Below are 57,671 nucleotides of genomic sequence, written 5' to 3'. Positions count from 1 at the left end.
CAGGCCGTGGTTGTAGCGCACGTCTACCAACAGGGCCAATTGCCGGTCCAGCAGGTCGGCCACGTTGGCCACCAGGGTTTTCAGGCTGTCCATGGCGAAGGCGATATGCCCGCCGTAGAAGTGCCCGCCGTGCAGCACGCGCTCGGCCTCGGCATCGATGATCGGATTGTCGTTGGCACTGTTCAGTTCGGTTTCGATAAAGCCGCGCAGCCAGCCCAGGCTGTCGGCCAGCACGCCCAGCACATGGGGCGCGCAGCGCAGCGAGTAGCGGTCTTGCAAGCGGTGCAGGGGCGCGGTGGGGGCATCGATGGCCAGGTCTTCGCGCAACCAGGCCGCCACCTGCATTTGCCCAGGATGGGGCTTGGCGGCGAACAGGCGCTCGTCGAAGTGTTCCGGGTTGCCCTGCAGCGCCACCACGTTCAGCGCGGTGATGCGGGTGGCCAGTTTGAGCAGGTAGTCGGCGCGGGCGAAGGCCAGGCAAGCAAGCCCGGTCATCACCGCTGTGCCGTTCATCAGCGCCAGGGCTTCCTTGGGCCGCAGTACCAGCGGCTGCCAGCCCAGCTCGCGGTGGACGTCGCAGGCGTTGCGGCGCTCGCCGCGATACAGCACTTCACGCTCCCCGGACAGGGTGGCTGCCACGTAGGACAGCGGCGTCAGGTCGCCGCTGGCGCCCACCGAGCCCTCTTCCGGGATCAGCGGCAAAATGTCGTGATGCAGGAACGCTTGCAGCCGCTCCAGCAGTTCGATGCGCACGCCCGAAACGCCATGGCACAGCGACTGCAGGCGCGCGGCAAGCACGGCGCGGGTGGCCTGGGCGTCCAGCATTTTGCCCAAACCGCAGCCGTGGAAGGTGTACAAGTGGCGCGGCAGGGCCTCGACATGCTCCAGCGGCACGGCCACCACGCAGGAGTCGCCGTAGCCGGTGGTCACCCCGTAGATCACGCCTTCCTTGTCCAGCAGCGAGTCCAGGAAACGCGCGCCCTTGGCGATGCGCTCACGGTATTGGTGATCATCCTGCAGGCGGGTTTCGACCTGGCGGTTGGCCAGGGCCAGCACGTCTTCGATGCTGAGCGGGGTTTGGCCGAAGGTTACGGGCTCAAGCGTTGGCATCGTCATCGGTCTTCCAGAAAGGGTAGAAATTGAACCACTGGTGTGGCGCTTGCAGGCAGTAGTGGCCCAGGCGTTCGGCGTAGCGTCCGGCCCAGTGGGCGATCACCTGCTGGCGATCGCTGCGGCGCCATTCGATGGCGGCGGCAAACGGTTCCAGAATCACCTGGTAGCGGCCCTGTTGCTTGAGGCACAGCAGCAAGTTGATCGGGCACTTGAGCAACCCGGCCAGCAGCCAGGGGCCTTGCGGGAAGGCGGCTGGGTGGCCGAGAAAGTCCACCCGCACGTTGCGCCCGCCGTGCAGCGGCACGCGGTCACCGGCAATCGCCAGCCATTCACCCCGGTCCAGGCGTTGGCTCAGTTGCAGCATGATGGCCGGGTCCAGCTCGCTCACCTGGATCAGCCGCAGGTTGGTCGCCCCGGCCTCGCCCAGCAGGCGGTTGAAGCGTTCGGCGTGCTTGGTGTGCACCAGCACGTTCATGGTCACCTTTTCGCCAAGCTCGGCCAGCGCCCGGCACACCTCGAGATTGCCCAGGTGCGCGCCCACCAGCATCTGCCCGCGGCTGCCGCGCAATTGTTCGCGCAGGTGCGCGGGGTCGACGATCTTGATCTGCTCGATGCTCAGCTTGCCGTTCCACACATCGAGCTTGTCCAGCAGGGCGTCGGCGAAGGCCATGAACTGCTTGAACACCCGCCAATGGTTGGGCGCAGGCGTCGCCTGGCCGCTCCACTGCGCCAGGCGTTGCTGGTATTGCCAGGCACTGCGCCGGGCGCGGCGGCCAAACAGGAAGAAATAAAACACGATGGCGTAGAGGATCGGGCTGAGCACCCGGCGCCCGAGCACGCGCACGCCCCAGGCGGTGAGTTTCATCAGCCAGAAGCTGCCGCGCTCTTCATGCCTGGCCCAGTGTTGTTCGCTCACGCCTGCCACCGCCGCCAAAGGATCAGCGGAAAGCGCAGCAACATGCCGAAGAACAGCTTGGTGTGCATCTTGCTGATCAGCGCGTTGTCGTGGAACAAGCGGAAATGCGACAGGCCGTCCTGCGGGTAATGCACCTTGGTCGGCAGCCAGTGCATGGGCTGGTTGCGCCAGGCCAGGCGCACGAGGATCTCGGGGTCGAAGTCCATGCGTTTGCCGAGTTTGACCGAGTCAATCAGGCGCAGGCACACGGGCAAGGGGTACACCCGAAAGCCGCACATGGAGTCGGGGATGCGCAGCGACAGGCTGTTGATCCATACCCACACGTGGGTCAGGTAACGGGCGTACAGGCGGCCCTTGGGCACGCTGGCATCGTACTGCGGGTAGCCGCAAATCAGCGCGTCGGGTTGCTGGCGCGAGGCATCCAGGAACAGGGCGACGTCGTGCAGGTCGTGCTGGCCGTCGGCGTCCACTTGCAGGGCGTGGCTGTAGCCCAGCCGGGCCGCCTCGCGCAGGCCGGCCATCACCGCGCCGCCTTTGCCCTGGTTGACCGCCAGGCTGACCAAGGCGACCTGATCCTGCTGCGCCAGGTGCTTGAGCACCTGCGCGCAGGCCGGGCTGCTGGCGTCATCGACCAGGATGCAGGGCAGGCCGGCGCCCAACAGTTCGGCGACCACCGCAGGCACCGCGCCTTCATGGTCGTACACCGGGATCACTGCACACGGCTTATGCATGGGCGGCCTCCAACAGGATGCGGCCACTGGCACAGGCGGCGGTACCACGGCGGTAGGCGAAATAGAGTTTGCCGCGCTCGGCGTCGAAACGCAGGGTCAGCAGCAGTTGATCGCCGGGGCGCACCAGTTGCTGGAACTTCAGCACTTGCATGCCGGCGAATCGGGGTGGCAGGGCCAGCAATTGCTGCCCCAAGGCCATGGCCCAATCCACTTGCACCACCCCTGGCAACACCGGTGCCTGGGGGAAGTGCCCGCTGAAACAGGCAAGGTCCGGCGGCACCATCAGTTGCACGTGCAGTTCGTTTTCGACCTGCTGCTGGCCGAGCACTTCGGGCATTTTTGGACGAGGGTCCAACAGGATGCTGTCCACCAGGTTTTGCGGCAGTTTGCCCTGGCTGTTGAACGGCAACTGGCTCAGCAAGCGCCAGCGGCGGGGCAGGGCCAGAGCTTCGCAGTGGGCACTCAGATGCTTGCGCAAGGCATCGGTGAGCGCGCGCCGACCTTGGCTCTGCAAGGCGTGCAGGCCGCTAGCGCTGAGCACCAGCAAGGCGCCCAGCGATGCGCGTGCTTCCTGCACCACGCCCAGGCGGGTGTCTTGCACCCAAGGATGGGCGAGCAGCGCCTGTTCCAGCATCGGCAGGGAGATACGTTTTTCTTCCAGCTTGATGATGCGGTCAAGCCGACCGAGCAGTTGGAAGCGGCCCAGGTCGTTGAATTGCGCGGCATCGGCGCTGTGTTCAATGTGCCCGGCGGGCAGGTAGGGCGATTCGATGCACAAGGCGCCTTGCTCGTCCTGGGTCAGGCGAATGCCGTCGAAAGCTTGCCACCAGCTGTCCCGCTGGCGCCAGGCGATGCCGCCGGTTTCGGAGCTGCCGAGGATCTCGGTGGGGCGCTGGCCGATGCGCAGCTCAAGCGCTGCGGCGGCCTCTTCTGGCAGCGCACCGCCCGATGAGAACACCCGTTTGACCGCGCTCAGTGTGGGCCAGTCGAGGTTGTCGCCCATGCGCTTGAGCAGCGCGGGGCTGGTGACCCAGGCAAATTCGGCGTGCTCGCGGCTGGCTCGTTGCAGGTCTTCGGGGAAGGGCAACTGCTGGCGCAAAAACGGGCGCCCGGCGCACAGCGGCCAGAGTACGCGAAACAGCAGGCCATAGATGTGTTGGGTGGCGACGCTGCCGATGATGCAGGCCTCACCGAGGTCGGCAGACCACAAATCGTCGAGGGCCCGCACTTCATTGGCCAGTTGGCGCAGGCACTTGTCGATACGCTTGGGCTCGCCGCTGGAACCAGACGTGCACAGACTCAGCCGGCAGGTGTCCAGGTCCAGGGCTGCGGGGGGCAAGGGCTCGGCGTACAGTTCGGCCAGGGGCTGCTCGGCGGTGATCCATAAGTCGACCTGGCTGTCCCAGCGCTGGCGTGTCTGGCTTTGCAGGTCGGCGGGCAGCAGCACGCTGACGCCGGCACGCCAGGCCCCGAGCAAGGCGACTGCCAGCTCGGCGGCGTCTTCCAGGTACAGCGCCAGGCGCTTGATGCCCCGCGCTTGCAGGCCGCCAGCCAGGCGCAGGGCCTGATCGCAGAGCTGGGCGTGGTTCAGCGCGGGTGTGAAGCTGACGCTGCGCTCGGGGTGACCTCGCAGCAGCTGCTGCTCAAGTGAAATCCATGTCATGCGCGGCCTCGTACGCGTTGTCTGATCAGCCATTCGCCAGCGAACAGCAGGCCCATCAGCGCATAGGCGATCAGGCCGTTGTAAAGGGTCCACCAGCTCAGTGGCGCCCATAGGGTCAACGCGGCAGCGACCAGCCCGTTGCCCAGGAAAAACAGGCACCAGGCCTGGGTCACCTTGCGGGTATAAGGGATGGCCACCGCCGGCAGGTCAGGCTCGCTCAGGCGTGCCAGGCGTTCGGCCACGGGCATGCCATGCTTGAGGCTCAGGCCGAACAACGTGAGCATGAAGCTTGAGACCAGCACCGGGTACCAACGCAGCAGGTGCGAGCTGTTGAACAACGCCAGCAACAGGCAGAAGCCGATCGCGGCCAACGCCATCCACAGGCTGCCGGGCTGGCGCTTGCCGGTAAGCACGCGGGCCAGCCAGAGCGAGCCGAGCAACAGGCCAAACTGCCAGGGGGCGAAGTGGGCCAGGCCGAAATACACCGCGAACGGGTACAACAGGCCGGCCAGCAATAGGCCGGCGCCGATCAGTCGGCTCATGCGGCCGCGTTGACCAGGCGGTACACCGCCTCGACCACGTCGCCGACGGTGCGTACGGCCTTGAACTCATCGGCGGCGATCTTCTTGCCGGTCTTGCGCTTGATGTGGTCGATCAGGTCCACGGCGTCGATGCTGTCGATTTCCAGGTCCTGGTACAGGTTGGCTTCCAGCGTCACGCGCTCAGGTTCCAGTTCGAACAGTTCGACCATGGCCGCTTGCAGGGTATTGAAGATGTCTTCACGGGTTTGCATGGTGCTGTCTCACGCTGCCTGTTTTGCCGTGACGAACGCCGCAAGGCTGGCCACGTTGTTGAAATGGTTGCGGGTGTCCTTGGCGTCGGCGTCGATCTTGATGCCGTAACGCTTCTGGATGGCCAGGCCGAGTTCCAGCGCGTCGACCGAGTCCAGGCCCAGGCCTTCGCCGAACAGCGTCTGCTCGTCGCCGATGTCCTGCGCGCTGATGTCTTCCAGGCCCAGGGCGTCGATGATCAGCTCCTTGATTTCAAGGTTGAGTGCAGGGTTTGGAACGCTCATCTGTGGCGAGCTCCTTGATAAAGTAGTGGTGCAAATGTTCATTGAGCTTGCGCGAGGCCTGGGGGGCTGGCCCCAGCGCGGCAAAGGCGTATGTGTCTATATCGGCACCCACGCGCAAACTGAAGTGCACGCGCCGATGGGGGATCCGGTACCAGGGCTCGGCCTTGGTCAAGGTGGTGGGGCTGACCTTGATGGTCACCGGGGTGATGATTCTCGCACCCCGCAGCGCGATTGCGGCGGCGCCGCGATGAAAGGCCGGTGGCTGGCCGGGCTCGGTGCGCGTGCCTTCCGGGAAAATAATCAGGGTTTGCCCGCCTTGCAGGGCGTCTGCCGCGGCGTCGAGCATGTCCATGCTGCCGTCGTTGCTGATGTAATCCGCTTCGCGCACGGCGCCATGCATGAACGGGTTTTGCCACAGGCTTTGCTTGACCACGCAGTTGGCATTGCGCACCAGGCCGATCAGAAACACCACGTCGATCAACGAGGGGTGGTTGGCGATGATCATTTGCCCCGGCCGCCCGAGTTTGTCGGCGCCTTCGACTTCATAGGTGAGCACGCCGGTGCGGGCCATGAAGCGGATGAACACCCAGAACAACTGGCTGACCACCCGGCGGGCACGCTGGCGGTGGGCCTGTTTGTCCCCCGGCAGGCACGCCAACAGCGGGAACACCAGCACGCGCAGGCATAACCCGCCCAGGCCGAACAGCGCAAAGCTTGCGGCCGTCGCCAGCAGGCGCCACAGGTAGCCGTCGCGGCGTTTATTCACGGGCTGCGCTGCCAGTTCCATGTTCGGCCATGCCATGCGTGTTGGAAGGAAGTGCTTGAGCCCAGCATGTGCTGCAACAAGCTTAAGGCGTGGGGCCAAGGGCTCTTGGCAACGTTCGCGTGCGCCGGGCCAAGGGACAGTTCCCAGCCCTTGCCCGGGGTGATCAGCAAACCCAGCGCATAGGCAAAGGGCACGTCATTGATCCAACTGGCATAGGCCGCGGGTGGCTGCTCCTCGGTGACCACCAGCAACACCTGCGGGGCACCTTCGGCCAGCAGCGCGGCGGCCTCGAGCAAACCATGCTCCAGGCCGTCGCCGGCTGCGGCCAAGGCGGTCATCTCGCACGTATCGCCGCGCAGAATCGACCACAAGCCGATCACTGCGTTATGCACCGACAGGCTGAACTGGGTGGGCGACAACGGCTGCTCGGCGGCCAGGTCACTCAGGATGTCGAAGGTGCGTGGCGTTTCGCCATGGCGGGAAACAAACACCAGCGGCATCGGTTCGCGACCTTCGGCCAAGGGCCAGCCGACATCAAAGGCCATGCGCGCCAGATGGCCCAGGCGGCGGCGCTGCATGGCCGGCAGGAATGAAACGTCGGGCGCAGCGCCGGGGCACTGAACGACGCAAGGGCTGGTGCCCCAGCGCCGCCAGTCGTCGGCCGACGTCAACCCGGGTGCCCAGGCGCGCCATTGCTCGATGTTGAAGGTGATCACAGTGGTGTAATTCCCGCCCGCAGGGGCTTGCAGTCCATGGCAGTCCACTCGGGCAACGACTAACCATGACGTGGTGCAATGGCCGAGAGGCGGGCATTATCCGGGTAGGATAGGTGTGTAGCAAACATTGGTTACATAAACTGTACAAAGTCGGCGATGGGTGGTTACGGCATTATTGGCCCGTGCATTCAGTAAAAGGCTGGCAATTGGCCTCTATCTGGGTATTTCCGCTGCTATTTCTCAAGCGCACAGGAAGTGTTCGATCTTATTCATCTTTCGCCTGTAGCTTTAAGGCCACGATGGCCGCAGCGAGCTCATTTCTGAAAACTAAGTAGGCCCCGTCCTCTCAACGGTGCTGGCTAATCCGCCCCCACGGCCACTACACTCGGGCATTCCTATGTACACGGAGGTCTTTTCATGCGGCGCGTGGTGTTCAATCAGAAAGGCGGCGTAGGCAAGTCGAGCATTGCCTGTAATCTGGCGGCGGTAAGTGCGCAGGAGGGTTACCGGACGCTGTTGATCGACCTGGATGCACAGGCCAACTCCACCCAATACCTCACGGGCCTCACGGGTGACGACATCCCCATGGGCATTGCCGATTTCTTCAAGCAGACACTGTCTTCCGGGCCGTTTGCCAAAAAGAACACGGTGGACATCTACGAGACGCCGTTCGACAACCTGCACGTGGTCACCGCCACGGCGGAACTGGCCGACCTGCAGCCCAAGCTTGAGGCCAAGCATAAGATCAACAAACTGCGTAAATTGCTCGACGAGCTGTCGGAGGATTACGACCGTATCTACCTCGACACACCGCCGGCGTTAAATTTTTACGCGGTATCGGCACTGATCGCCGCCGACCGGGTGCTGATCCCCTTCGACTGCGACAGTTTTTCGCGCCAGGCGTTGTACGGGTTGATCAATGAGATCGCCGAACTGCGCGATGACCACAACGAAGGCCTGGAAGTGGAAGGCATCGTGGTCAACCAGTTCCAGCCGCGCGCCAGCTTGCCGCAGCAGATCCTTGATGAACTGATCGCCGAGGGCTTGCCGGTGTTACCGGTGTATTTGAATAGCTCGGTGCGCATGCGCGAGTCGCACCAGGCAAGCATGCCGCTGATCTTCCTGGACCCGCGGCACAAGCTGACGCAGCAGTTTGTGGAGCTGCATGCGTTGCTGGAAAACAACGCGGCTTAAATGCCCTGGGTGCGTAACCACGCCAACAATTGCGGGAGCGGAAACGCGCCGCTCTGGCGTGCGACTTCCCGGCCATTCTTGAACAGGATCAGGCTGGGAATGGAGCGAATCCCCAACTGCGCCGACAGTTGCTGATTGGCCTCGCTGTCCAACTTGGCCAACCGGCAGCGACCACTCAACTGCCCCGCCGCCTGCTCGAATATCGGTGCAAATGACTTGCACGGCCCACACCAGTCCGCCCACACGTCTACCAGCAACGGCAGGTCGCCCTTGATCTGGCTGGCGTAGTCGCCCTGGGTCAACTCGAACGGTTTGTCGAGAATGACCGACGCCTTGCAGCGCCCGCACTTGGGTTGGTCGCCCACGCGCTCGGCAGGGATGCGGTTGAGGCCGTTGCAGTGGGGGCAGGGGATTACCAGTGGGGTGGGCATGGTGGGTTCCGATCAAGGGGGATGTGGCTTATTTGGAGCTCTTGGGCGCAATAATCAAGGGTGCCGGCCTCCGGGTCCTTGGTAAGGGGTCAGCTCTGTGCTCTAAGTAGGGACGGTATGGAAAATAGGTCGGAAACCTCTGACTATGGCTCCCTACTCAGGAGCACGGTGCCTGTCGCCAGCCCTCAAGAAGAACAGCTGATCTCCAAATGCTTGCCCCACTCCGGTGGCCGTTGCGCGTAAGCCTCCATACCCGCCTGCGCCTCGAACGGCCGGGTCAGTACCCTGTGCAAGCGCCTAACCTCCTCGTAATCCCCGTCCTCGGCTGCATCAATGGCTTTTTGCGCCAAGTAATTGCGCAGCACGTACAAAGGGTTCACCGCGTGCATGCGCGCGGTGCGGTCGCTGCTGGCCGGTTCGCGGTTCAGGCGTGCCAGGTAGGCAGTGGCCCAGGCGTCAAAGGCATCGCGGTCGATGAAGTCGTCGCGCAACTTCAACACGGCGGCCTCGGCGGCTTCATCACCCAAACGGCGGAAGAACAGGTTGTAGTCCACGGCGCTGTTTTGCATCAGCGCGAACAGGCGCTCCAGCAGTTGCTTGTCATCATCTTCAGCCGTGGTGAAGCCGAGCCTGCGGCGCATCAGGTCTGCGTAGTGAGCCTCGTACAAGGGCAGGAACAGCCCCAGGGTTTCGCGCAACGCCTCGACGCTGATGAACGGCGTCAGGGCCTGGGCCAGTGCGCTGAGGTTCCAGTGGGCGATGGGCACCTGATTGCTGAAGCTGTAGCGGCCTTCGTGGTCAGAATGGTTGCAGATGAAATTGGCGTCGAAGTCGTCGAGGAAGGCGAACGGGCCGAAGTCGAAGGTAATACCCAGGATCGACATGTTGTCGGTGTTCATCACGCCATGGCAAAAACCGTAGGCCTGCCATTTGGCGATCAATTGGGCGTTGCGTTCGACGATCTGGCGGTACATGGCCAGGTACGGCTCGGGTTGCTCCAGGCACTCGGGGAAGTGCATGGCCAGCACGTGTTCGCCCAGTTGCTTGGCCAGCTCCGGTTGCTTGGTGTAGTAGAAGTACTCGAAGTGGCCAAAGCGCACGTGGCTCGGTGCCAGGCGCAACAGCATCGCCGCGCGTTCTTGTTTCTCGCGCCACACCGGGGTGTCCGAGCCGATCACGCACAGCGCGCGGCTGCTGGGGATGCCCAAGGCATAAAGTGCTTCTGAGGCAAGGAATTCGCGGATCGAGGAGCGCAGTACGGCGCGGCCGTCCGCCCCACGTGACCAGGGCGTTTGCCCGGCGCCCTTGAGGTGCAGGTCCCAGTGTTCGCCGGCGTCGGTGTACACCTCGCCCAGCAGCAGCCCGCGGCCGTCCCCCAGGCGGGGGTTGTAGTGGCCGAACTGGTGGCCGGAATACACCATCGCCCGCGGCTCGGCCTCGCCCCAAAGCTTGTGGCCACTGAACAGCTCGGCGAATACCGGCGAATAGGCTTCGGTGGGTTCCAGGTCGAGCAGGCGCATGGCGGCTTCGCTGGCCACCACCAGGCGTGGCGCCTCGATGGGGTCGGGCAGCACCGAAGTTGAGAACGCGTCGCCCAGGCGGGCAAAGCGGTTGTCGAAGGTCAGTTCGTCGAGGGCTTTCAACGGCCATCTCCAGCAGAATGTCCGAGCATTCTGCTGGGGTTGGCCCCTGTGAGTCCAGTCAGTCCAGATGAGTGTCGGGCGGTTCTGGCATCTGCTTGGCGGCGGGAGGGCTTGGCAACAGGGCCGGGTCGACCTTTTCCATCGGTACCAATTTGAATTCCTGACCTTGGGTGTTTTTCAGGTACACCTCCATTTGCCGGAACGAAATGTTGATGTGGTGGGCCTTGAACTCGCGGTTGATGTAGCGGTTCATTTCGTCGAGCACCGGGTTGCGGTCACCCAGGTCGCGCACGTGCATGCGCAACTCGTGGTCCAGGGTACTTTCGCCAAAGTTCAGGAAGTACACGCTGGGGCCCGGCTCTTTGAGCACGCGGGGGTTTTCCTGGGCGCCCTTGAGCAGCAGCGACTTGACCAGGTCCAGGTCCGAGCCGTAGTCCACGCCCAGCTTCAACGTGACCCGGGTGATGGTATCGGTCAGCGACCAGTTGATCAGTTGCCCGGTAATGAACGTTTTGTTCGGGACAATGATGTCCTTGCGGTCGAAGTCGGTGATGGTGGTGGCACGTATGCGGATTTTGCTGACCGTCCCCGACAGGCTGCCGATGGTGATGGTGTCGCCGATGCGCACCGGGCGTTCGAACAGGATCATGATGCCGGAGATGAAGTTGGCGAAGATCTCCTGCATGCCGAAACCCAGGCCCACGGAAAGCGCGGCCACCAGCCATTGCAGCTTGTCCCAGCTGACCCCCAGGGTCGACAGCGTGGAGACGAAGCCGACGCCGGCAATCACGTAGGACAGCAGCGTGGTAGTCGCGTAGGCGCTGCCCTGTGCCAGGTTCAGTCGCGACAGCACCAACACCTCCAGCAGGCCGGGCAAGTTGCCGGCCAGCGCAAAGGTGATGCCGATGATCACCAATGCGCCCAGCAGGTCGCCCAGGCTGATCGGCACCATGCTTATGCTGGCGCCGGTGCCGCTGGTGTACTCGTACAGGGTGATGTTGTCCAGGTAGGCGAACACGCTGATCAGGTCCGACCACACCCAGTACAGGCAGCCGATGAACAGGCCCAACAGCGCCAGGCGAATCAGGCGCAGGGACTGTTGGTTGACCTGCTCGATGTCCAGGGTCGGCTCTTCGACCGGGATCTCGCCGTCGCCGCTTTCCTTGGCAGCCTGGCGTTTGCTCAGGGCGCGCTGGTAGGCCAGGCGTCGTGCTGCCACGCCCAGGCCGCGCACGAAGGCGGCTTCGATCACCAGCCAGAACATCAGCAGGTACAGGGTATCGATCAGCCGGTCGGTGAGTTTCAAAGCGGTGTAGTAGTAGCCAAAGCACACCGCGACGAACAGTGCGATCGGCAGCGCAGTGAAGACAATACCCACGGTTCTGCGGAACAGCGAGGCATTCTTGTGGGCAGGGCTGCTAATCAACAGGCGGCTGAGCAACCAGGCCATCAACGCGTAGCAGGTCAGTACCACGCCGATGCCCAGTACGTCGTCGGCCAGCGCCGAAGGTTGCAGTTCGGCAACCGCCACCACCGACACCAGTGCCAGTACCACGAAGCCCAGCCGGCGGATCCAGCCACGCAAAAACTCGACCTGGGGTTTCTCCCAGCGAAAGTGCAATTCGGCCACGCCGCCCGGTGCCAGGATCCGGTAGGCGGTGTAGAACACCAGCCAGGCCTGGGCGATCTGCAGGATCGCCGAACCCAGGCTGGCGTTCTGCCCGCGGGCGTCGATCAGCAGGGCGTAACCGCACAGCGCCAGCGCCAGGGCCAGCGGCATTGCCAGCAAGACGTTGACCAAAATGGCCTGGGGCGTGTGCCACTGGCTGTCACGTTTGAAGTGGCCGATGTCCTGGTGCACCTTGGTCAGCCGTGCATACAGGTACTTGCGCCGCCACAGCAGGCCGCCAATCAGCAACAGCAACGGCAAAAACAGCAACGGCCGCTGCACCAGGCCGTCGGCCAGCTCCGTCAGGCTGGAGGCCCAGGGCAGGGTGGTGACCTGCTTGGTCAGGTGGTTGGGCACGCCTTGCAGCCATTCGAAATCCAGCGGCTTGTTGCTGGGGATCCAGAACATCTGCTCATCGAGGGTGGCGCGCAGGCCCTGGGCGGTGGTCAGCAGTTGCTTTTGGTTGAGCTGCAGGGTGATCGATTCGTTGAGCAATGCACTCAACTCGCGGTTCAGGCGCTCCAGCAAATCGCTGCGGGTCACGGCCAGGTCCAGCAGGTTCTTGCGCAACTGCGGGGTCACGTCTTCTGGCGGTTGCGCGGCTAGCAATGAGTCCACATAGGCGGCCGGGTTGCCCAGGGTTTCGCGCTGTTGGTTGACCTCGAACTGGTACAGGCGGATGTCGGCGATTTCGTCGGCCAGGTCGCGGTTGACCTTTAAGTGCGGCAGGGCCTGCTTCTGCTTGTAGAGGATCTTGGACAGCAACAGGCTACCCTTGAGCACGTTGATCTGCTCGTCCAAGGCCTGGTCGCTTTGGGTCACGCTGTCCAGTTGCTGCTTGGTCTTGAGGTTTTCCTGGGTCAGGTCGTTGAGCCGGTCGGTACTCTTGAGCAGGTAGTCGGACAGCTTGACGTTGGTCGCGCTCTCGGTGGCCAGCAGGCTGCTGCCGCCGGCCTTTTGCGCCTCGATGGATTGCTCGGTCACGGTCTGTTGCGACTGGGCCAGGCGCTTCTGGTTGATCAGCGTTTGCAGGTCCTGGATTTCCTGGTCCAGGCGGCTGGTTTTTTCCAGCAGCAGGTCATGCTGGCTGTTGCCCAGGTCTTGCAGCAGGCTATTGCCGGCCAGCTCCTGGCGGCGCAGGGTGATCAGCGAGTTGATCGAGGCCAGCTCCGCGTTCAGCTGGTTGCGCTGATCGGCGGAGATGACTTTGCCGCCGTCCTTGCCGGTCTTGAGGATGCCGTTGATCTGCTGGATACGATTTTGGTTGCTGCTGATTTCGGTCTGCGCGCGCTCCGGGCGAGTTTGTGCAGTGATGGTCATGGTGTTGGCGTCGGCCAAGGCTTTTTGCTGTTCGGCCTGCTCGGTGCCGCGCTGGGTCAACAATTGTTCGAGCTGGGGCACCGACAGGTTGGCATAGCGCTGGGCCACCGCAATTACGTGTACGCCCTTGAGGCGACCCAGCTCACGTTGGTTTTCAGCCGTCTGGCGCGGCGCGTCGTTGAGCTGGCGCTTGAGGTCTGCCAGCTTCTGGTCGCTGTCGTCGCGGTTGGACAGGTATGCCAGGGTTTGCTCAAGCACCTGCTGCAGGGCTTTCTGGTCGCTGTCACTGAGCTTGCGGTCAGCGATCTTGTCGATGCTTTGCTGCACCGCGTCTTTGGTGGGGGGATCGGCAGCGTGTACAGCAGTAACCGACAGGCACAGCCCTAGCAGGGCTGCGGAAAAAAAAGTGCGCAGGGTGGGCATAGGTAAAAAGTCGTGACGCTCGAATAGAGAATGGCAGTTTAGAGGAAGAGCCCAGGGCCTGGGCGACTTCCTTCGGGGAATTTGACGCCCACTTTGAGGATCTTGTTCCCTTCCATGACGGCCACCGTCCAGATTGTGTTGTTCCAGTCGACGTGGTCGCCGACGATCGGCGCGCCGCCAACCTTCTGGGTTATGAACTTGCCCAGCGGCATTTTCGGGTCCTGGCCGTCGAGCTTCAAACCGTACAACGCCGCTACAGGCCCCAGTTCTGCGTCCCCTTCGAGCACGAAGTCGCCGAAGAAGCGCAAATCCAGACCGCGCTGCGGCGCCTGGCTGAACAGTTTTCCGAGGGCTGGCAAGTTGTGTTCATGGCCAATGACGCAGAGTAAATCATCGACCTCCAACACTGTACTACCCGACGGATGGAGCAGTTGCTGGCCACGAAACAGCGCGGCGATACGGGTGCCTTCGGGCATTTTCAGTTCACGCAGGGCGGCGCCGATGCACCATTTTTCGGCGCCAAGGCGGTACACGAACATCTCCCATTCACTGGTGATGTGCACTTCCAGGGCCGAGCGGGATATGGGTGCAGGGTCGGGCGGTACGGTCACTTTCAGCAGCTTGGCGACCCACGGCAAGCTGGTGCCTTGCACCAGCAGCGAGACCAGTACGATAAAGAACGCCAGGTTGAAATACAGTTGGGCGTGGGGCAGGCCTGCCATCAGCGGGAACACCGCAAGGATGATCGGTACCGCGCCGCGCAGGCCCACCCAGGAGATAAAGGCTTTTTCACGGCCGTGGAAGGCCTTGAACGGCAGCAGGCCGACCAGCACCGACAAGGGGCGCGCGAACAGAATCATCCACAGCGCCAGGCCCAGGGCGGGCAACGCGATGGGCAGCAGGTCGTGGGGGGTGACCAGCAAGCCCAGTACCAGGAACATGCCGATCTGCGCCAACCAGGCCATGCCATCGAGCATGTGCAGGATACCGTGGCGGCTGCGGATGGGCTTGTTGCCCATCACCAGGCCGCACAGGTACACCGCCAGGAAGCCGCTGCCGTGCAGGGCGTTGGTCAGGGCAAACACCACCAGGCCGCCGGCTACCACCAAGATCGGGTACAGCCCGGTGGCCAGGTTGATGCGGTTGACCAATTGCAGCATCAGCCAGCCGCCGCCCAGGCCAATGATGCCGCCGATGCCGAACTCGCGCACCAGGTGGCCCAGCAGGCTCCAGTGCAGGCCGGTCTGGCCGCTGGCAAGCATGTCGATGAGCGTCACGGTCAGGAACACGGCCATCGGGTCGTTGCTGCCCGATTCGATTTCCAGGCTGGCAGTCACCCGTTCGTTCAGGCCCTTGCCACCCAGCAGCGAGAACACTGCTGCGGCGTCAGTGGAGCCGACGATGGCACCAATCAGCAGGCCCTGGATGATATTCAGGTCAAACAGCCAGGCGGCCATCATGCCGGTTAGCCCGGTGGTGATCAGCACCCCCACCGTGGCCAGCGACAAGGCCGGCCACAGGGCCACGCGGAAACTCGCCACCCGCGTGCGCAGCCCGCCGTCGAGCAGGATCACCGCCAGCGCAAGGTTACCCACCAGATAGGCCGTGGGGTAGTTGTCGAAAATGATGCCGCCACCGTCCACGCCGGCGGTCATGCCGACGGCCAGGATGATGACCAGAATGGGGATGCCCAAACGCGAGGAGAGTGAACTGACCAGGATGCTAGCACCTACCAGCAACGCGCCGATCAAGAACAGGCTGTTGATGGTGGTCGCATTCAAAGGCGTTACTCCCTAAAACTGAAAGGCTTGGCGGCCTGCTTCATGCAGGCGGCGTGCCAGGCGATTCTAACCTGTGTCGCAACAAGGGTGTCAAAGCGTGTGCAGGAAAAAAGCCGGCGTGGTCATGGCCAGGCTATTTATTTACGCCCTTGTGCCAGCCCCTGTTCTTTAGGTTGATCAGTCTCTTAATGGCAAGGAGCAACTGATCATGAAAGACGTTATGGACGGCGGGAAACTGGGGGCGTTGCTGGAAGTGGCCGTGGGCAATACGCAATGGCGTACACCCCGGCTCAACGCGCTTGGGCAATGGCTGGAAGCAATCGAGGACAGCGGCCACGCCTTGCAAGCCCTGATGGCAAAAGCGCCCATGGAACAGGAGCAGGCCATACGCTTGTACTGGGCCGACCTGGCGGTGGGTACCCAGCATTCACGTCGAGAGCACGCGCTTGCATTGCGCCGGGTCAATCTGCACAGCAAGGCGCGGTTACTGAGCGTGGTGGGGCTGCTCAGCGAGCCGGCCTTGCAGGCGTTGGAGGACGCGCTAAGTGCCACCCAGGGCAAACAGCCAGCGCTATACGCCATTGGCCTGCGCGCCAGTGATGACAGCCGCGTGATGCTGCCAGGTACCGTGCTGATTGAAACCCCATTGGCTTGCGTGGCCGTTGTGGTCGGGTTGGAGCAGGAAGTCTTTGAATTCGAGAGCCGGGCCCAGGCCGGTCAGGTCTTGCTCGAGCATGTGTTGTCGACGCAGGGCGAGGCGTGGCGCGAACTGATTCGTGCCTTGGCCCCTGCGCCGTGGCGCACCGAGCAATTCGACCGCTATGGCTTGAGTACAATCTTTGGCGCAATCAAGTCGTCGCTTCTGGAGCATGGGCTGGAAGAAGCCATTGGCAATGATCGGCGGGCACACGCCAGCGGCTATCTGCCGTCTTGGGCACAGGTACGCGCCGCACGGTTCGGCGGCGGTTTGCCCGAGGCCTTCACCACGCTCATCAACGCCGCACGGCGTGCCGATGCAGCCCGCCAGCAAGGTTTGATGACCTTCGCCAGCCTGGGGCCAGATACCGCCAGCGCAGGCGTAGAAGAGCGCTTGGCCAGCGCCCAGGAAGCCATTTTTGGCTACATCGGCGAGGACACGGACAGTTACGGGCATAAGCGGTACCGGCAAATACATGCGGCCTTGCAATCGACCCAGGCGAAGGCCCAACGGTTGCTGGCCGAGCTGCCAGGCGGGGGGCTGCCAGCCGATTACTGGGTGCACAAGGATGACAATGGTTTGTCTCGTTTGCGTCAGTGGGTTGCCCTGGCGGGGATTGGGTTGGGGCACGAGGCTCAATTGCAGGTTTACGAGGGTTCGCTGAGCGACGATGCCTTCGCTCTATTGGCCGATGCCATCAGCCAGCCCTCGGCGGCCCAGCGCCAGGCCAGTACAACGCAGGTGCTGGAGGTGGCCGTGGGCGCTGCGCTCTATCATTACCCGCTGCCGGGTGCCGTGATCATCACGCGCCAGGCGGCGCTGCAGGATCCAACAAGCCACTCGGCGGCCTTGTTCTACATGACGGGCAGTGACGGCGGGTTGCGCGAATTCGAGTCGCTTGAGCAGCTGCAAGCTTGCTTGAGCGCGAGCCTGCAGGATCCAGCATTCAACCCGTTGTGGTGGCGCTACTCGCAAAGCTCGCGCCAAGCCATGGCGCGCGGCCCGGGCCTGGGGGCGCAGCCACTGGTCGTGCGCTCGATAGAAGAGGACTGGTTGGAAAGGTGCGTGGCCAACCAAATCGATCATTACCTTGCGCAAGACGCGACGGTACCGGGTCGCTACAGCGACCTTGCCATTGCCCTGACGCTGCCGGTGAACGATGTTCGCGATTTGTCGATCAACCGCATTGCCGAGCAGCGCCGCACCCAGATGCAACTGCAACAACTCCCCGATTGGTTATCGCTGGCGCCCGAGTCGGTTCGTCGTGATTATGGCGAACGTCTGGACACCTACCTGCAAGCGGCGCAAGCGCAAGAGCGCATGCTTGAGGGTGAGCCGACACTGATCCATCTGTTTGCCAGCAAGTTGTTGGCGACGCGACTGAAAGCTGACCTCAAGCGCGACGTCGATCCGGAACAAGTCTTGTTGAAATTGCCAGACCATGTCGAAACCAAAGCCGTGCCCAACGTGCCTTCGCAAGTTCTCAAACCGAGCAAGGCCACGCAACGTTTGAGCCTGGTTGACTTGGCTTTGTTGAATATCGATCGGGCGGTAAGCCTGCGCTTGCAGTTTGCACAATTTATTGACCGCAGCAGCGATCAGCCCTTGGTCATACCGGGCTTGAATAGCGAATACGTGCGCAAGCTGGTGATCGAGCTGGATGTTGCGGCGCAATACCGCGTCAGTGTCTTGCAAACCTTCGGTTTAGGCGGGCGTACTGAGCTTGCGGGTGACGTACGCTCGCAAGTCTTGCTGGCCCCTTACCAGGCGGCCTTGGCTTTGGAAGCCCTTGCCGAGTATCGCCAAGGGCGGCTCAACGAAACGGGTTACCAGGCGTTGTTGCACGCCTCGCAGGCACGAACGCAGTCGTCGTTAACCAGCCCATCGTTCGACCTGCGGCTCGAGGCCGTGACGTTGAGTTTGGGCGGCTCGCAACATGGCCTGCCCAGCAGCCTGGTGCTGATCGAGGAGCGCCGAGCCGGGTTGTTTTTCCTTTATCTGCCTCATGCGCCGCTGGGGGGCGTGTTCATACAGCAGTCCAGCCGTGAGGCCGTCATTGCCAAATTGTTGCTGCGCCTGGGCGAGTCTTTGCTGCTGACTTGGCTGGCCAGCCAAGGTGGCCTGGCCAGCGCTACACCTGAGCGTGAGAGCTACCTGCGCCAGGCGCTGCAGCGGGGCTACAGCGGTTTTCTTGGTTATGTCCCGTTGACGGGCGATATCTGGCCGTTGGCGGCGAGCCAGTTGCAGGCGCGCAAGCAGCGCTTGCTTGGCGAAGCGCTGGCGGTATCACGTAGCCGAGAGCAGGTGCGCGAGGCGTTTCACCAGCAGTTGCTAACGGGGGGCAAGCAATTGCTACTCTCGGGCTTGAGCTACCTGCCGGGCATCGGCACGGCGTTGCAATTGTACGATGGCTGGAATGATGCCTCGGCAGCCGCCAATGCCTTCACGCGCGGCGAAGTGGCGTTGGGGCTGCGGCGTATGGCGTCGGCTGAGTTGAATTTCGGTTTCGCCTTGTTGACCTTTGTTCCAGGTGCGGTAGCGGCCCGCTCGGTGCGCCGTGCGGTGGGCGCGCGGCAGGCGGCAAAAACTTCCCGGCGGCCCATTGATGTCAGGCTCAAAGGCTCTAAGGTCGAGACGTTCAAGGGTTATGAAGTCGATGTCACCCTGGTGGGGGCCAAGGCTCAGGCCGGGGCGGATGCGGGGACGTGGAAGCAGGATGGCAAGCTTTACATTTGGCAGGACTCTCGTGCCTTCGAGGTGTTCCGGCGCCCTGGCGAACAAACCTTGCGGTTACGCCCTACCCAGCAAAAGGGCTATGCACAGCCGGTACGGCTAGGTACCGATGGCAGGTTCGTCGGGCATAGCGACGTGGGTGGCAAGGGCGGCGGGCGCGGGCGTGGCGTGGAAGAGGCTGTCGACGCCCAGGCCGAGACCTTCAAATATGAAATTGACCCTGGGCAACGAGACGTGATGCGCGAAACGCTGCAGGTTGCCGAGCACCGCCCGCGGGTGCTGGATGTGCGTTACGCGCCCATGCAGGGCAGTTCGACCGATGGGCGTTGGGCTGCGGTCTCGGCGTTTTCCCGCCAGCGTGATCTGTTGCTGCAAGACGCTGATGCCTATCTGGCCCGGCAGGTTGTGCCGCCGCGCGTCGAATTGCCCGCCTTGCCTGGCAATGCCTCGCATCGCTCGCTGATCGAGGCGGTGTACGGCAAGGCGGCTGGGTTGGTCATCGGCGAGTCCCACGCACACGTGGGGCCCAAGCGCCTACTGATCGACAACATGGCGATACTCAAGGAACAAGGGGTCAAGACCCTCTACCTGGAGCATTTACTGACCGATCTGGACGGCATTGATTTGAAATCCTTGCACAGCACCGGGCAGATGCCCGCGCGTTTGGCGAAGCACTTGCGGGCCATGGATGAGGGGCATCAAGTGCCGCGCAATCAGCCCTACTCGTTTGAAAATGTGGTGCTAGAAGCCAACCGGCACGGGATTGAAGTCGTGGCCCTGGACTGCGTTGCCAGCTATCGGCTCAAGGGCATGAACTACAGCGGGATGGCTCATCGGCAGCGGATGTTCAGCTTTTACGGCACGCATATCATCAGCGCGCATCAGCAAGCACGCGGCGCCCATAAGTGGGTCGCATTGGTGGGCAACAGCCATTCCAACGTCTATCAAGGCGTGCCAGGTCTTGCCGAGCTAAACCAGGGCATCGGCATTCGTGTGGGCAACCTTGAGCATGGCAAGGCCGCGGTATTGATCGCCGATCCGGGCGAGTACCTGTCAGGCAGGGTGGGCCCAGGTGGCCAGGTCAAGGCCGATCTGCAACTGGATGTCGAGGTGCCGGCCCTGGCGGTTTCCGAATCGGTGTTGCCGGGGGCGGCCAGTAGCCTCAGCCAGTTCACGGCCAGCCCGAGGTTGACGCGAGCCGGTATGTTTTACATCGAGAAAACCGGCACGCAGCGCACCATAGTGCACCTGAGCCGCGATGGCTCTACTTACCGCACGCCCATTACCAAGCATCTGGGCTTCTACGGTGTGTCGCGTGCCAGTTGGGACAAAGTGCATGGGCAAAAATTCTGGACACTGGCAGCCTTGCTCCAAGCGATGGATAAACAGAACCTGACCCACATCCAGCACTGAGGTCTGGCATAGCCAGTTACCGCCTGACCCTTTGGCTGTTTATCCAGGTGGAGCTGCGGCGCGGTTTTTTCCCCCCTAAAGGTCAGAACCAGCCGTCCTGCATGCTCAGGCAGGTGTCGTCCCGGGCTTCCAGTATGGCCAGTTCGTGGGCGCAACTCGGTACTTCCCATGTCAGGAAGTACCGGGCGGCCTGCAATTTGCCCCGGTAAAATGCCTCATCGGCCGGGTTGCCGCGTTGCAGGCCCTGCTCTGCACGGATGGCTTGTTCCAGCCAGCGCCAGCCGATCACGGTGTGCCCAAACACCTTCAGGTACAGCGCCGAGTTGGCGAGCGTGCTGCTCACTTGGCCCTTGCCCAGGTCCGCCAGCAGGCCCAGGGTCACGCTTTGCAGGCGGGCCACCAGCGCTTGCAGGGGTTGGCGCAAGCTCGCCAGCGAATCGTGTGTCTGGGCGCGCTCGCACGTATCGCCAATCAGGCGCAGCAGTTGCTTAAGCCCGGCGCCTGAGTTTTGCGCCAGTTTGCGGCCCAGCAAGTCCAGCGATTGGATGCCGTGGGTGCCTTCGTGGATCGGGTTCAGGCGGTTGTCGCGATAGTACTGCTCTACCGGGTATTCGCGCGTATAGCCATGGCCCCCGAGGATCTGGATCGCCAGTTCGTTGGCCTTCAGGCAAAACTCGGAAGGCCAGGACTTGACGATGGGCGTCAGTAGGTCGAGCAACTCGAGGGCCTGTTTGCGACTGTCCTCGGTGTCGCCGGTAACGCTATCGTCGAACAGGCGCGACGCGTACAGCGCCAGGTCGAAGGCCCCTTCCACGTAAGCTTTTTGGGTCAGCAACATGCGCTTGACGTCGGCATGCTGGATGATCGACACCGGCGCGGTGGTCGGGTCCTTGCTGTCGGGCAGGCGGCCTTGCGGGCGCTCGCGGGCGTACTCCAGGGAATACAGGTAGCCCGAGTAACCGAGCATCACTGCGCCCAGGCCGACGCCAATGCGCGCCTCGTTCATCATTTGGAACATGTAGCTCAGGCCATGGTGCGGTTTGCCGACCAGATAGCCAACACACTCGCCTTTATCGCCGAAATTAAGCGCCGTGGAGGTGGTGCCGCGCCAGCCCATCTTGTGGAACAACCCGGCCAGCAACACGTCGTTGCGTTGGCCCAGGCTGCCATCGTCGTTAACCAGATACTTGGGCACGATAAACAGTGAAATGCCTTTCACCCCGGCCGGTGCCCCCGGCAGTTTGGCCAACACCATGTGCACGATGTTTTCCGACAATGGGTGGTCGCCACCGGAAATAAAAATCTTGTTGCCCTTGAGGCGATAGGTACCGTCGTCCTGGGGTTCGGCGCGGGTGCGAATGTCTGATAGCGAGGAACCTGCATGGGGTTCGGTCAATGCCATGGTGCCGAAGAAGCGCCCTTCGATCATCGGTTGCAGGAAGCGTTGTTTTTGCTCGTCGCTGCCAAAACTTTCCAGCAGGTTGGCGGCGCCCATGGTCAGGAAAGGGTACGAGGTAGAGGCCGCGTTGGCCGCCTGGAAGTGCGCGAAGCAAGCTTGTGACAGCAGCGTCGGCAACTGCATGCCACCGGCGTCGAAGTCGCGCGAGGCGTTGAGAAAACCCGCCTCCAGGAACGCATCCACCGCGGGTTTGACCTCGGGAATCAGGATCGCTTCGCCGTTCTCATAGCGCGGTTCGTTCTCATCGTTTTTGCGATTGTGCGGGGCAAAGTACTTCTCGGCGATGCTGCGCGCCGTGCCAATGGCAGCGTCGAACGTCTCGCGGCTGTGCTCGGCAAAGCGCTCGCGCTGGGTCAGGGCTTCGGCGTCCAGCACCTCATAGAGTTACGAAAGCCAGGTTGCGGGAGCTGAGCAGGGTCTCGGACATGACAGGGCACCTTTTGAGTTATGGGCCGAGTCTAGAAGCCCGCGCGCCAAGTGCCTACCAAGATTGACGCGAGTGATAAAACCAAAAAACCGCAGCCAACGCTTGTTGGCTGCGGTCCGGTTACTGCGTGATGCCGTTACCCGATGGTCATCAGGTTGGCATTACCACCCGCTGCCGCCGTGTTCACGCTCAGGGCTCGCTCGATCACCAGGCGTTCCAGCGCGATGTTGGTTTCGCCTTGGGACAAGCCCTGCACGCCGACGATGGCGCCGGCACGCTTGGCGATCTGCTGGCACACCGCGCGCAGTTGGTCTGAGTCGCCGTGGTGGATGACGGCGTCGAACGCCACGTCGTCCTTGGCCCACTCGGCCACCAGTTGGATGCGCGCTTGCACTTCCTTCGGCAGGCGGTTGCGCAGGGTTTTACACAGTTCGCTCTCGGTCCATACCGCGTGGCTGCCCACGGCCAGCACGGCAGCCAGTTGGCTGAGCAGGTCGGCTTCGACTTCGGCCAGGCACAGCACGTGTTCGCGCGGCAGGATGGCGTAGCTGTTGCGCTCGCCGGTTGGGCCGGTGAGCACGCGGCTCACACCGCTCTGCGATTGCTGGGCGAATTGTGCGCACAGCTCGGCCAATGCGCCGTGCTGGTTGCTGCCAGCCCAGGCCTGCAAGGCTTGGGCTGGCTTGGCCATGGCATCACGCAGGCGCACGTCCGGGGCGTTGGCGGCGTCGGACGCCTGGAAGGTGCGTTCGATGGCGTCCTCCGGGCGGGTCGCCAGCAAGCGATAAAGGTACAGCGGGCCGCCGGCTTTCGGGCCGGTGCCAGACAGGCCTTCGCCGCCGAACGGCTGCACGCCGACCACGGCGCCGACGATGTTGCGGTTCACGTAGACGTTACCGGCGTTGACGTTATCCACCACTTTGGCGATGGTTTCGTCGATGCGGGTGTGCACGCCCAGGGTCAGGCCGTAGCCGGAGGCATTGATCTGTTCGATCAACTGGTCCAGTTCCTTGCGCTTGTAGCGCACCACGTGCAGCACCGGGCCGAAGATCTCGCGTTGCAGCTCGTCAAAGCTTTCCAGCTCGATCAGGGTCGGCGTCACGTAGGTGCCGCGCTTGATTTCCTCGGCGTTGGCGATGGCCATCTGGTACACGCTACGGCCCTTGTCGCGCATGCCCTGGATGTGTTTCTCGATGCCAGCACGGGCTTCGGCGTCGATCACCGGGCCAATGTCCACGTTCAAGCGCTCGGGGTTGCCCAGGCGCGATTCGGCCATGGCGCCCTTGAGCATTTCGATCACGCGGTCGGCCGAGTCTTCTTGCAGGCACAGCACGCGCAGGGCCGAGCAACGCTGGCCCGCACTGTCGAAGGCCGAGGAAACCACGTCGATGACCACTTGCTCGGTGAGTGCCGAGGAGTCGACGATCATGGCGTTCTGGCCGCCGGTTTCGGCGATCAGCGGGATCGGCCGGCCCTGAGAGTCCAGGCGCCCGGCGATGTTGCGTTGCAGCAAGCGCGCGACTTCGGTGGAACCGGTGAACATCACGCCTTTGACGCGCTCGTCACCCACCAGCCGCGCACCGACGGTTTCGCCACGGCCTGGCAACAGTTGCACCACGCCTTCCGGGATGCCGGCTTCCAGCAGCAGGCGCACGGCCTGGGCCGCGACCAGCGGGGTTTGCTCGGCCGGTTTGGCCAGTACCGGGTTGCCGGCGGCCAGTGCTGCGGCTACTTGGCCACTGAAGATCGCCAGCGGGAAGTTCCACGGGCTGATGCACACCACCGGGCCCAACGGGCGGTGGGCGTCATTGCTGAAGTCGTTGCGTGCCTGCACCGCGTAGTAACGCAGGAAATCCACGGCTTCACGCACTTCGGCGATGGCGTTGGCGAAGGTCTTGCCAGCTTCGCGGGCCAGCAGGCCCATCAACGGCTGGATCTCGGCCTCCATCAGGTCGGCGGCGCGCTCCAGGATTGCGGCGCGCTCGGCCGGCGGGGTGGCCTGCCAGATCGGGCCGTTGCTCATGGCGCAGAGGATGGCGTTGTCGACATCTTCCACCGTGGCTTCCTGGACGTGGCCGACCACGTCGCGCAGGTCGGCCGGGTTCAATACCGGTTGCGCGGGCTCGTTGCTGGACGGGCAGCCGAGCATCGGCACGGCTTTCCAGTCGTTGTGCGCAGTGGCCAGCAAAGCGCAGCTCAGCGAGGCCAGGCGATGTTCGTTGGCCAGGTCGATGCCGGCCGAGTTGGCCCGCTCGCTGCCGTACAAGTCACGCGGCAACGGGATGCGCGGGTGTGGCAGGCCGAATCCGCCTTCCTGGGTGGCCATCTGCTCGATGGTGCTCACCGGGTCGGCGACCAGTTCCTGGATGGATATGGACTGGTCGGCAATGCGGTTGACGAACGAGGTGTTGGCGCCGTTTTCCAGCAGGCGCCGCACCAGGTAGGCCAGCAGCGTTTCATGGGTGCCAACCGGTGCGTACACGCGGCACGGACGGTTCAGCTTGCCGTCGGCGACCTTGCCTACCACCTGTTCGTACAGTGGCTCGCCCATGCCATGCAGGCACTGGAACTCGTACTGGCCCGGGTAGTAGTTCTGCCCGGCGATGTGGTAGATGGCCGACAGGGTGTGGGCGTTGTGCGTGGCGAACTGCGGGTAGATGACTTCTGGCACTGACAGCAGCTTGCGTGCGCAGGCAATGTAGGACACGTCGGTGTACACCTTGCGGGTATACACCGGGTAGCCTTCCAGGCCGTCGATTTGGGCGCGCTTGATCTCGCTGTCCCAATAGGCGCCCTTCACCAGGCGGATCATCAGGCGATGGCGGCTGCGGCGGGCCAGGTCGATGACGTAGTCGATCACGTATGGGCAACGCTTCTGGTACGCCTGGATGACAAAGCCGATGCCGTTCCAGCCGGTCAGTTGCGGCTCGAAGCACAGGCGCTCCAGCAGGTCGAGCGACAGCTCCAGGCGGTCGGCTTCCTCGGCGTCGATGTTCAGGCCGATGTCGTACTGCTTGGCCAACAAGGTCAGCGACAGCAGGCGCGGGTACAGCTCGTCCATCACGCGTTCGTACTGGGCGCGGCTGTAGCGCGGGTGCAGCGCCGACAGCTTGATCGAGATGCCCGGCCCTTCATAGATGCCACGGCCGTGGGAGGCCTTGCCGATCGAGTGGATGGCTTGCTCGTACGACGCCAGGTACTTCTGGGCATCGTGCTCGGTGAGTGCGGCTTCACCGAGCATGTCGTAGGAATAGCGAAAGCCCTTTGCTTCGAACTTGCTGGCATTGGCCAGGGCCTCGGCGATGGTTTCGCCGGTGACGAACTGCTCGCCCATCAGGCGCATGGCCATGTCGACGCCCTTGCGGATCATCGGTTCGCCGCTTTTGCCGATGATGCGGCTGAGCGAGGAGGTCAGGCCGGCCTCGTTATGGGTGGCGACCAGCTTACCGGTCAACAGCAGGCCCCAGGTGGCGGCGTTGACGAACAGCGATGGGCTGTTGCCCAGGTGCGGCTGCCAGTTGCCGTTGCTGATCTTGTCGCGGATAAGTGCGTCGCGGGTGCCTTTGTCGGGAATGCGCAGCAGCGCTTCGGCCAGGCACATCAGTGCCACGCCTTCCTGGGACGACAGCGAGAATTCCTGCAGCAGACCCTGGACGATGCCGGCCCGGCCGCCGGCGTTCTTCTGGTTGCGCAGTTTTTCAGCAATGCTGGCGGCCAGCTTGTTGGTGGCCTCGCCCATGGCAAGCGGCAAGCGTGCCTGCTCCAGCAGCATCGGCACTACCTCCGGCTCTGGCCGGCGGTAGGCGCCCGTGATGGCTGCGCGCAGCACCGATTGCGGCAGGATGCTTTCGGCGAACTCCAGGAAGCACTGGTGGCTGTGATCCGGCTGTACTTCGCCCGAATCGTCGATGCCATGGCCCGCCTGGCCATTGAGCTCCGGCAGGGTTGCACCACCCTCGAGTTTTTCCAGGTAATTGAAAATCGCCTGTTTGATCAGCCAGTGCGGCGTACGGTCGATGGACTGTGCTGCCGTCTTCAGCCGCTCGCGGGTCGGGTCGTCAAGTTTGACCCCAAGGGTGGTCGTTGCCAATTTCTTGTCCTCATCAAGGCCACACAAGCGTGGCAGTAAAGCTGGCGGCAAGATTAGCCGTTGCCTCATGTTGGGTGCAACCAGGTGCAACCTTAAAATCTTGAAATAATTTAACCTGCCGTCAGAAAAAAACATCGGTGTGGTTAATCTGCACACACACGGTGCGTTCATCCCCTGAAATCGGTGAATTTGCTCCCAAAGGAAGCACAAACCCTGCTGGTTGGCAGAAGTAATTCAAGGTGCAACTACCTTGCCAGAAAGGTTGCGCCTGCTTCTATTTAGCCAGTAGCATGCGCGACCCAGGTGCAACCTCTGCCAACCATAAAAACAACCGGGAGTCATACAGTGAGCGTCAGCAACCCTACGTTGATCACCTTCGTGATCTACATCGCCGCCATGGTCCTGATCGGGCTGATGGCGTACCGCGCAACCAACAACCTCTCGGACTACATCCTCGGTGGGCGCAGCCTCGGCAGCGTGGTCACCGCGTTGTCTGCAGGCGCCTCGGACATGAGCGGCTGGCTGCTGATGGGCCTGCCCGGCGCGATCTACATGTCGGGCCTGTCGGAAAGCTGGATTGCCATCGGCCTTGTCATCGGCGCCTACCTGAACTGGCTGTTCGTGGCCGGTCGCCTGCGGGTGCAAACCGAGCATTGTGGTGATGCACTGACCCTGCCGGATTACTTCGCCAGCCGCTTCGAAGACCACAGCGGGCTGCTGCGTATCATTTCGGCCATCGTGATCCTGGTGTTTTTCACCATCTACTGTGCCTCCGGTATCGTTGCCGGTGCCCGTCTGTTCGAAAGCACATTCGGCATGAGCTACGAAACCGCCCTGTGGGCCGGTGCGGCGGCAACCATCGCCTACACCTTTGTCGGTGGCTTCCTGGCGGTCAGTTGGACGGATACCGTGCAGGCCACGCTGATGATCTTCGCCCTGATCCTCACGCCGATCGTGGTCATGCTGGCAACCGGTGGCATCGATACCACCTTCCTTGCCATCGAGGCCAAGGACCCGACGAACTTCGACATGCTGAAGAACACCACTTTCATCGGCATCATCTCGCTGATGGGCTGGGGCCTGGGCTATTTCGGCCAGCCGCACATCCTGGCGCGGTTCATGGCCGCGGACTCGGTGAAATCTATCGCCAAGGCCCGACGCATCTCCATGACCTGGATGATCCTGTGCCTGGGCGGCACCGTGGCGGTGGGCTTTTTCGGCATCGCCTATTTTTCCGCGCACCCCGAGTTTGCCGCTGCCGTGAATGAAAACCACGAGCGGGTGTTCATCGAGCTGGCGAAGATTCTCTTCAACCCGTGGGTGGCCGGCGTACTGCTGTCGGCGATCCTGGCGGCAGTGATGAGTACCCTGAGCTGCCAACTGCTGGTGTGCTCCAGTGCCCTGACCGAAGACTTCTACAAGACCTTCCTGCGCAAGGGTGCTTCCCAGGTTGAGTTGGTATGGGTGGGCCGTGCCATGGTGCTGCTGGTGGCTTTGGTGGCCATTGTGCTGGCGGCCAATCCGGAAAACCGTGTACTGGGCCTGGTGAGCTACGCTTGGGCCGGCTTTGGTGCGGCATTCGGGCCGGTGGTGCTGATCTCGGTGCTGTGGAAGGGCATGACCCGCAATGGCGCGTTGGCCGGGATCCTGGTGGGCGCCATCACGGTGATCGTCTGGAAGCAACTGAACCTGCTGGGGCTGTACGAAATCATCCCGGGCTTTATCTTCGCCAGCGTTGCCATCGTGCTGGTCAGCCTGCTGGGCCGCGGCCCTTCGACTGCGATGCTGTCGCGTTTCGAGGCGGCAGAGGCGGCGTACCACACCGGCAAATGATCGGTTGCCCGGCCCGCAGCCTTTGGCTGGCGGGCCGGACAGGGTAAACTTGCTGCACTTGCAGGAGTTGCCATGAACTATCGTCACGCCTTCCACGCCGGCAACCATGCCGACGTCTTCAAACACATCGTCCTTACCCGCCTGATTGCCTTGATGTCGCGCAAGGAGCAGCCGTTCGCCTACCTGGATACCCATGCCGGGCTAGGCCTGTATGACCTGGGCGGCGACCAGGCCAACCGCACGGGCGAGTACCTCGAAGGCATCGCCCGCCTATGGCAGGCCGATGACCTGCCCGCCGTGGCGGCGGACTACCTGAAGGTGCTGCGCGACATGAACCCGGATGGCCAGTTACGCTATTACCCGGGTTCTCCGGAACTGGCGCGGCGCCTGACCCGGCACAACGATCGCGTGCTGCTCAACGAAAAACACCCGGAAGACGGCCGTCTGCTGAAAGAAAACATGAAGGGCGACCGCCGCGTGGCCGTGCACTTGGGCGAAGGCTGGCACGTGCCACGGGCGCTGTTGCCGGTGCCGGAAAAACGCGCATTGATGTTGATCGACCCGCCGTTCGAACAGCTCGATGAAATGCAGCGTTGCGCCAAGGCCCTGAAAGAAGCCATCGGCCGCATGCGCCAGACGGTGGCGGCAATCTGGTACCCGGTCAAAGACCAGCGCGCACTCAAGCGTTTCTATCAGGATTTGGCCGGCAGCGGCGCGCCCAAGCTGTTGCGGGTGGAATTGCTGGTGCATCCGTTGGATACGCCCAGCAGCCTGAACGGCTCGGGCATGGCGATTGCCAACCCGCCCTGGGGTTTGGAAGAGGAGTTGCGCGAGCTGCTGCCATGGTTGTCCAAGCAGCTGGGGCAAACCCAGGGTGGTTGGCAGATGGATTGGTTGATCGCGGAATGAATCAAACCCCACTGTAGGAGCGGATTTATCCGCGAAACGTACGCTGCGGTGTATCAGGCAAACCGCGTTGAGCGTTTCGCGGATTAATCCGCTCCTACTGGGTTAGCGATTCAGTGACGGCGGCAAGCAAACGCCGGTGCCGCCCAGGCCGCAATACCCTTCGGGGTTCTTGGCCAGGTACTGCTGGTGGTACGCCTCGGCGTAGTAGAACGCCGGCGCCATGGCGATCTCGGTAGTGATCGGGCCCAAACCGGCTTTTTCCAGTTCTTTTTGGAACAGTTCGCTGCTGTCGGTGGCCGCGTCGAACTGCTCGTCATCGAAGCAATACAGCGCAGAACGGTATTGGGTGCCGATGTCGCCACCCTGGCGCATGCCTTGGGTCGGGTTGTGGGCTTCCCAGAATTGTTTCAGCAGGGCTTCGTAGCTGGTTTTCTTCGGATCGAACACCACCAGGACCACTTCGGTATGGCCCGTCAGGCCCGAGCAGGTTTCTTCGTAGGTGGGGTTGGGGGTAAAGCCACCGGCATAGCCAACGGCGGTGGTGTACACGCCTGGCTGTTGCCACAGCAGGCGTTCGGCACCCCAGAAACAGCCCAGCCCGAACAATGCTTGCTCCATGCCGGCGGGGAAGGGGCCTACCAGCGGGTTGCCGTTGACGAAGTGTTCTGCCGGCACGGTCATGGGCGACTCGCGGCCCGGCAGGGCTTGTTGGGCAGTGGGCAGTACGTTCTTGTTCACCAGGATCTCCGAGCGCAGGACCATAAAGCATTCCTCACGTGGGGTGTTGTCGATAGCCCGACAGTGTGCCCGAGTGTCGCCCGGCTGTCAGGCCATTGGTCCGCGTGGGTAGCGTTTAAGCTGCACAATCAGCTCGCCGCCCGGAATGGGGCGGTCGAACAGGTAGCCCTGGCCGACGTCGCACCGGTGGCGACGGAGGAAGTTCAGCTGCTCGGCGGTCTCGATGCCTTCGGCTACCACCTTGAGCTTGAGGTTGTGGGCCATGGCGATTACCGCCGAAGTGATCTCCATGTCGTCCTGGTTGTCCGGGATTTCGTGGATGAAGCTGCGGTCGATCTTGATGATGTCGATCGGGAATTTTTTCAGGTAGCTGAGCGACGAATAGCCGGTGCCGAAGTCGTCCATGGCCAAGGTCAGGCCCAGTTGCTTGAGCTGGTCGAGTTGCTGGTGGGTGTCGTCGGTGGCTTCCAGCAGCAGGCCTTCGGTGAGCTCCAGCTCCAGCAGCGTCGCGGGCAGTTGTTCTTCCTTGAGGATGTTGGCGATCGAGGCCACCAGGTCAGGGTCGGAGAACTGCTTGGGCGACAGGTTGATGGCCACCTGCAAGTTGCCCATGCCGGCGGCGGTCAGTTGTTTGCTCATGCGGCAGGCCTGGCGGGCGATCCATTTGCCGATCGGGATGATCAGGCCGGTTTCCTCTGCCACGCTGATGAACTGGTCGGGGCGGATCATGCCCTTTTCCGGGTGGTTCCAGCGCAGCAGCGCTTCCATGCCCAGCAATCGCCCGCTGCGCAGGCACAGCTTGGGCTGGTAGAACACTTCCAGCTCGTTCTGGGTCAGGGCGCGGCGCAGGTTGTTTTCCACGAACAGCTTGTAACTGGCCTCGGCATTCAACGCCTCGGTGAACACCTGCACCTGATGCTTGCCGTTGGCCTTGGCCTTGTGCAGCGCAAGGCCTGCGTTTTTCATCAGGGTTTGCGGGTCACGGCCATGGATCGGCGCGCAGGCCAGGCCCACGGAGCCGGTCACGCTGATCAACTGGTTGTCGACGAACATCGGCTTGTCGAGGGTTTTGAGCACTTGCACGGCAATCTGCTGGCCGGCCTCAAGGTCGGTGTCGTCGAGCAGCACGGCAAATTCGTTACTGGCAAAGCGCGCCAGGCTGCCGCTGGGGTTCAGGCTATTGCGCAGGCGCCGGGCCAGGCTGATCAGCAGCTTGTCACCGGTCTGGTGGCCGAGGCTGTCGTTGATCCGCTTGAAGTTGTCGATGTCTACCAGCAGCAGGCTGATCGGGGTGTCGTTGTCGCGGGCAAAACGTTCATCCAGGTTACGGATGAACGCCGGGCGGTTGCCCAGGCTGGTCAGGTTGTCGGTGTAGGCCAGCCGTTCGATGCGTTGTTGCGCCAGTTTGCTCTGGGTGATGTCTTCGTAAATGCCGATGTAGTGGGTCAACTCGCGGTTGTCGCCGTACACCTTGGAAATCGAAAGCTGGCCCCAGTAGGGTTCCAGGTTTTTGCGCCGGCTTTTGAACTCGCCCTGCCAACTGTTGCTGTTGGCAAGGCTTGAGGGCGCGTCGAACAGCATGCCGCTGAGGTTTTCCAGCGCCGGCAGTTCCGACAGTTTGTAGCCGTGGACTTCTTCGGTGCTGTACTGGGTGATCGCGGTAAAACTGGGGTTGACGTACTCCACCACCCCCTCGTAGTTCACCAGCAAAAAGGCGTTGGCGCTTTGCTCGACCGCACGCTGGAACAGGTGCAGGGCGCTGGTGGCGGTGCGCCGGTTGTGATTGTTGATCACTTGGGCGAACTGGTCGGCCAACTCGCCGGCAAATGCCACTTCATCGGACTGCCATGGCCGGGTCAGGCCGGTCTGTTCCAGGCAGAGCACGCCTACCACCTGGCCGTCGACGCGGATACTGGCGTCCAGGATCGCGTTGATGTCTCGCGAGCGCAAGCTCTCGGCCATCTCATGGGTGCGCGGGTCCAGGGTGGCGTTGTTCACGTCCACGGCGCGGCTGGTGTGCAGCGCCTCCAGGTAGTCGGGGTAGAAACTGACGTCGATCGGCTCGGGGTAGCGATACTCCTGGCGCACATGGTCGTAGGCGGCGATCGGCTCCAGGCGCTGCTCGATCAGGTTCCAGATGCTGGCGCTGTCGATGTCGTAGATTTCGCAGGCGTTGCGAGTAATCAGTTGCGCCGCTTCCAGCAGGGGGTTGTTGGTGCTGTAGCGCTGGCGCGCCAGGCGCAAAATCAGGTTTTGCTGGGCACGCACCCGGTCCAGGTGCTGCAACTGCTCTTGCTGGGCTATCTGGTTTTGTTCCAGGGCGATCTGCAGGCGGTTGTTCTGGGTTTCAAGGTCTGTGGCACCCAGTGCATGGGCCACGCCTTGCATGCCTTCGACCACCAGCAGGTAGCCCCGCAACAGCTGGCGATTGTGCTGTTTGAACGGCTCGCCCACTTCCAGCAGGCTGAGCGGGCCCTCGGTGGTGTGCAGGGTGTAGTGGATCAGGTAGCAGGGGCGGGTCGCCAGTTGCAATTGGATGGAATCATGCAACTTGTAGCGGGCCTCTGGCTCCATCAGGCTGGCGTAGGGCGAGCCCACCAGCGCGCACAGCTCCGCTGCGGGCAGGCCGAACTGGCGCTCGCAGTTTGGATCAAGAAACAACAAGGCCCAATTAGCCTCGTTCAGCCGCTCGAAACGCAGCATGCCGAGCCGTGAGGGCACCGGTAATTGCGTCACGACCTCGGCCGCCATACGGCTGGCAGCATCGGGTTGGCTTTTCATGGAGAGCTCGCTTCAAGAATGCTGGTCGCGCCTAGGGGTGCCCCGACTACTAAGCGTGGGGCAAGGTTGCATCATGCGGCTCAGGCTTACAAGTACTACAGTGGCTCTGTGCCTCTATCCTATCGGCAGGCAATCGAAAATCTGAAGCCGATGAGCCTCAGTAGGAGCGGATTCATCCGCGAAAGGTCCGCTGCGGGGCTCCAGGTACAGGGTTGTGGTTTTTTGCCGGGCAAAAAAAGCCCCGCCAAATTGGCGGGGTTGAGGTACGAGCGTGGCAGCTCGAAAAACCGGTAGCGTTGCCCCCTTCGCTAGAAGGGGGCAGTGCAGCATTACAACAGCATGGTGCGGATGTCGGTCAGCAGGTCGCCCAGCCGCTTGGTGAAGCGTGCGGCGGCGGCGCCGTTGATCACACGGTGATCGTAGGACAGCGACAGTGGCAGCATCAGTTTCGGCTGGAAGGCTTTGCCGTCCCAGACTGGCTGGATGGTGGCCTTGGAAACACCCAGGATCGCCACTTCCGGCGCGTTGACGATCGGCGTGAAGCCGGTGCCGCCAATGTGGCCGAGGCTGGAAATGGTGAAGCAGGCGCCCTGCATGTCGTCGGCCGAGAGCTTTTTGGTCCGGGCTTTTTCAGCCAGGGCCGCAGCTTCGGCAGCCAGTTGCAACAGGCTCTTCTGGTCGACGTTCTTGATGACCGGTACCAGCAGGCCTTCAGGGGTGTCGACCGCGAAGCCGATGTTCACGTATTTCTTGCGGATGATCGCCTTGCCGCTTGGGGCCAGCGAGGCGTTGAAGTCCGGCAGCTCCTTGAGCAGGTGGGCGCAGGCCTTGAGCAGCAATGGCAATACGGTCAGCTTGACGCCAGCCTTCTCGGCCACGGCTTTCTGCGCAACGCGGAAAGCTTCCAGCTCGGTGATGTCGGCCTGGTCGAACTGGGTGACGTGAGGCACGTTCAGCCAGCTGCGGTGCAGGTTAGTGGCGCCAGCCTGCATCAGGCGGGTCATCGGCACTTCTTCGATTTCGCCGAAACGGCTGAAATCCACCACCGGGATCGGTGGGATACCAGCGCCGCCAGTTGCGCCTGCAGCAGCGGCAGGTGCTTCCTTGGCCTTGGTCATGATGGCTTTGACGTACGCCTGCACGTCTTCCTTCAGCACGCGACCGTGCGGGCCGGTAGCGCCGACAGCGCTCAGCTCGACACCAAACTCGCGGGCCAGTTGGCGGACCGCAGGGCCGGCGTGGACCTTGGCGCCCGATGCGGCAGCTGGAGCTGCTGCCGGGGCCGGCGCCGCTTGTGCCTTGGCCGGTGCGGCGGCAGGTGCAGCTGCCGGTGCGGCAGCTGCTTGCGCAGGGGCCGCGGCTGGGGCTGCGCCGGCTACTTTCAGCTTGAGGATCATGTCGCCGGTGCCGACTTCGTCGTCCAGCTTGACACTGATGCTCTCGACCACGCCTGCTGCGGGAGACGGGATCTCCATGCTGGCCTTGTCCGATTCCAGGGTGATCAGCGATTGATCAACTTCGACACTGTCGCCGACCTTGACCGACAGCTCGATGATCTTGGCCTTGCCCGACGAGCCGATGTCCGGCACGTGGATGTCTTGCACGCTGGGGGCTGCAGGCGCAGCGGCCGGCGCCGGGGCTGCAGGTGCAGCAGCCTGGGCCGGTGCGGCGGCTGGGGCTGCGCCCGCAACCTTCAGCACCAGGATCAGGTCGCCGGTACCCACTTCGTCGTTCAGCTTGACCGAGATGCTCTCGACCACGCCGGCCTCTGGAGAAGGGATCTCCATGCTGGCCTTGTCCGACTCCAGGGTGATCAGCGATTGATCAGCGGCAACGGTATCGCCGACCTTGACCGAAATCTCGATGATCTGGGCCTTGCCCGACGAGCCGATGTCCGGCACGTGGATGTCTTTGCTCGCGGCGGCCGCTGGGGCTGCTGCCGGTGCTGCGGCAGCCGGGGCTGGCGCAGCTTCGGCCTTGGCGGCAGGCGCAGGCGCGGCCGCCGCTGGCGCCTGGGCGGCGCCCTCGACTTCCAGCTCCAGCAGTTCGTCGCCTTCTTTCAGGCGGTCGCCCAGCTTCACTTTCAAGCTTTTGATGATGCCCGCTTTCGGCGCCGGCACTTCCATGCTGGCCTTGTCCGATTCCAGCGTCAGGATGCTCTGGTCGGCTTCGATACGGTCGCCGACCTTCACAAACAGTTCGATTACTTCACCTTCACCGCTGCCGATGTCAGGTACGCGAATGAGTTCGCTCACAAAATTCTCCTCAGCAGTCCAGTGGGTTGCGTTTCTCGGGGTCGATACCGAACTTCACGATGGCCTCGGCCACCACTTTAGGTTCGATGTCGCCACGGTCCGCCAGGGCTTCAAGGGCAGCCAGCACAACGAAGTGACGGTCGACTTCAAAGAAGTGACGCAGCTTCTTGCGGCTGTCGCTGCGACCGAAGCCATCGGTACCCAGGACTTTGAATTCCTTGGAAGGAACCCACTGACGAATCTGCTCGGCGAACAGCTTCATGTAGTCGGTGGAAGCGATGACCGGACCTTTACGGCCGTTCAGGCACTCTTCGACGTAGGTCAACTGTGGCTTCTGGCCCGGGTGCAGACGGTTGCTGCGCTCCACGGCCAGGCCGTCGCGGCGCAGTTCGTTGAAGCTGGTGACGCTCCATACATCGGCGCCCACGTTGAACTGCTCGCGCAGGATCTTCGCCGCTTCACGCACTTCGCGCAGGATGGTGCCGGAGCCCATCAGCTGTACGTGGTGCGCCGCTTCCTTGGTGTCTTCCTCAAGCAGGTACATGCCCTTCTTGATGCCTTCCTCGGCACCGGCCGGCATGGCTGGCTGCTGGTAGGACTCGTTCATCACGGTGATGTAATAGAAGACGTCCTGTTGCTCTTCGGTCATCTTCTTCATGCCGTCCTGGATGATCACCGCCAGCTCGTAGCCGTAGGTTGGATCATAGGTGCGGCAGTTCGGGATGGTGGCAGCCAGCAGGTGGCTGTGGCCGTCTTCGTGCTGCAGGCCTTCACCGTTCAAGGTGGTACGGCCGGCGGTGCCGCCGATCAGGAAGCCACGGGTACGGCTGTCGCCAGCGGCCCAGGCCAGGTCGCCGATACGCTGGAAGCCGAACATCGAGTAGAAGATGTAGAACGGCAGCATCGGCTGGTTGTGGCTGGAGTACGAAGTACCGGCAGCGATGAAGGAGCTCATGGCGCCTGCTTCGTTGATGCCTTCTTCAAGGATCTGACCTTTCTGGTCTTCCTTGTAGAACATCACCTGGTCTTTATCGACTGGCTCGTAGAGCTGGCCGACGGAGGAGTAGATGCCCAGCTGACGGAACATGCCTTCCATACCGAAGGTACGGGCTTCGTCCGGGATGATCGGAACGATGCGCGGGCCGATTTCCTTGTCCTTGACCAGTTGCGCCAGGATGCGCACGAAGGCCATGGTGGTGGAGATTTCGCGGTCGCCCGAACCGTCCAGGATAGCCTTGAGGGTATCGAGTGGCGGCGTCGGGATGTTGAAGCTTTTGGCGCGGCGCTGCGGGACAAAACCGCCCAGTGCGGTGCGACGCTCGCTCAGGTAGCGGGCTTCGGCGCTGTTTGGCTCTGGCTTGAAGAACGGCAGGTTCTCCAGCTCTTCGTCCTTGACCGGGATGTCGAAGCGGTCGCGGAACAACTTCAAGCTGTCGACGTCGACTTTCTTGGTGTTGTGCGCGGTGTTCTTCGCTTCGCCTGCGCCGGTGCCGTAACCCTTGATGGTCTTGGCCAGGATGACGGTAGGCTGTTCTTTGTGGTTGACCGCTTCGTGGTACGCCGCGTAGACCTTGTACGGGTCGTGGCCGCCACGGTTGAGCTTCCAGATCTCGTCGTCGGACAGGTCGGCAACCATCGCCTTGAGTTCAGGCGTGTTGAAGAAGTGTTCGCGTACGAACGCGCCGTCTTTGGCCTTGTAGTTCTGGTACTCGCCGTCGATGACTTCGTCCATGCGGCGTTGCAGTATGCCGTCGACGTCCTTGGCCAGCAGTGGGTCCCAGAAGCGGCCCCAGATGACTTTGGTCACGTTCCACTGAGCACCGCGGAACACGCCTTCCAGTTCCTGGATGATCTTGCCGTTGCCGCGAACCGGGCCGTCGAGGCGCTGCAGGTTGCAGTTGATGACGAAGATCAGGTTGTCCAGTTTCTCGCGGCCGGCCAGGGAGATGGCGCCCAGGGATTCCGGCTCGTCGCACTCGCCATCGCCCAGGAAGCACCAGACTTTTTGCTTGCCTGGCTGGATGAAGCCGCGGTGTTCCAGGTACTTCATGAAGCGTGCCTGGTAGATCGCCTGGATCGGGCCCAAGCCCATGGATACAGTCGGGAACTGCCAGAAATCAGGCATCAGCCAAGGGTGCGGATAGGACGAAAGGCCCTGGCCGTCGACTTCCTGGCGGAAGTTGTTCATCTGGTCTTCGGTGATGCGGCCTTCCATGAACGCACGGGCGTAAACGCCTGGCGAGGTGTGGCCCTGGAAGTAGATCAGGTCGCCGCCGTGTTCTTCGGTCGGGGCCTGGAAGAAGTAGTTGAAGCCGATGTCATACAGGGTCGCACTGGAAGCGAAGCTGGAGATGTGGCCGCCCAGGTCCGAATCACGCAGGTTGGTGCGCATTACCATCGCCATCGCGTTCCAGCGTACCAACGAGCGAATGCGGCGTTCCATGAACAGGTCGCCAGGCATGCGTGCTTCGTGGGTAACAGGGATGGTGTTGCGGTATGGCGTGGTGATGGCGTAGGGCAGTTGTGAGCCGCTACGGGTTGCCAATTCACCCATACGGGTCATCAGGTAGTGAGCGCGGTCTTCGCCTTCTTTGTCGAGAACCGACTCCAGGGCGTCCAGCCATTCCTGGGTTTCGACGGGATCGAGGTCTTGCATGGCTTGCTCCAGGGCGGAAAGGCTTCCAGAATCGAAGCCAGAGTTTGCGACGGCCTTGTGGGCAGACGATATAGATTCTTGGATTACCGGGAGGTTGTACCGGCGTCGTGTAGTTTTACTACATATCGCTCGCCATTTCATGTCTTGACGAACAGTCGACAGTAGTAAAACTACAGACAAAAGGCTCATGGCCTCCTGTCGACTTGTGAGGATAATCGTTATTGCGGGTAAAAAATAAGTCCTTTGCGGGTAAGGTGCGATGGTTTCTGCCGAAAAATATCAGATTTCAGCTATTTATCACTTTTGTACGACAGTCCAACCTGCCAGGTTTTATATACAACCAGTGGTTTTGGGCCTTCGCACGCCGATCAAGGATAGACCATGACCCTGCCTTCGCCGGTCGATTTGCCGGCCATTCTCCTGCCATTAGTCAGCCGTAACCGCCACTCGTTCGAGGCTGCGGTCATCACCCATTCCCTTGAGGCGCAGTTTGCAGGCTGGACGGCGCAGCGTTGGGCCGAGTTCGACCGGATCTGCGCGGCCAGCGACTTCGTGCTGCAACAGGTCACGGTCGACCCGGTGATGATGCTGGCCTTGGCCAGCAGCGGTGAACTGGACCGCAGCTTTGCCCCGGGCGAGATGTGCGCGCAGATTGCTGGCGTGGTGCAGGGCGCGCAAACCGAGGACGAACTGGGCCGAGTATTGCGCCGCCAGCGCACTCGCCAGCAGGTGCGCATCATTTGGCGCGACCTGACCCGCCAGGCCGACCTGGTGCAGACCTGCCGTGATCTGTCGGACATGGCCGATGCCTGTATCGACCAGGCTTACCAATGGCTGTACAGCCGCCATTGCCAGCAGTTGGGTACCCCCGTGGGCCGGCGCAGCGGCGAGCCGCAGCACATGGTGATTTTGGGCATGGGCAAGCTCGGCGCGGTGGAGCTGAACCTTTCGTCGGACATCGACCTGATTTTCGCCTACCCCGAGGGCGGCGAGACCCAAGGGGTCAAGCGCGCGCTGGATAACCAGGAGTTCTTTATTCGCCTGGGTCAAAAATTGATCAAGGCCTTGGACCCGATCACCGTCGACGGGTTTGTTTTTCGCGTGGACATGCGCTTGCGCCCCTACGGCTCTGCCGGTGCGTTGGTGCTCAGCTTCAACGCCCTGGAGCAGTACTACCAGGACCAAGGCCGCGACTGGGAACGCTACGCCATGATCAAGGCGCGCGTGGTGGCGGGTGACCAGTTGGCCGGTGCGCAATTGCTCGACATGCTGCGCCCGTTCGTTTATCGCCGCTACCTGGACTTCTCTGCCATCGAAGCGCTGCGCACCATGAAGCAGTTGATCCAGCAGGAGGTGCGGCGCAAGGGCATGGCCGAGAATATCAAGCTGGGCTCGGGCGGCATCCGCGAGGTGGAGTTCATCGCCCAGGCGTTCCAGCTCATTCATGGCGGGCGTGACCTGAGCCTGCAACAGCGGCCGCTGCTCAAGGTACTGGCCACGCTGGAAGGCCAGGGCTATCTGCCGCCAGCCGTGATCGCCGAGATGCGCGAAGGCTATGAGTTCTTGCGTTACACCGAACATGCCATCCAGGCCATTGCCGACCGGCAGACGCAGATGCTGCCCGACAGTGATCAGGACCGCGCGCGCATTGCCTTCATGATGGGTTTTGCCGATTGGGCGGCCTTCCATGAAAAACTGATGTATTGGCGCGGGCGCATCGACTGGCACTTCCGCCAAGTGATCGCCGACCCGGATGAAGAGGAAGGCGACGATGGCGGCGACGTCATGGTCGGTGGCGAATGGCTGCCGCTGTGGGAAGAACAGCAGAATGAAGAAGCCGCCTGTCGCCAGCTTGAAGAGGCCGGGTTCAACGACGCGCCCAAGGCGCTGAAACAGCTCGCCGGCCTGCGCGCCAGCCCGCAACTGCGCGCCATGCAGCGCCTGGGTCGCGAGCGCCTGGATGCCTTCATTCCACGCTTGCTGGCCCAGGCTGTGGAGCATGCCGCACCCGACCTGGTGCTGGAGCGGGTGCTGCCGCTGGTCGAGGCCGTGGCGCGCCGCTCGGCGTACCTGGTGTTGCTCACCGAAAACCCGGGGGCCCTGCGCCGCCTGTTGACCCTGTGCGCCGCCAGCCCATGGATCGCCGAGCAGATCACGCGCTTCCCATTGTTGCTCGACGAGTTGCTCAACGAAGGCCGGTTGTTCAATCCGCCCCTGGCACCGGAACTGGCCGCCGAGCTGCGCGAGCGCCTCACGCGCATCCCCGAGGACGACCTGGAGCAGCAAATGGAGGCCTTGCGGCACTTCAAGCTGGCCCACAGCCTGCGGGTGGCCGCATCGGAAATCGCCGGCAGCCTGCCCCTGATGAAAGTCAGCGACTACCTGACCTGGCTGGCCGAAGCCATCCTTGAACAAACCTTGCGCCTGGCCTGGCGCCAGAGCGTGGCCCGCCATGGCCTGCCGCAACGTACCGACGGCAGCCCGTGCGACCCGGGCTTCATCATTGTCGGCTACGGCAAGGTCGGCGGCATCGAGTTGGGTCATGGCTCGGACCTTGACCTGGTGTTCATTCATGACGGCGACCCGAACGCCGAGACCGATGGCGCCAAGCCGATCGACGGCGCGCAGTTCTTTACTCGCCTGGGCCAGCGGATCATCCACTTGCTGACCACCCAGACCAACTCCGGGCAATTGTATGTACGTGGACATGCGCCTGCGGCCGTCCGGGGCCTCGGGCCTGTTGGTCAGTTCCCTGAGCGCGTTTCAGCGTTACCAGGAAAACGAAGCCTGGACCTGGGAACACCAGGCCCTGGTGCGGGCGCGGGTATTGGTAGGCTGCCCGAACGTGGGCACAGGTTTTGAAAAAGTCCGCGCCCAGGTATTGGGCCGCGAACGTGATTTGCCCAAGTTGCGCGCCGAAGTCAGCGAGATGCGCGCCAAGATGCGCGACAACCTCGGCACCAGGGCCACGGCTGCCGGCACCGGGCCCAATGCCTTCGAGGCCAGCGCGCCCTTCGATATCAAGCAGGATGCCGGTGGTATCGTCGATATTGAATTTATGGTGCAATACGCGGCCTTGGCGTGGTCCAGAGAACATCCGGCCCTGCTGCGTTACACCGATAACATCCGCATCCTGGAAGGGCTTGAAGAGGCCGGCCTGATGGCCGCCACCGATGCCAGCCTGCTGCGCGAGGCCTACAAGGCCTACCGCTCCGCCGCGCACCGGCAGGCTTTGCAGAAAGAGGCCGGGGTCATCGGTGCCGACCAGTTCAGTGCCCAGCGTCGGGAAGTGTTGCGGATTTGGGCCCAGTTGGGGCTTGCCTGACCAGAAGGCGTACACTGGTCAGTCAACGCCTGAATAAAAGACAAGACGGGGAGGCCAGGCTGTGGAACACCAGCCTGCTGCCTCCTCGGTCGTTTCTGGAATAAGCATGAGAATTTTGATCATTGGGCCCAGTTGGGTCGGTGACATGGTGATGGCCCAGACACTCTTCGAGTGCCTCAAGCAACGTCACCCAGACAGCGTGATCGACGTGTTGGCCCCCGAGTGGAGCCGGCCGATCCTCGAACGCATGCCCCAGGTGCGCCAGGCCTTGAGCTTTCCGCTTGGCCACGGCGCGTTGGAATTGGCAACGCGGCGCAAGATCGGCAAGTCCCTCAAGGGCCAGTACGATCAAGCCATTTTGCTGCCCAACTCGCTGAAGTCGGCGCTGGTGCCGTTCTTCGCCGATACCCCCAAACGTACCGGTTGGCGTGGCGAGTTCCGCTATGGCCTGCTCAACGACGTGCGCACCTTGGACAAGGCTCGCTACCCGCTGATGATCGAGCGGTTCATGGCCTTGGCCTTCGAGCCGGGCGTTGATTTGCCCAAACCGTACCCGCGCCCGGCATTGCGCATCGAGCCTGCCAGCCGCGAAGCCGCGTTGGCCAAGTTCGGCCTGGCGCTGGACCGCCCGGTGCTGGCGCTGTGCCCTGGCGCGGAGTTTGGCGAGTCCAAGCGCTGGCCGTCGGAGCACTATGCCAAGGTCGCCGAAATCAAGATCCGCGAAGGCTGGCAGGTGTGGTTGTTTGGCTCCAAGAACGACCATGGAGTGGGTGAGTCGATCCGCGAGCGACTGATCCCGGGCCTGCGCGAGGAGTCGGTGAACCTCAGTGGCGAAACGTCGCTTGCCGAAGCCATCGACCTGATGTCGTGCGCCGATGCCGTAGTGTCCAACGATTCGGGCCTGATGCACGTGGCGGCGGCGCTGAACCGCCCGCTTGTGGCCGTGTATGGGTCCACCTCGCCCGGCTTCACCCCGCCGTTGGCCGACCAGGTGGAAGTGGTGCGCCTGGGCCTGGATTGCAGCCCGTGTTTCGAACGCACCTGCAAGTTCGGCCACTACAATTGCCTGCGCCTGCTGGAACCCCAGCGCGTCGCCGAGGCCCTGCAGAAGATCGAAGGGCCGGCTGCGGTCGAAATCATCGTTGGGGTCGAGTAAGTTGCGGGTACTGTTGATCAAGACATCTTCGCTGGGGGACGTGATCCACGCCCTGCCCGCGCTGACCGACGCCATGCGTGCCATCCCCGGCATCCGGTTTGACTGGGTGGTGGAGGAGGGGTTTGCGGAAATCCCGTCCTGGCACCCGGCGGTGGATAACGTCATCCCGGTGGCCATCCGCCGTTGGCGCAAGAACCTCTGGGAAACGTTCCGGAGCGGTGAATGGCGCCGCTTCAAGCAAATCCTGGGCAAGCATCACTACGACCTGGTGATCGATGCCCAGGGGCTGGTCAAAAGTGCCTGGCTGACCCGTTACGTCAAGGCGCCGATTGCCGGGCTCGACAGCCGATCGGCGCGCGAGCCCCTGGCCAGCCGTTTTTACGACCGGCGCTTGGCCGTGGGCCGTGGGCAGCATGCCGTGGAGCGTTTGCGCCAATTGTTTGCCGTGGCGCTGGGCTACGACCTGCCCAAGGGCTTGGGTGACTATGGGCTCAACCGTGCGCGGCTGGTCGAGAAAACGCCCGCCACACCGTTCGTGCTGTTCCTGCATGGCACCACTTGGGACACCAAGCACTGGCCCGAAATCTATTGGCGGGAAATGGCCGAGCGCCTGGGTGCCGCCAATATCGAGGTGCGCCTGCCCTGGGGCAACCTGGCCGAGCACCAGCGCGCCGAACGTATTGCCGCAGGCTTGAAAAACGCCGTGGTACTGCCCAAATTGAACCTGGCGGGGGTGGCCAGGGTGCTGGCCCAGGCCAAGGCCTGCGTGGCCGTGGACACCGGGCTGGGGCACTTGGCGGCAGCGCTGGACGTGCCGACCATTTCGCTGTTCGGCCCCACCAACCCGGGGCTCACCGGTGCCTACGGCAAGGGCCAGGTGCACCTGGGCAGCGACTTCCCGTGCGCACCGTGCCTGCAAAAAAAATGTACTTATCAGCCGACGCCGGAAGACCAGCGTCGGTTCGATCTCAAGCGCGAGTGGCCTTTGTGCTTCACTCGCCTGAATCCCGAGCGTGTGGCGAGCCGACTAAGCGCATTGTTACTGGCTGAGGATCTTCGTTGATGCAACTGGCGTTTGTGCTTTACAAGTATTTCCCGTTTGGCGGGCTGCAGCGCGATTTCATGCGCATTGCCCTGGAGTGCCAGGCGCGCGGGCACACGATCCGCGTCTATACCCTGATTTGGGAAGGCGACGTGCCGCCCGGCTTCGAGGTGCTGGTGATCCCGGTCAAGGCCTGGTCCAACCACAGCCGCAACATCAAGATGAGCGCCTGGATGCAGGCCGACCTGGCCAAGCGCCCGGTCGACCGCCTGATCGGCTTCAACAAGATGCCGGGCCTGGACGTGTATTACGCGGCCGATGGCTGCTACGAAGACAAGGCCCAGACCCTGCGCAACCCGCTGTACAAGCGCTGGGGCCGCTATCGCCATTTCGCCGAGTATGAGCGCGCGGTATTCGATCGCGCGTCCAAAACCGAGATCCTGATGATCTCCGAAGTGCAGCAGCCGTTGTTCATCAAGCACTACGGTACCCAAGTGGAGCGCTTCCACCTGCTGCCACCCGGCATCACCCACGACCGCCGCGCGCCAGCCAATGCACCGCAGATCCGCGCCGAGTTCCGCGAGGAGTTCAAGCTCAAGGCAGATGACTTGCTGTTGGTGCAGATTGGCTCCGGGTTCAAGACCAAGGGCGTGGACCGCAGCCTCAAAGCCTTGGCCGCGCTGCCTTCGGAACTTAAAAAGCGTACCCGGCTGTATGTCATCGGCCAGGACGAGCCCAAATATTTCCAGTTGCAGGCCGCAGCCCTTGGCGTGAGCGATCAGGTCGAGATTATGAAGGGCCGCAGCGACATCCCGCGTTTTCTGTTGGGCGCTGACCTGTTGATCCACCCCGCGTACAACGAAAACACCGGTACCGTGCTGCTAGAAGCGTTGGTAGCGGGTTTGCCGGTGCTGGTATCGGCAGTGTGCGGCTATGCCCATTACATAGCCGAAGCCGACGCCGGCCGGGTGCTCGACGAGCCGTTCGAGCAAAGCCAGTTGAACGCCTACCTGGCGCAGATGTTGACCGATGACGGCGCCCGCGCAGCGTGGGGCCGCAACGGGTTGGCATTTGCCGAGACGGCTGACCTCTACAGCATGCCGCAGCACGCGGCCGATGTGATCCTCGCGGAGCCGCGCTCATGAAGCTGATGCTGGCCGAACCCTTCAAACGCCTGTGGGCCGGGCGCGACCCCTTCGTCGAGGTCGAAGCGCTGCAGGGCCAGGTGTACCGCGAGCTGGAAGCACGACGCACGCTGCGCACCGAGGTCGATGGGCGCGGGTATTTCGTCAAGATCCACCGCGGCATCGGCTGGGGCGAGATCTTCAAGAACCTGTTCACCGCCAAGCTGCCGGTGCTCGGCGCCGGCCAGGAATGGAAAGCCATCCAGCGCCTGCACGAAGTCGGTGTACCGACCATGACCGCCGTGGCCTACGGCGAGCGCGGCAGCAACCCGGCCGACCAGCATTCGTTCATCGTGACCCAAGAGCTGGCGCCTACCGAGAGCCTGGAAGACTACAGCATCAATTGGCGCACCCAGCCGCCGCAGCCACGGCTCAAGCGCGCGCTGATCGCCGAAGTGGCGCGCATGACCGGCATGATGCACCGCGCAGGCGTCAACCACCGCGACTGCTACATCTGCCATTTCTTGCTGCACACCGACAAACCGGTGACTGCCGATGACTTCAAACTGTCGGTGATTGACCTGCACCGTGCGCAAACCCGTGCCAGCATCACCACCCGCTGGCGCGACAAGGACCTGGCCGCACTGTACTTCTCGGCGCTGGACATCGGCCTGACCCAACGTGACAAGCTGCGCTTCCTGCGTGGCTACTTCCAGCAGCCGTTGCGCCAGATCCTGAAGGACGAAGCCGCGTTGCTCGGCTGGCTGCAAACCAAGGCCAACAAATTGTACGATCGCAAATTGCGCTACGGGGATGCGCTCTGATGGCGGGTTGGAACCTCAAGCCTGCCTACGCCCACCTGCATGCCGACTTCGGCACCCTGGAGGCGGTGTTCGCGCTGCAAGGCGAACGGCTGACCCGCGACCCCTTGTCAGAAGTGGTGCGCGTGCAGCGCGATGGCGTCAACTACTACGTCAAACGCTATGTGGGGGCAGGCAAGGGCCTGCGCCGCTACCTGGGCCGGCCACGGGTCAAGTCCGAGTGGCAGAACCTCAAGCGCTTTGCCGAGTGGGGCATCCCCACCGCTGAAATCGTTGCCCACGGCCTGGAGCGGCGCGGGGCGGCATTCGGCCGTGGCGCACTGATCACCCGCGAACTGCCGCGTACCGAAGACCTGTCGGCACTGGCCGAACGCAACGATGCGCGCCTGGCGGACCGGGCCTGGGTCGATGGCATCAGCCGGCAGTTGGCGACCTATACCCGCACCATGCACGATAACCACTTCACCCATAACGACCTGAAGTGGCGCAACCTGCTGGTGGACGACCAAAACACGCTGTTTTTTATCGACTGCCCCAACGGCGCGTTCTGGGTCAGCTTCTGGCTACGCTATCGCATTACCAAGGACTTGGCCTGCCTGGACAAGGTAGCCAAATACAAGCTGTCCCGCACCCAACGGCTGCGCTTTTACCTGCAATACCGCAGGCGCGAGCGCCTGAATGCATCGGACAAGCTGCGTATTCGGCATATCGTCACGTTTTTCGAGGGGCGCGAATGAGCGATTTCTTTGCAAGTGCCGAGCAATCGCTGCTCGAGCGCCATGGCCTGGCTGACTTCGATCAGTTGTGGCAAGTGCAGTTGGATGCGGTGGACGAGCCCAACACCGAGCGCGGCGGCTGGAGCAGCGTCTACCGCCTGGAGCTGGAGGGCCGTGGCTTTTACCTCAAGCGCCAGAGCGGTTACTTGACCCGTACCTTGCACCATCCGCTGGGCGAGCCGACCTTTTCCCGCGAGTTTCGCAACATTAGCCGCTACCAGAAGCTCGGTATCCCGGCGTTGCAGGCGGTGTACTACGGCCAGCGCAAAGTGAACGGCGAGATGCGCGCGATTCTCATGACCCGTGCGCTGGACGGTTGGACCGACCTGCATGAACTGTTGCAGCGCTGGGGTGATTTCGACCCGGCGCAGCGCCAGGCCATCGTGGCTGCCTGCGGTGAACTGGCGCGCACGCTGCACGACGCAGGGCAAGTGCATGGCTGCTTCTATCCCAAGCACATCTTCCTGCGCGCCCGTGGCGAAGCCTTTCAGGCGCAGTTGATTGATCTTGAAAAAACGCGCCCGCGGCTGTTTGGCCAGCGTGATCGGGTCAAGGACCTGGAGCCGCTGTTCCGCCGTGCCGATGCCTGGGGCGAAACCGAGGTACGGCAGTTTTTGGCGGTATACCTGCGTGCGCCACAAGACAGCCCGCTGTTGCAGGCCTGGGTCGGCCGCTTGCACAAGCGTCGCCAGCATAAGGGAGCCCATTGATGCGCCTGTCGCAACTCAAGGACGCCGGCCGCACACCGGCACTGCCGCTCACGCTGGAGCTGGCCGACGCTGCGGGCCCGGGCAACCTGCAGGTGCTTAGCCTACTGCGTGTATTGCCCGGCCAGCGTTACGTGGGCGCCGCGGTGTGGCGCGGTCGGCCGGTGCTGGCAAAATTGTTGGTAGGCAGCAAGGCCGCGCGGCACTTTCAGCGTGAGCGTGATGGTGTTCGATTGCTGGCCGAGCAAGGCCTGACCACGCCGTTGCTGCTGGCCGAAGGCTTGCAAGACGGCGAAGGCGGCTGGCTGCTGTTCGAATTTCTGGAAGGCGCGCAAAGCCTGGCGCAAGCCTGGGCCAGCGTTGAACACCTGCCGCCGCTGGCCGATGAGCAGACCCAAGTACTGGGTGAGGCCCTGGCCGCAGTGGCACAGATGCACGCCAAGGGCCTGTGGCAGGAAGACCTGCACCTGGACAACCTGCTGCGCCTAGGCGGCCAGTTGTACCTGATCGACGGCGCCGGCATTTGCGTCGAAGACGCAGGCAAACCGCTGTCACGTCCGCGAGTGTTGCAGAATCTGGGGGTGTTTTTCGCCCAGTTGCCTAAAGCCTTCGAGCCGTATACCGAAGAGCTGCTGGTGCAGTACCTGATGGCCAATGGCGAACATGCGTTGCCCCTGGAAGCCTTGCAGAAACAGATCGACAAGGTGCGCAGTTGGCGGCTCAAGGACCTGCTGAGCAAGGTGGGCCGCGAGTGTTCGTTGTTCAGCGTGAGCCGCGGCGCCTTTGGCCTGCGGGCCATGCGCCGGGAAGAAGAGCCAGCCATGCTGGCGCTGCTGGCCGATGCCGACACGCAGCTCATGCAAGGCACGCTTTACAAGACCGGTGGCGCCGCCACGGTCGGCCGGGTCGAGTTGCAAGGGCGTACGCTACTGGTAAAGCGCTACAACATCAAAGGCCTGATGCACTGGTTCAAGCGCTTCTGGCGGCCAAGCCGGGCCTGGCACTCGTGGGTGGAGGGCAACCGCCTGACCTTCCTCGGCATCGCCACGCCCAAGCCGCTGGCCGTGCTGGAAAAGCGCTTCCTGTGGCTGCGCAGCACCGCGTACCTGGTGACCGGACACCTGGCCGGCCCCGACCTGATGCGCCGCTTCGAGCCGCACATCGACACCGGGGCGGTGCCTGAGCAGGAGTTGTTGGCACTGGACCAACTGTTCGCCAAGCTAATCGGCGAGCGCATCAGCCATGGTGACCTGAAGGGTTACAACCTGTTCTGGCACGAGCAGCGCTGGGCGCTGATCGACCTGGACGGGGTGTGCCAGCATTCGAGCGCCAGTAGCTTTGCGCCAGCCTATGCACGCGACCGTGCGCGGTTCTTGCGCAACTGGCCGGTGGGCAGTGCGCTGCATCAATTGCTGGATGCGCGGTTGCCCAAATCCGCTTCCTGACCCCGTAGGGGCGGATTTATCCGCAAAAGGCCGCTGTGGTTTAACAGTACACCGCAGCGGCCTTTCGCGGATAAATCCGCTCCTACGGGCTGGGGTTAGAAGCCGTACTCGACCCCCGCCCCCGCGTACCACGAGCGCCCCGGCGCGGCCTCGTAATAGCGCTTGTTGCTGTCGCCGACGATTACCGAGCCCACGTACTGGCGGTCCAGTAGGTTGTCCAGCCGCAAGGTCTGGTGGAAGGTCCAGTGGTCGACCTTCTGCTCGAACCGCGTGCGCCAGTTGAATACCGCATAAGCCGGTGCGGCCTTGTCCTGGTTGGTGTCTTCCACGTACACCTGGCTGCGGTACATGCCCTCCAGGGCGGTGCTTAGCCAATCGCGCGGCTGCCATTTCAGCTCGCCGAACAAGGTGTTCTTCGGCACGCCCGGCAGGTAGTTGCCCTTGTCGATCTGCTTGGCGGTGGTACCGCTGCCGCTGATGAAGTCGCTGTCGTAGGTGGCTTCCAGGTGCGTATAGGCCAGTTGGGTGCTCCACTGTTCGCTCAATTGGCTGTCCAGGGAAATTTCTACGCCGCGGCGCAGGGTTTTGCCGGCATTCTGGTAGCTGGTGCGCCCGCCGGTGGATTCGTCCACCACCAGTTCATCGTCGGTGCTGATCTGGAACAGCGCTGCATTGATGCGCGTGTCTTCGGCAATGCGCGCTTTCAGGCCGATTTCGTATTGCTTGCTGGTGGACGGCTTGAGGGCGAAGTTGAAGCCTTCGGCATTGCCCGGTGCGTAGGCCATCTCGGCCTGGGTCGGGGTTTCGAAGCCCTTGCCGACGCTGACGTAGCCGTGCAGGTTTTCGGTAAAGGCATACATCGCGCTGAACGACGGCGAGTTCTGCTGGTACTTCTTGTTGCCGCTGGCATCGCCGTTGCTCAGGAAATGATCATCCACGTCCATCTGCATGGTGCTGTGGCGCACGCCCGCTTGAAAGGTCCAGTCGCCCAAGGCCCAGTTGGCCTGCACGAACGGGTCCAGGCTGGTAGCGGTGTCGATTTCGTCGCGAGCCATGGCGCCTTTCACGCCCAGGGTGTTGCCCACGTAGTTCTGGTAGCCCTGGCGGTCGTCTTGGCTGCGGTCGTAATCAAGGCCGGCGATTACTTTCAACTCGCCGGGCGCGCTGAGTATCGGTTGTACCCAGTGCAGGCTGCCACCGTAGAAGGTGCGGTCGAAGGCCACCACGCCACCGCCGCGCGTATCGGCCGGGGTGCCCTTGGGGATCGACAGGTACTGGATCACGTTGCGCGTGCCGTAGTAGCTGGTGAGCTGCAACGTGGCGTCGCCAATGTAGCGCTCGTAATTGAGGCCCAGTTGCTGGTGGTCAATGCTTTTGCGGGTGTTGTAGGTCAGGGCGTTGGTGGCCACCGAGCGCGGGTCGGCCTTATAGGCATCCCAACTCTGGCCCAGCGGGTCTTGGGTGCCGTTCTGTTCCAGGCTGCTGTAGATCAGCGCCATCTTGCTATCGTCGTCGGGCTTGAAGTTGACCTTGGCGAAGGTGGTGTCGCGGCGCGCGGCGCTGTGGTCGCGGTAGCCGTCGGTGTCCATGCGCGAGGCGTCCAGCACGAAGCCGACATCCTCGGCGGCGCCTTCGGCGTACACATGGTTCTTGCTCATGCCGTCGCTGCCCACCAGGGTTTCGGCGCCCAGCCTTGGCGCGCCTTCGCCGTCGCGGGAGAACATCTGGATCACCCCGCCGGCGTTGCTGCCGTACAGCGTGGCAGCTGGGCCGCGCAGCACTTCGATGCGATCAGCGGTGTCCAGGTTGAACGTCGCCGCCTGGCCTTGGCCGTCCGGGGTGCTGGCGGGGATGCCATCGGCGATCAGCTTCAGGCCGCGCACGCCAAAGGCTGAGCGTGCGCCAAAGCCTCGGGAAGATATTTGCAGGTCCTGCGCGTAGTTCTGGCGGTTTTGCACCACCAGACCCGGCACCCGTTGCAGTACTTCGGAGGCGTTGATGCCCAATTGGCCGTCGCGAATCTGCTCGCGGCTGACGCTGTTAACCGAATACGGCAGGTCAAAGGTGCTGGTCTCGCTGCGCGAACCGGTCACTACGCTTGAATCCAGTACGATGACCGGCGTATCGGCATGGGCAAGGGGGCTAGCCAGCAACAGGCTGGTGAGCAGGCTGCGGCGACGCAGAAAGGGTGGGATCATGGAGGAAGGCAGTCCAGAAATTGTCTATGTACTAATCGGTACAAGTTTACCAACTCCGCGACACCTCTGAGGAACGGATTTATCCGCGAAGGGCGCGCCACGGTTCACCTGCGCAGCGGGTATCAGCAGGCGCCCAGGGTCAAGCCCCACCGAAATGTATCTCCGCTCGCGAAGTCACGGTGGCTCACGCTGCAAGGTAAGTTGCTTGGCCCAAGCAGGCAGCGGTACTGCGGCGCCTAACAGAATGGATTGGAGCGATGCGTAACTTGCAGGGTAATAAGTTTGGTGGCGTTGCATGGCATTGCCTGCAGTGCGCAGAAGTTTTTCTGTGAGCCGCGGCGATTATTTACATTCAATTCAGCGCCATCGTTCAAGGTCCAGAAGTCCGCAGTGTTGTTACTGTTCATGGGTACAGATGAGCAGTTTGGCGCTAATGGGTAGTTGAAGATGTAAATTATTATTTGAGGTGTTGGACTTATTTTTCTGATGTTATGAATGGTTTTTTTGAAACGAAAATTACCATTTACACTGGCGGAAAATATTTATTCTTTTCTGGACTTATAACGGCCATCAGCTAGTTTTTTATACGTGTTGGCTTGGTCTATTGCGCGGTTTTTAAAGTGCCTTTCATGTCGCTTGCTACTGTGCGCCGTGCAGTGCTGTTTACTGTTTCCAGCTATTAATTATAGTGGGGAAGAATAAGTGAAAGAGTTCAAGGCCTATGCGCCTTTGCCACAGGTGGCAGTTCGGCTTCCCTGCAGGCTACGGTCTTGAACGGCGCGCTGGCGACCGCCCCTTGGCCGGCACCCAGGGTGCTCGAGGCGGTGCAGAACCCCGATCAGCTGCCTGCGATGAGTGCGCAAAATGGCGCCACGGCCCAGGTTCGCTACGATGACATGCGCGCCAGTGATCTGATTGCGGTGCTGTGGCTGGGCACCGCCGGCCCCGGCACGCCGGACCTGGCGCCTATCAATGGCAGCGTGATGGGGTTTGTCGATGTGTCGGTACCGGTCTCTGCGATCGCCGCGAACCTGGGTAAGTCGGTCACCTTGTTTTACGCGGTGCTGCGTGACGGCGAACAGTACACCTCGGACATCCTTGACTTGGCAGTGCTGGCCCTTTCCCAGGCCGACCTCACCGCGCCCACGGTGCCGCAAACCAACGGCACCTTGGTGCTGGACCTCAACGCCTTCATCGGGGATGCGCAGGTGCTGGCCGTGCGCTGGCCGTTGATTACCGCAGGCCAGAGAATCTGGCTGCGAGCCATGGGCACGGCCAGCGACGGGACCGCCAGGGTGATCACATTGGCGGCGGGCCGCGTAATTACCCCGCAGGAATTTGCGCAAGGTTTGAACATTACCCTGCCTCGGGTCGACCTTCAGGGGCTGCTGGCACCTTCCCCCCTGGCTATAGAGTTGAAAGTCAGCTTCGATGGCAGCCTGCCGGAGCATCTGGCGCAGGCTTTTCCATCGTTGCCACTGACGCTCCAGGCGTCAGGCCCGATTACCGCGCCAAGGCCAATTGTCGTGGAGGCGCCTACCGACTACTTGAACTTCCCGGATATCTACGACAGCGATTTCATTCATGTTCGCGTGCCTATTTTTACCGGTATGGCGGGTACTACGATTCGGGTCCGATGGTCACACGATGCCATCGTCTATTGGTCAGAAATCGTCGAGGTCACGACTCCACGCATTATCGACTTCCCGGTTCCGCGCCTTGAGGTGGTGGACGTGATAGGCCGCTCCGCGCTCATCGAGTACACGGTTTACCGGGGCGGGGTGCTGATGGCGACCTCGGCCAAGTTCACTTTGCGCGTCAGCCCGCAACCCATCGACTTGCCTGCGCCGCGCATCTCTGCGAATAACCAGGTGGTGTCGGTGACCTACCCGGCGCTGGCTAGCGGGCAATCGGCTCGGGTGCGCTGGACCGGCGTGGTCGTGCATGACACCGGCCACCAGAATGTGGTTACCGGCAGGGTTGAGCAATTCAACATTCCTGCGGCCTGGATCACGGAGAACCGCGGCAAAACTGTGTTGATCAACTACAGCGTACTGCGGCGCATACCCGGCGAAACATTGCTGTTTTCGCGGGTATGGCGAATCACGCTCTAGGTCAATAACAGGCCATGACTGGGGCGATTGGCGCCCAATTCATGATCACTTTTTTACTTGCACAGGCGCCGGCAATCAAACCCTGCGGGGGTGGCGCTCGACCAAATTTTGCCTTGCAGGAGGTTTTCGATGCGCCTGATCAATCGTCGACTTTGGTGTTGGGGGCTATGCCTTGCATTGAGTGCCTGCCAAGCGCCGCAACCTGAACCAACGCCCCGCCCAATGCTCATGATGAGCGCGGCGCGGGCCTTGGAGATTTTTCGCCTGAGCGAAGCGCCCAATGGCGAACTGGACCCGGCCGCAGTGGGTGAACATGCCACGGCAGAAGTCTACTACCCCATGGGCCCCGGTGACGCCGTGCGTGTGACCTGGCAAGGCACCCGCAGCCATACCACCGAAACAAAGACTGTCGCTATAGCCACCGTGCTGCGCTTTCAATTGCCCAGGGCGTGGATTGAAGAAAACCTGGGGCACACGGTGGTACTCAATTACGCCTATAGGGTGGGGGGTACAGGCGCCGAGCAACTATCTGCCCCGCTCACGCTGCAGGTACTGGGCAGTGCAAATGACCCGGCCTTCCAGGTCGTGGAGGCGGTCGACGGGGTGCTCAACATCAGCAGGGTCGCGCAGGACGCTACGGCCCAGGTGTACTACGCGGGGCTGGCGGCCAATGACACGGTGCAGGTTACCTGGGACGGTGTGGTAACCCGCACCACTGCTGCGCAGGTCGTGACAGGCGACCAGCCCGTGCGGTTTGCATTGCCCAGGGCATGGTTGCTGGAGAATCTCGGCCGGCGGGTTTCAGTGTCTTACCGTTACAAGGTGCAAGGGCAGGAGGAGTGGCAGGTCTCGGCGCCGATTGAGCTGACCCTGACGTCCGACAGCATTGAAAATGGCAAGTTGGTTGCGGCGCGGCTAGACGCTCGCTACAACGACACGCGCAATGACTGCGATGGTCGGGCGGCTTACTACTGCAATGGCGTGCTGATGAGGGTAACTGGCTACGGCGCCAGCTTTCACTCCTGGAACCCCAGCCCCAACTCGGTCAGCAGCGGGGGGGTGTCCTTTTCTTACATTCGCCGTGACGTGGGTATGCAGTATTTCAGTTGGGCCGCGTCGATGGGGGTCGTGTTCAAGGATTTCGATTCGGCCCTGCAAGCGGGTGACCGGCCGATCCGCTTGCTATGCGCGTTTCCGTCCGATGCACAAACGCTCTTCCGTGCCAACCAGGGCTGCGGTGCCAGCCGGTTTTATCCCACCACCAGCCTTTACTGTTCGTCACTGGGTGTCGACACCCTTGCCAAGTGGATCAGCCATTACCACGCGGTCAGTGGGGGGGACTCTCGTTACCAGCACCAATGCGCTTTCGCGTCGAACAAGGATGCCTTTGCCTTGAGCGTGGCAGTGCGTGCGCATTTTTCTCCGCCTGTCGAGCGGCCTCAACATAACGAAATCATGCTGGAAACCTGGCCGCAGGATATTCCGCTGCAATTGCCCCTCGAAGCCATTTTCTACGCCAACGAGCGTGACGCTGCCGGTGCGCTAGCGGGCGCCAAGTACATCCAGGAGGACTACTACAACAGTACCCGCAAGGTGCTGCCCGTGGTGCGCGTGTTACTGGGCGACGGCATCCCTTCCACCTTCAGCTTTCACCTGGAAGACCAGGCACTGATGCCGTGAACCACCCACGCAAACCGGTCGGCGCGCCTGCGATCACAACGCTGGCCACCTGGGCCTTGGCGGTGTTCAGGGGCGGCGGGGCGGTGGATGACCAACCGGACCAGACCATGGCGCAGTGACGTTCCGCACTTTCAATCGGCGACGAGGGATGGGGCATGAATACCAAAGACACAGAGTTGCCAGCGCCACTGCTTGAGGGTTTGGCCGACGGGTTGCTGGTTCCGCAGGCCGCCGGGTTGAAGGTGACGGTCTGCTACCCCGACATGCGCGACAGCGATTTGGTGGCGCTGAACTGGGTGGGCGAACCGGGCGATGGCACACCTGATTTGGAGCCGCGATGGGGTGACAGCACTTCAGGCCGGGTTGAGTTTCTCATTGCGGATACGGCCATAGCCGCCAATACCGGCAAACCGGTGATGCTTTTTTACGCCATGGTGCGCGACGCTGAGCAATGGCTCAGCGCAACGCTTGAGTTCGAGGTCGGGGTTGCGCAAGAGGAAGTGCCGCCTGACCCAGAACCAGACCCTGTGATCGTCGAGCCAACCAAGCCGCCACTCTCGCTCGGCAGTTCACCCTTGAGTTGGGCAAGCAATCAACTGGTACCGGTGCTGGTCGACTATCCGCAGTACGTGGCGCAACTGAGCCAGATGGGGCATCTGCCTTCGGGCGGGCTGGCGCCTTACGCGTTCGCGTCCAGTAACCCGGCGGTGGCTGTGGTGGATGGGGCGGGCACTCTGTGGCCGAAAGGTGCAGGGACGACCGTCATTACCGTGACCGACGCGCTGGGCCAGCAGCAAAGCTACAGCTTTTGCGTGCCGGCCACGGCGGTGGTGCGCTGCAAGTTTTTTGGCCCCGATACATGGGCTAAAGTGCGAAATGCCGCAAAAAACGCCGGCTTCCCGGTCACTAATTCACGTGTGGATATCGTGCACAGCCATTTCAGGGGCCAGCTGCCGCCCCAGTTCCTGCAAAAATGGTTCTGGACCCGTGACGGGGATGGCCAGGGGTATGCGTCGGTGCTGCGCATTGACCAATTTGTTTTCAAGCAGGTACCCCCTGGGGGCAAATACTATGGGTTGGGTGCGGACAGGTAGCCGTTACGTAGCGCCATTCTGCCAAGCCCGATACAGCCCAAGCCTGCTACACGCCCGCGTATTACGCTATAATCCCCGCCTTTCGCCGCCAGTCGCCCCGCGGGCCGCTGGCGCACATATTCCGTATTAAAGAGGCTAGACCCTTGGCATTGACGATTCTTGGCTTGTCCGGCGCCCTTAGCCATGACCCCTCCGCGGCCCTGTATATCGACGGCAAGCTGATCGCAGCGGCCGAAGAAGAGCGCTTCGTGCGGGACAAACATGCAAAGAACCGCATGCCCTACGAGTCGGCGAAGTTCTGCCTGGAACAGGCCGGCATCAAGCCATCCGACGTTGACGTGGTGGCGATCCCGTTCGCCCCGATCAGCCTGTTCGGCAAGGCGCGCTGGCACTACGCCAAGCGTTATTGGTACGCCCCGGACCGTGCCCTCGACGCACTGTTGATGGGTAACCGCCGCTACAAGCGCTACCGCAACAAGATCGTGTTCTGCCTGGAGCAGTTGGGTTTCGACGCGAAAAAAATCAAGATCGAGCCCGTTGAACACCACTTGGCCCACGCCTCCAGCGCTTACCACTGCTCCGGTTTCAAAGAGAAAACCGCGATCCTGGGCATCGATGGTAAGGGCGAGTACGCCACCACCTTTTTCGGCTACGGCGAAAACGGCAAGATCCACAAGATCAAGGAATTCTTCGACCCGGATTCGCTGGGCGGCCTGTACGGCTCGATCACCGAATTCCTGGGCTTCGAGATGCTCGATGGCGAGTTCAAGGTCATGGGCATGGCGCCGTATGGCGACGCCAGCAAGTACGACTTCTCGCGCCTGGCCAGCTTTGAAAACGGCGAACTGGTAATCAACACCGACTACGCCAACGTCATCGGCCTGCGTCGCTATAAAGAGAAGGGCAAGGGTTTTTACTTCTCGCCCAAACTGATCGAATGGCTGGGTAAAAAGCGCGAAGGCGACATCGCCGACGAGCCTTACATCCACTACGCGGCCAGCATGCAGGCGCTGTTCGAGAAAATCTCGCTGCAGATGATCGACTACTACCTGGGCGACGTGCTCAAGGAAACCGGCAAGCTGGCATTCGCCGGCGGTTGCGCCCTGAACGTCAAGCTGAACCAGAAGATCATCGCCCGTGACGACGTGAAGGAGTTGTTCGTGCAGCCCGCTTCCGGCGACGCCGGCACCGCGGTGGGCGCGGCGGCATATGTGTCCCACGCCCGCGGCGTACCGGTCGAGAAGATGGAGCACGTGTACCTGGGCCCCGAGTACAGCAACGAAGACGTGATTGCCGCCTGTGCTCGCCACCCGAGCAAGCCGGCCTGGCAAAAAATCGACAACATGCCCCAGCGCATTGCCCAGATCATGGTCGATGGCAACCCAGTGGCCTGGTTCCAGGGCCGCATGGAGTTCGGCCCGCGCGCCTTGGGCGGTCGCTCCATCATCGGCTGCCCAAGCGTGCCGGGCGTGGCCAACCGCATCAACGAACAAATCAAGTTTCGCGAGCGCTGGAGGCCTTTCTGCCCCTCGATGCTCGACACCGTCGGCCCGCAGATGATCAAGGTCGATCACCCGGCGCCGTTCATGACCTTCACCTTCGAGGTGTCGGATGAGTGGAAGACCCGCGTGCCGGAAGTCGTCCACGAAGACGGCACCTCGCGGGCCCAGGTGCTCAAGCGTGAATACAACCCGCGCTACTACGACATGATGAAGGCGCTGGAGGACCTGACCGGCAACGGCGTGTCCCTGAACACCTCGCTCAACCGTCGTGGCGAACCGATGATCTGCTCGCCAACCGACGCGCTGAACATGTTCTTCGGCTCGGACCTGCAGTACTTGATCATGGAGGACATCCTGGTGGTCAAGGACAGCGTGAGTGGCCATGCCGCACCCTGAAGTGCAGATCAGCGTCATCGTCCCGGCCTACAACTATGCACACCTGTTGCCGCGAGCCCTGGACTCTGTCCTGGGCCAGTGGCGCGACGGCCTGGAGCTGATCGTCGTCAATGACGGCTCCACCGACGGCACGTTGCAGGTGCTGGGCGATTACGCGGCGCGTTACCCTCAAGTGCAGGTCGTCGACCAGGCCAATGGCGGGGCGGCGTCGGCGCGCAACCACGGCATACGCCTGGCGCAAGGGCGGCACGTGTTGCTGCTGGATGCCGACGATGAGCTATTGCCCACTGCCCTGGCCAGCCTGAGTGCGGCACTGGCCGAAACGCCAGATGCCGGCATCGTGCTGGCGGCCTATGTGTCGGTGTATCCGGACGGTAGCGAGCGGGTGCGCAAGCCCACGCCGGTACCGGCCTTGTCTGCGCGCGAGTTGATCAGCCGTTACTTGCTGAAGAAAACCCTCTCGGTGTCACACAGTTGCACGTTGTTCCGGCGCGACCTGCTGTTGCAGCGTCCGTACCCGGAAATGCTCAGCACCGGTGAAGATATACCGGTGTTCGCCTACTTGCTGGTCAGTGCCCCCGTGGCGCTGACCGCTGACCCCGTGGCACGGATCTACAAGCATGCTGGCAGCTTGCGCCACCGGCGCGACAATGAAGAAGCCTTTGCCATGGACGTCGCCCGCGAGGCGTTCGCCCAATTGCCCGCGGACTGCCAGCCATTGCGCCGGCGTTTCGAGGCGCAAAGCTATCTTTCACTGTTTCGCGGCGCGTTGTTGGCGCAAGATTCGGCAGCGGCGCGCCGCTTCTATTTGCGCGCCTGGCAGCTGAGCCCGGGCCAGGCGATGCGCTGGACATACGTG

At 62.4% G+C, this 57,671-nt stretch carries 36 protein-coding genes and 2 pseudogenes (2 of these 38 only partly in view); 18 read left to right on the top strand and 20 right to left on the bottom strand.

Annotated elements, in window-relative coordinates:
- The 9 genes in view from L9B60_RS09355 to L9B60_RS09315 are tightly spaced (at most 9 nt apart) and all read right to left on the bottom strand, a layout consistent with a single transcriptional unit that may run on beyond the window.
- Positions 1 to 1,116, bottom strand: partial view of an HAL/PAL/TAL family ammonia-lyase gene (locus tag L9B60_RS09355; RefSeq protein WP_249678204.1) — the 5' portion only. The gene continues 429 nt to the left of window position 1, outside the view; the window shows 1,116 of its 1,545 coding nt (coding positions 1-1,116); the start codon lies at positions 1,114 to 1,116; the stop codon falls past the left edge of the window.
- A complete protein-coding gene (locus L9B60_RS09350; protein WP_283780588.1) occupies positions 1,097 to 2,029 on the bottom strand; it encodes a lysophospholipid acyltransferase family protein in 933 nt (310 codons plus the stop codon). Before L9B60_RS09350 ends, L9B60_RS09355 begins: the two co-directional genes overlap by 20 nt.
- A complete protein-coding gene (locus L9B60_RS09345; RefSeq protein WP_249678203.1) occupies positions 2,026 to 2,760 on the bottom strand; it encodes a glycosyltransferase family 2 protein in 735 nt (244 codons plus the stop codon). The genes L9B60_RS09350 and L9B60_RS09345 overlap by 4 nt, the downstream gene beginning before the upstream one ends.
- Entirely contained in the window at positions 2,753 to 4,423 is a 1,671-nt protein-coding gene (locus L9B60_RS09340; protein WP_249678202.1) for an acyl-CoA synthetase family protein, read from the bottom strand. The genes L9B60_RS09345 and L9B60_RS09340 overlap by 8 nt, the downstream gene beginning before the upstream one ends.
- Positions 4,420 to 4,965, bottom strand: a complete 546-nt coding sequence (locus L9B60_RS09335) for a COG4648 family protein (RefSeq protein ID WP_249678201.1) — start codon at positions 4,963 to 4,965, stop codon at positions 4,420 to 4,422. The genes L9B60_RS09340 and L9B60_RS09335 overlap by 4 nt, the downstream gene beginning before the upstream one ends.
- A complete protein-coding gene (locus tag L9B60_RS09330; protein WP_249678200.1) occupies positions 4,962 to 5,216 on the bottom strand; it encodes an acyl carrier protein in 255 nt (84 codons plus the stop codon). The genes L9B60_RS09335 and L9B60_RS09330 overlap by 4 nt, the downstream gene beginning before the upstream one ends.
- A gap of 9 nt (positions 5,217 to 5,225) precedes the next feature.
- Positions 5,226 to 5,498: a phosphopantetheine-binding protein gene (locus tag L9B60_RS09325; protein WP_249678199.1), complete on the bottom strand. Its 273-nt coding sequence runs from the start codon at positions 5,496 to 5,498 to the stop codon at positions 5,226 to 5,228.
- Positions 5,467 to 6,285: a lysophospholipid acyltransferase family protein gene (locus tag L9B60_RS09320; protein ID WP_249678198.1), complete on the bottom strand. Its 819-nt coding sequence runs from the start codon at positions 6,283 to 6,285 to the stop codon at positions 5,467 to 5,469. Before L9B60_RS09320 ends, L9B60_RS09325 begins: the two co-directional genes overlap by 32 nt.
- Positions 6,261 to 6,980, bottom strand: a complete 720-nt coding sequence (locus L9B60_RS09315) for a beta-ketoacyl synthase chain length factor (RefSeq protein WP_249678197.1) — start codon at positions 6,978 to 6,980, stop codon at positions 6,261 to 6,263. The genes L9B60_RS09320 and L9B60_RS09315 overlap by 25 nt, the downstream gene beginning before the upstream one ends.
- Positions 6,981 to 7,397: 417 nt before the next feature.
- Between L9B60_RS09315 and L9B60_RS09310 the strand changes: the two genes are divergently transcribed.
- The gene (locus L9B60_RS09310; RefSeq protein ID WP_249678196.1) at positions 7,398 to 8,174 is read left to right on the top strand and encodes a ParA family protein; all 777 of its coding nucleotides are present in this window, start codon (positions 7,398 to 7,400) and stop codon (positions 8,172 to 8,174) included.
- Here L9B60_RS09310 and trxC read toward each other — a convergent pair.
- The 4 genes from trxC to L9B60_RS09290 form a co-directional block, all read right to left on the bottom strand.
- Positions 8,171 to 8,605, bottom strand: a complete 435-nt coding sequence (gene trxC / locus L9B60_RS09305) for a thioredoxin TrxC (RefSeq protein WP_249678195.1) — start codon at positions 8,603 to 8,605, stop codon at positions 8,171 to 8,173. The genes L9B60_RS09310 and trxC overlap by 4 nt on opposite strands.
- A 185-nt stretch (positions 8,606 to 8,790) precedes the next feature.
- Positions 8,791 to 10,248: a protein adenylyltransferase SelO gene (gene selO / locus L9B60_RS09300; protein WP_249678194.1), complete on the bottom strand. Its 1,458-nt coding sequence runs from the start codon at positions 10,246 to 10,248 to the stop codon at positions 8,791 to 8,793.
- A gap of 58 nt (positions 10,249 to 10,306) precedes the next feature.
- The gene (mscK, locus tag L9B60_RS09295) at positions 10,307 to 13,660 is read right to left on the bottom strand and encodes a mechanosensitive channel MscK (protein WP_249678193.1); all 3,354 of its coding nucleotides are present in this window, start codon (positions 13,658 to 13,660) and stop codon (positions 10,307 to 10,309) included.
- A 38-nt stretch (positions 13,661 to 13,698) separates the two neighbouring features.
- Positions 13,699 to 15,441, bottom strand: coding sequence for a potassium/proton antiporter (locus tag L9B60_RS09290; protein WP_249678192.1), 1,743 nt, complete (start codon positions 15,439 to 15,441; stop codon positions 13,699 to 13,701).
- A 208-nt stretch (positions 15,442 to 15,649) separates the two neighbouring features.
- Between L9B60_RS09290 and L9B60_RS09285 the strand changes: the two genes are divergently transcribed.
- Positions 15,650 to 20,284 carry a membrane-targeted effector domain-containing toxin gene (locus L9B60_RS09285; RefSeq protein ID WP_249678191.1) on the top strand — a complete coding sequence of 1,545 codons (4,635 nt, stop codon included), beginning with the start codon at positions 15,650 to 15,652 and terminating at the stop codon, positions 20,282 to 20,284.
- 82 nt (positions 20,285 to 20,366) lie between these two features.
- On the opposite strand, the pseudogene L9B60_RS09280 reads toward L9B60_RS09285, so the two are convergent.
- Both L9B60_RS09280 and putA read right to left on the bottom strand, forming a co-directional pair.
- Positions 20,367 to 22,170 (bottom strand): annotated as a pseudogene (locus tag L9B60_RS09280) (acyl-CoA dehydrogenase).
- A gap of 136 nt (positions 22,171 to 22,306) precedes the next feature.
- Positions 22,307 to 26,260, bottom strand: a complete 3,954-nt coding sequence (gene putA, locus L9B60_RS09275; RefSeq protein ID WP_249678190.1) for a trifunctional transcriptional regulator/proline dehydrogenase/L-glutamate gamma-semialdehyde dehydrogenase — start codon at positions 26,258 to 26,260, stop codon at positions 22,307 to 22,309.
- A 345-nt stretch (positions 26,261 to 26,605) separates the two neighbouring features.
- On the opposite strand from putA, the gene putP reads away from it, so the two are divergent.
- Entirely contained in the window at positions 26,606 to 28,093 is a 1,488-nt protein-coding gene (gene putP, locus L9B60_RS09270; protein WP_249678189.1) for a sodium/proline symporter PutP, read from the top strand.
- A gap of 72 nt (positions 28,094 to 28,165) precedes the next feature.
- Complete coding sequence (locus tag L9B60_RS09265; RefSeq protein WP_249678188.1) at positions 28,166 to 29,002, top strand: 23S rRNA (adenine(2030)-N(6))-methyltransferase RlmJ; 837 nt, start codon at positions 28,166 to 28,168, stop codon at positions 29,000 to 29,002.
- 102 nt (positions 29,003 to 29,104) lie between these two features.
- Here L9B60_RS09265 and msrA read toward each other — a convergent pair whose 3' ends face one another.
- The 4 genes from msrA to aceE all read right to left on the bottom strand — a co-directional run bounded on the left by msrA (position 29,105) and on the right by aceE (position 37,432).
- Positions 29,105 to 29,764, bottom strand: coding sequence for a peptide-methionine (S)-S-oxide reductase MsrA (gene msrA, locus L9B60_RS09260; protein ID WP_249678187.1), 660 nt, complete (start codon positions 29,762 to 29,764; stop codon positions 29,105 to 29,107).
- Between the two features lie 63 nt (positions 29,765 to 29,827).
- Positions 29,828 to 32,521, bottom strand: a complete 2,694-nt coding sequence (locus tag L9B60_RS09255) for a putative bifunctional diguanylate cyclase/phosphodiesterase (protein WP_249678186.1) — start codon at positions 32,519 to 32,521, stop codon at positions 29,828 to 29,830.
- Between the two features lie 329 nt (positions 32,522 to 32,850).
- A complete protein-coding gene (gene aceF / locus L9B60_RS09250; protein WP_249678185.1) occupies positions 32,851 to 34,776 on the bottom strand; it encodes a dihydrolipoyllysine-residue acetyltransferase in 1,926 nt (641 codons plus the stop codon).
- Between the two features lie 10 nt (positions 34,777 to 34,786).
- Positions 34,787 to 37,432, bottom strand: a complete 2,646-nt coding sequence (gene aceE, locus L9B60_RS09245; RefSeq protein ID WP_249678184.1) for a pyruvate dehydrogenase (acetyl-transferring), homodimeric type — start codon at positions 37,430 to 37,432, stop codon at positions 34,787 to 34,789.
- Between the two features lie 381 nt (positions 37,433 to 37,813).
- Here aceE and glnE point away from each other — a divergent pair.
- The 8 genes and pseudogenes from glnE to L9B60_RS09205 all read left to right on the top strand — a co-directional run bounded on the left by glnE (position 37,814) and on the right by L9B60_RS09205 (position 47,828).
- Positions 37,814 to 40,757, top strand: a pseudogene (gene glnE / locus L9B60_RS09240) (bifunctional [glutamate--ammonia ligase]-adenylyl-L-tyrosine phosphorylase/[glutamate--ammonia-ligase] adenylyltransferase).
- Positions 40,758 to 40,863: 106 nt separating this feature from the next.
- Complete coding sequence (waaF, locus tag L9B60_RS09235; RefSeq protein WP_249678183.1) at positions 40,864 to 41,913, top strand: lipopolysaccharide heptosyltransferase II; 1,050 nt, start codon at positions 40,864 to 40,866, stop codon at positions 41,911 to 41,913.
- A gap of 1 nt (position 41,914) precedes the next feature.
- Positions 41,915 to 42,976 (top strand): lipopolysaccharide heptosyltransferase I, encoded by a 1,062-nt coding sequence (gene waaC, locus L9B60_RS09230; RefSeq protein WP_249679695.1) that lies wholly within the window; start codon positions 41,915 to 41,917, stop codon positions 42,974 to 42,976.
- Positions 42,976 to 44,100, top strand: a complete 1,125-nt coding sequence (locus L9B60_RS09225; RefSeq protein WP_249678182.1) for a glycosyltransferase family 4 protein — start codon at positions 42,976 to 42,978, stop codon at positions 44,098 to 44,100. The genes waaC and L9B60_RS09225 overlap by 1 nt, the downstream gene beginning before the upstream one ends.
- Positions 44,097 to 44,903 (top strand): lipopolysaccharide core heptose(I) kinase RfaP, encoded by an 807-nt coding sequence (gene rfaP / locus L9B60_RS09220; RefSeq protein WP_249678181.1) that lies wholly within the window; start codon positions 44,097 to 44,099, stop codon positions 44,901 to 44,903. Before L9B60_RS09225 ends, rfaP begins: the two co-directional genes overlap by 4 nt.
- On the top strand, positions 44,903 to 45,637 hold the full coding sequence (locus L9B60_RS09215) for a lipopolysaccharide kinase InaA family protein (protein ID WP_249678180.1): 735 nt from the start codon (positions 44,903 to 44,905) through the stop codon (positions 45,635 to 45,637). The genes rfaP and L9B60_RS09215 overlap by 1 nt, the downstream gene beginning before the upstream one ends.
- Positions 45,634 to 46,386, top strand: a complete 753-nt coding sequence (locus tag L9B60_RS09210) for a lipopolysaccharide kinase InaA family protein (protein ID WP_249678179.1) — start codon at positions 45,634 to 45,636, stop codon at positions 46,384 to 46,386. Before L9B60_RS09215 ends, L9B60_RS09210 begins: the two co-directional genes overlap by 4 nt.
- Positions 46,386 to 47,828: a lipopolysaccharide kinase InaA family protein gene (locus L9B60_RS09205; RefSeq protein ID WP_249678178.1), complete on the top strand. Its 1,443-nt coding sequence runs from the start codon at positions 46,386 to 46,388 to the stop codon at positions 47,826 to 47,828. The genes L9B60_RS09210 and L9B60_RS09205 overlap by 1 nt, the downstream gene beginning before the upstream one ends.
- A 95-nt stretch (positions 47,829 to 47,923) precedes the next feature.
- Here the strand turns inward: L9B60_RS09205 and L9B60_RS09200 are convergent, their stop codons facing one another.
- Positions 47,924 to 50,026 carry a TonB-dependent receptor family protein gene (locus L9B60_RS09200; RefSeq protein WP_249678177.1) on the bottom strand — a complete coding sequence of 701 codons (2,103 nt, stop codon included), beginning with the start codon at positions 50,024 to 50,026 and terminating at the stop codon, positions 47,924 to 47,926.
- A 770-nt stretch (positions 50,027 to 50,796) separates the two neighbouring features.
- Between L9B60_RS09200 and L9B60_RS09195 the strand changes: the two genes are divergently transcribed.
- From L9B60_RS09195 to L9B60_RS09175, 6 genes are all read left to right on the top strand, one after another.
- Positions 50,797 to 52,140, top strand: a complete 1,344-nt coding sequence (locus L9B60_RS09195) for a hypothetical protein (protein WP_249678176.1) — start codon at positions 50,797 to 50,799, stop codon at positions 52,138 to 52,140.
- Positions 52,141 to 52,362: 222 nt separating this feature from the next.
- Positions 52,363 to 53,820 (top strand): hypothetical protein, encoded by a 1,458-nt coding sequence (locus tag L9B60_RS09190; protein ID WP_249678175.1) that lies wholly within the window; start codon positions 52,363 to 52,365, stop codon positions 53,818 to 53,820.
- The gene (locus L9B60_RS30470; RefSeq protein WP_283780587.1) at positions 53,817 to 53,939 is read left to right on the top strand and encodes a hypothetical protein; all 123 of its coding nucleotides are present in this window, start codon (positions 53,817 to 53,819) and stop codon (positions 53,937 to 53,939) included. The genes L9B60_RS09190 and L9B60_RS30470 overlap by 4 nt, the downstream gene beginning before the upstream one ends.
- 36 nt (positions 53,940 to 53,975) lie before the next feature.
- The gene (locus L9B60_RS09185) at positions 53,976 to 54,914 is read left to right on the top strand and encodes an immunoglobulin-like domain-containing protein (protein ID WP_249678174.1); all 939 of its coding nucleotides are present in this window, start codon (positions 53,976 to 53,978) and stop codon (positions 54,912 to 54,914) included.
- A 143-nt stretch (positions 54,915 to 55,057) separates the two neighbouring features.
- Entirely contained in the window at positions 55,058 to 56,812 is a 1,755-nt protein-coding gene (locus L9B60_RS09180) for a carbamoyltransferase family protein (protein ID WP_249678173.1), read from the top strand.
- A protein-coding gene (locus L9B60_RS09175; protein ID WP_249678172.1) for a glycosyltransferase family 2 protein crosses the window boundary here: on the top strand, positions 56,799 to 57,671 show its 5' portion. The gene runs 33 nt beyond the window's last position; only the first 873 of its 906 coding nucleotides appear in the window; the start codon lies at positions 56,799 to 56,801; its stop codon lies off the right edge, out of view. Before L9B60_RS09180 ends, L9B60_RS09175 begins: the two co-directional genes overlap by 14 nt.

It is taken from the genome of Pseudomonas abieticivorans, assembly GCF_023509015.1.
Lineage (GTDB): Bacteria > Pseudomonadota > Gammaproteobacteria > Pseudomonadales > Pseudomonadaceae > Aquipseudomonas > Aquipseudomonas abieticivorans.
This window is presented reverse-complemented; position numbering and strand designations above follow the sequence as displayed.

Bases quoted from the DNA above. Each gene is read 5' to 3' on its own strand.
- L9B60_RS09340 (WP_249678202.1), bottom strand. From the start codon at position 4,423: ATGACATGGATTTCACTTGAGCAGCAGCTGCTGCGAGGTCACCCCGAG.
- L9B60_RS09265 (WP_249678188.1), top strand. From the start codon at position 28,166: ATGAACTATCGTCACGCCTTCCACGCCGGCAACCATGCCGACGTCTTC.
- msrA (WP_249678187.1), bottom strand. From the start codon at position 29,764: ATGGTCCTGCGCTCGGAGATCCTGGTGAACAAGAACGTACTGCCCACT.
- L9B60_RS09320 (WP_249678198.1), bottom strand. From the start codon at position 6,285: ATGGAACTGGCAGCGCAGCCCGTGAATAAACGCCGCGACGGCTACCTG.
- L9B60_RS09330 (WP_249678200.1), bottom strand. From the start codon at position 5,216: ATGCAAACCCGTGAAGACATCTTCAATACCCTGCAAGCGGCCATGGTC.
- L9B60_RS09255 (WP_249678186.1), bottom strand. From the start codon at position 32,521: ATGAAAAGCCAACCCGATGCTGCCAGCCGTATGGCGGCCGAGGTCGTG.
- rfaP (WP_249678181.1), top strand. From the start codon at position 44,097: ATGAAGCTGATGCTGGCCGAACCCTTCAAACGCCTGTGGGCCGGGCGC.
- L9B60_RS09190 (WP_249678175.1), top strand. From the start codon at position 52,363: ATGCTCATGATGAGCGCGGCGCGGGCCTTGGAGATTTTTCGCCTGAGC.
- L9B60_RS09285 (WP_249678191.1), top strand. From the start codon at position 15,650: ATGAAAGACGTTATGGACGGCGGGAAACTGGGGGCGTTGCTGGAAGTG.
- L9B60_RS09200 (WP_249678177.1), bottom strand. From the start codon at position 50,026: ATGATCCCACCCTTTCTGCGTCGCCGCAGCCTGCTCACCAGCCTGTTG.
- L9B60_RS09225 (WP_249678182.1), top strand. From the start codon at position 42,976: ATGCAACTGGCGTTTGTGCTTTACAAGTATTTCCCGTTTGGCGGGCTG.
- L9B60_RS09325 (WP_249678199.1), bottom strand. From the start codon at position 5,498: ATGAGCGTTCCAAACCCTGCACTCAACCTTGAAATCAAGGAGCTGATC.
- L9B60_RS09185 (WP_249678174.1), top strand. From the start codon at position 53,976: ATGAATACCAAAGACACAGAGTTGCCAGCGCCACTGCTTGAGGGTTTG.
- trxC (WP_249678195.1), bottom strand. From the start codon at position 8,605: ATGCCCACCCCACTGGTAATCCCCTGCCCCCACTGCAACGGCCTCAAC.
- L9B60_RS09310 (WP_249678196.1), top strand. From the start codon at position 7,398: ATGCGGCGCGTGGTGTTCAATCAGAAAGGCGGCGTAGGCAAGTCGAGC.
- L9B60_RS09210 (WP_249678179.1), top strand. From the start codon at position 45,634: ATGAGCGATTTCTTTGCAAGTGCCGAGCAATCGCTGCTCGAGCGCCAT.
- mscK (WP_249678193.1), bottom strand. From the start codon at position 13,660: ATGCCCACCCTGCGCACTTTTTTTTCCGCAGCCCTGCTAGGGCTGTGC.
- L9B60_RS09215 (WP_249678180.1), top strand. From the start codon at position 44,903: ATGGCGGGTTGGAACCTCAAGCCTGCCTACGCCCACCTGCATGCCGAC.
- L9B60_RS09335 (WP_249678201.1), bottom strand. From the start codon at position 4,965: ATGAGCCGACTGATCGGCGCCGGCCTATTGCTGGCCGGCCTGTTGTAC.
- L9B60_RS09345 (WP_249678203.1), bottom strand. From the start codon at position 2,760: ATGCATAAGCCGTGTGCAGTGATCCCGGTGTACGACCATGAAGGCGCG.
- waaF (WP_249678183.1), top strand. From the start codon at position 40,864: ATGAGAATTTTGATCATTGGGCCCAGTTGGGTCGGTGACATGGTGATG.
- L9B60_RS09205 (WP_249678178.1), top strand. From the start codon at position 46,386: ATGCGCCTGTCGCAACTCAAGGACGCCGGCCGCACACCGGCACTGCCG.
- aceE (WP_249678184.1), bottom strand. From the start codon at position 37,432: ATGCAAGACCTCGATCCCGTCGAAACCCAGGAATGGCTGGACGCCCTG.